Annotated in this window: 56 protein-coding genes (2 of these 56 only partly in view); 19 read left to right on the top strand and 37 right to left on the bottom strand. The window is 54.2% G+C overall.

Annotated features, from left to right (window positions below):
- Positions 1–590 carry the end of a peptidase T gene (gene pepT / locus OMR58_RS08580; RefSeq protein ID WP_264545713.1) on the top strand. 649 nt of this gene lie to the left of the window's left edge, so only the last 590 of its 1,239 coding nucleotides appear in the window; the start codon falls outside the window, past its left edge; the stop codon is at positions 588–590.
- An 80-nt stretch (positions 591–670) separates the two neighbouring features.
- Here pepT and OMR58_RS08575 read toward each other — a convergent pair whose 3' ends face one another.
- The 8 genes from OMR58_RS08575 to rluE all read right to left on the bottom strand — a co-directional run bounded on the left by OMR58_RS08575 (position 671) and on the right by rluE (position 8,710).
- Positions 671–1,798, bottom strand: a complete 1,128-nt coding sequence (locus tag OMR58_RS08575; RefSeq protein ID WP_200564030.1) for a ribosomal protein uL16 3-hydroxylase — start codon at positions 1,796–1,798, stop codon at positions 671–673.
- A gap of 92 nt (positions 1,799–1,890) precedes the next feature.
- Positions 1,891–3,363 carry a two-component system sensor histidine kinase PhoQ gene (gene phoQ / locus OMR58_RS08570; protein ID WP_264545712.1) on the bottom strand — a complete coding sequence of 491 codons (1,473 nt, stop codon included), beginning with the start codon at positions 3,361–3,363 and terminating at the stop codon, positions 1,891–1,893.
- A gap of 4 nt (positions 3,364–3,367) precedes the next feature.
- The gene (phoP, locus tag OMR58_RS08565; RefSeq protein ID WP_105592776.1) at positions 3,368–4,036 is read right to left on the bottom strand and encodes a two-component system response regulator PhoP; all 669 of its coding nucleotides are present in this window, start codon (positions 4,034–4,036) and stop codon (positions 3,368–3,370) included.
- A gap of 119 nt (positions 4,037–4,155) precedes the next feature.
- Positions 4,156–5,526 carry an adenylosuccinate lyase gene (gene purB / locus OMR58_RS08560; protein ID WP_200564033.1) on the bottom strand — a complete coding sequence of 457 codons (1,371 nt, stop codon included), beginning with the start codon at positions 5,524–5,526 and terminating at the stop codon, positions 4,156–4,158.
- Positions 5,527–5,555: 29 nt separating this feature from the next.
- Complete coding sequence (hflD, locus tag OMR58_RS08555) at positions 5,556–6,200, bottom strand: high frequency lysogenization protein HflD (protein WP_105592774.1); 645 nt, start codon at positions 6,198–6,200, stop codon at positions 5,556–5,558.
- 36 nt (positions 6,201–6,236) lie between these two features.
- A complete protein-coding gene (mnmA, locus tag OMR58_RS08550) occupies positions 6,237–7,346 on the bottom strand; it encodes a tRNA 2-thiouridine(34) synthase MnmA (protein ID WP_264545711.1) in 1,110 nt (369 codons plus the stop codon).
- 188 nt (positions 7,347–7,534) lie between these two features.
- Positions 7,535–8,008: an NUDIX domain-containing protein gene (locus OMR58_RS08545; RefSeq protein ID WP_105592772.1), complete on the bottom strand. Its 474-nt coding sequence runs from the start codon at positions 8,006–8,008 to the stop codon at positions 7,535–7,537.
- 45 nt (positions 8,009–8,053) lie between these two features.
- Complete coding sequence (rluE, locus tag OMR58_RS08540) at positions 8,054–8,710, bottom strand: 23S rRNA pseudouridine(2457) synthase RluE (RefSeq protein ID WP_105592771.1); 657 nt, start codon at positions 8,708–8,710, stop codon at positions 8,054–8,056.
- A gap of 102 nt (positions 8,711–8,812) precedes the next feature.
- On the opposite strand from rluE, the gene icd reads away from it, so the two are divergent.
- On the top strand, positions 8,813–10,063 hold the full coding sequence (gene icd, locus OMR58_RS08535; RefSeq protein ID WP_105592770.1) for an NADP-dependent isocitrate dehydrogenase: 1,251 nt from the start codon (positions 8,813–8,815) through the stop codon (positions 10,061–10,063).
- Positions 10,064–10,211: 148 nt separating this feature from the next.
- Here the strand turns inward: icd and OMR58_RS08530 are convergent, their stop codons facing one another.
- Complete coding sequence (locus tag OMR58_RS08530; protein WP_264545710.1) at positions 10,212–10,580, bottom strand: RND transporter; 369 nt, start codon at positions 10,578–10,580, stop codon at positions 10,212–10,214.
- A 146-nt stretch (positions 10,581–10,726) separates the two neighbouring features.
- Here OMR58_RS08530 and OMR58_RS08525 point away from each other — a divergent pair, with 146 nt between their 5' ends.
- Positions 10,727–11,257, top strand: coding sequence for a GNAT family N-acetyltransferase (locus tag OMR58_RS08525; protein ID WP_264545709.1), 531 nt, complete (start codon positions 10,727–10,729; stop codon positions 11,255–11,257).
- 137 nt (positions 11,258–11,394) lie between these two features.
- Here the strand turns inward: OMR58_RS08525 and OMR58_RS08520 are convergent, their stop codons facing one another.
- The gene (locus OMR58_RS08520) at positions 11,395–11,826 is read right to left on the bottom strand and encodes an Lrp/AsnC family transcriptional regulator (RefSeq protein ID WP_239553000.1); all 432 of its coding nucleotides are present in this window, start codon (positions 11,824–11,826) and stop codon (positions 11,395–11,397) included.
- Between the two features lie 134 nt (positions 11,827–11,960).
- Here OMR58_RS08520 and OMR58_RS08515 point away from each other — a divergent pair, with 134 nt between their 5' ends.
- The 4 genes from OMR58_RS08515 to OMR58_RS08500 all read left to right on the top strand — a co-directional run bounded on the left by OMR58_RS08515 (position 11,961) and on the right by OMR58_RS08500 (position 16,117).
- A complete protein-coding gene (locus OMR58_RS08515) occupies positions 11,961–12,854 on the top strand; it encodes a DMT family transporter (protein WP_264545708.1) in 894 nt (297 codons plus the stop codon).
- Positions 12,855–13,078: 224 nt separating this feature from the next.
- Positions 13,079–13,501 carry a translesion error-prone DNA polymerase V autoproteolytic subunit gene (gene umuD / locus OMR58_RS08510; protein WP_200564187.1) on the top strand — a complete coding sequence of 141 codons (423 nt, stop codon included), beginning with the start codon at positions 13,079–13,081 and terminating at the stop codon, positions 13,499–13,501.
- A complete protein-coding gene (gene umuC, locus OMR58_RS08505) occupies positions 13,501–14,763 on the top strand; it encodes a translesion error-prone DNA polymerase V subunit UmuC (RefSeq protein WP_264545707.1) in 1,263 nt (420 codons plus the stop codon). The genes umuD and umuC overlap by 1 nt, the downstream gene beginning before the upstream one ends.
- 424 nt (positions 14,764–15,187) lie before the next feature.
- Positions 15,188–16,117, top strand: coding sequence for an ornithine cyclodeaminase family protein (locus OMR58_RS08500; RefSeq protein ID WP_264545706.1), 930 nt, complete (start codon positions 15,188–15,190; stop codon positions 16,115–16,117).
- A gap of 85 nt (positions 16,118–16,202) precedes the next feature.
- Here the strand turns inward: OMR58_RS08500 and OMR58_RS08495 are convergent, their stop codons facing one another.
- From OMR58_RS08495 to ldcA, 3 genes are all read right to left on the bottom strand, one after another.
- Positions 16,203–16,328 (bottom strand): hypothetical protein, encoded by a 126-nt coding sequence (locus tag OMR58_RS08495; RefSeq protein ID WP_255569952.1) that lies wholly within the window; start codon positions 16,326–16,328, stop codon positions 16,203–16,205.
- Positions 16,329–16,738: 410 nt separating this feature from the next.
- Entirely contained in the window at positions 16,739–16,984 is a 246-nt protein-coding gene (locus tag OMR58_RS08490; protein WP_200564193.1) for a DinI-like family protein, read from the bottom strand.
- Positions 16,985–17,135: 151 nt separating this feature from the next.
- Positions 17,136–18,077 carry a muramoyltetrapeptide carboxypeptidase gene (ldcA, locus tag OMR58_RS08485; RefSeq protein WP_264545705.1) on the bottom strand — a complete coding sequence of 314 codons (942 nt, stop codon included), beginning with the start codon at positions 18,075–18,077 and terminating at the stop codon, positions 17,136–17,138.
- Positions 18,078–18,385: 308 nt separating this feature from the next.
- On the opposite strand from ldcA, the gene emtA reads away from it, so the two are divergent.
- Both emtA and OMR58_RS08475 read left to right on the top strand, forming a co-directional pair.
- Positions 18,386–18,994, top strand: coding sequence for a membrane-bound lytic murein transglycosylase EmtA (emtA, locus tag OMR58_RS08480; protein ID WP_205065131.1), 609 nt, complete (start codon positions 18,386–18,388; stop codon positions 18,992–18,994).
- A gap of 141 nt (positions 18,995–19,135) precedes the next feature.
- On the top strand, positions 19,136–19,387 hold the full coding sequence (locus OMR58_RS08475) for a GlsB/YeaQ/YmgE family stress response membrane protein (RefSeq protein ID WP_264545704.1): 252 nt from the start codon (positions 19,136–19,138) through the stop codon (positions 19,385–19,387).
- A 772-nt stretch (positions 19,388–20,159) separates the two neighbouring features.
- Here OMR58_RS08475 and OMR58_RS08470 read toward each other — a convergent pair.
- The 9 genes from OMR58_RS08470 to OMR58_RS08430 form a co-directional block, all read right to left on the bottom strand.
- Complete coding sequence (locus tag OMR58_RS08470) at positions 20,160–22,295, bottom strand: TonB-dependent siderophore receptor (RefSeq protein WP_200547803.1); 2,136 nt, start codon at positions 22,293–22,295, stop codon at positions 20,160–20,162.
- 1,506 nt (positions 22,296–23,801) lie between these two features.
- Positions 23,802–25,478 carry an alpha,alpha-trehalase TreA gene (gene treA, locus OMR58_RS08465; RefSeq protein ID WP_264545703.1) on the bottom strand — a complete coding sequence of 559 codons (1,677 nt, stop codon included), beginning with the start codon at positions 25,476–25,478 and terminating at the stop codon, positions 23,802–23,804.
- A 224-nt stretch (positions 25,479–25,702) separates the two neighbouring features.
- Positions 25,703–26,089, bottom strand: a complete 387-nt coding sequence (locus tag OMR58_RS08460; protein WP_264545702.1) for a hypothetical protein — start codon at positions 26,087–26,089, stop codon at positions 25,703–25,705.
- Positions 26,071–27,390, bottom strand: a complete 1,320-nt coding sequence (locus tag OMR58_RS08455) for a phosphatase PAP2/dual specificity phosphatase family protein (protein ID WP_264545701.1) — start codon at positions 27,388–27,390, stop codon at positions 26,071–26,073. Before OMR58_RS08455 ends, OMR58_RS08460 begins: the two co-directional genes overlap by 19 nt.
- On the bottom strand, positions 27,383–29,146 hold the full coding sequence (locus OMR58_RS08450) for a bifunctional alpha/beta hydrolase/class I SAM-dependent methyltransferase (protein ID WP_264545700.1): 1,764 nt from the start codon (positions 29,144–29,146) through the stop codon (positions 27,383–27,385). The genes OMR58_RS08455 and OMR58_RS08450 overlap by 8 nt, the downstream gene beginning before the upstream one ends.
- A gap of 15 nt (positions 29,147–29,161) precedes the next feature.
- On the bottom strand, positions 29,162–29,764 hold the full coding sequence (locus OMR58_RS08445; RefSeq protein WP_264545699.1) for a CDP-alcohol phosphatidyltransferase family protein: 603 nt from the start codon (positions 29,762–29,764) through the stop codon (positions 29,162–29,164).
- A 222-nt stretch (positions 29,765–29,986) separates the two neighbouring features.
- Positions 29,987–30,916 (bottom strand): N-acetyl-gamma-glutamyl-phosphate reductase, encoded by a 930-nt coding sequence (argC, locus tag OMR58_RS08440; protein WP_105592752.1) that lies wholly within the window; start codon positions 30,914–30,916, stop codon positions 29,987–29,989.
- 181 nt (positions 30,917–31,097) lie between these two features.
- On the bottom strand, positions 31,098–31,613 hold the full coding sequence (gene eco, locus OMR58_RS08435; RefSeq protein WP_200562782.1) for a serine protease inhibitor ecotin: 516 nt from the start codon (positions 31,611–31,613) through the stop codon (positions 31,098–31,100).
- A gap of 100 nt (positions 31,614–31,713) precedes the next feature.
- Positions 31,714–32,919, bottom strand: coding sequence for a lysozyme inhibitor LprI family protein (locus OMR58_RS08430; protein WP_264545698.1), 1,206 nt, complete (start codon positions 32,917–32,919; stop codon positions 31,714–31,716).
- Positions 32,920–33,051: 132 nt separating this feature from the next.
- On the opposite strand from OMR58_RS08430, the gene OMR58_RS08425 reads away from it, so the two are divergent.
- Positions 33,052–33,759, top strand: coding sequence for a YceI family protein (locus tag OMR58_RS08425; protein WP_347710565.1), 708 nt, complete (start codon positions 33,052–33,054; stop codon positions 33,757–33,759).
- Here OMR58_RS08425 and OMR58_RS08420 read toward each other — a convergent pair whose 3' ends face one another.
- Together OMR58_RS08420 and OMR58_RS08415 are read right to left on the bottom strand one after the other, a co-directional pair.
- Entirely contained in the window at positions 33,760–34,650 is an 891-nt protein-coding gene (locus OMR58_RS08420) for an oxidoreductase (protein ID WP_200562787.1), read from the bottom strand. It abuts the gene before it with no gap.
- A gap of 179 nt (positions 34,651–34,829) precedes the next feature.
- The gene (locus OMR58_RS08415; protein WP_200562789.1) at positions 34,830–36,029 is read right to left on the bottom strand and encodes a cyanate transporter; all 1,200 of its coding nucleotides are present in this window, start codon (positions 36,027–36,029) and stop codon (positions 34,830–34,832) included.
- A 108-nt stretch (positions 36,030–36,137) separates the two neighbouring features.
- Between OMR58_RS08415 and cynR the strand changes: the two genes are divergently transcribed.
- Positions 36,138–37,034, top strand: a complete 897-nt coding sequence (gene cynR / locus OMR58_RS08410; protein ID WP_200562791.1) for a transcriptional regulator CynR — start codon at positions 36,138–36,140, stop codon at positions 37,032–37,034.
- Here the strand turns inward: cynR and OMR58_RS08405 are convergent.
- Positions 36,982–37,692 carry a helix-turn-helix transcriptional regulator gene (locus OMR58_RS08405; RefSeq protein ID WP_264545697.1) on the bottom strand — a complete coding sequence of 237 codons (711 nt, stop codon included), beginning with the start codon at positions 37,690–37,692 and terminating at the stop codon, positions 36,982–36,984. The genes cynR and OMR58_RS08405 overlap by 53 nt on opposite strands.
- A 98-nt stretch (positions 37,693–37,790) precedes the next feature.
- Between OMR58_RS08405 and OMR58_RS08400 the strand changes: the two genes are divergently transcribed.
- The gene (locus OMR58_RS08400; protein WP_264545696.1) at positions 37,791–38,456 is read left to right on the top strand and encodes an alanyl-tRNA editing protein; all 666 of its coding nucleotides are present in this window, start codon (positions 37,791–37,793) and stop codon (positions 38,454–38,456) included.
- Position 38,457: 1 nt separating this feature from the next.
- Positions 38,458–39,375 (top strand): pyridoxal-phosphate dependent enzyme, encoded by a 918-nt coding sequence (locus OMR58_RS08395; protein WP_264545695.1) that lies wholly within the window; start codon positions 38,458–38,460, stop codon positions 39,373–39,375.
- A 93-nt stretch (positions 39,376–39,468) separates the two neighbouring features.
- Here the strand turns inward: OMR58_RS08395 and yobA are convergent, their stop codons facing one another.
- The 4 genes from yobA to OMR58_RS08375 form a co-directional block, all read right to left on the bottom strand.
- Positions 39,469–39,843 carry a CopC domain-containing protein YobA gene (yobA, locus tag OMR58_RS08390; RefSeq protein ID WP_105592743.1) on the bottom strand — a complete coding sequence of 125 codons (375 nt, stop codon included), beginning with the start codon at positions 39,841–39,843 and terminating at the stop codon, positions 39,469–39,471.
- A gap of 73 nt (positions 39,844–39,916) precedes the next feature.
- Positions 39,917–41,305 carry a PepSY-associated TM helix domain-containing protein gene (locus OMR58_RS08385; RefSeq protein ID WP_200562802.1) on the bottom strand — a complete coding sequence of 463 codons (1,389 nt, stop codon included), beginning with the start codon at positions 41,303–41,305 and terminating at the stop codon, positions 39,917–39,919.
- A 95-nt stretch (positions 41,306–41,400) separates the two neighbouring features.
- Positions 41,401–41,949: a DUF2946 domain-containing protein gene (locus OMR58_RS08380; protein ID WP_234472031.1), complete on the bottom strand. Its 549-nt coding sequence runs from the start codon at positions 41,947–41,949 to the stop codon at positions 41,401–41,403.
- Positions 41,950–42,159: 210 nt separating this feature from the next.
- Positions 42,160–42,906 (bottom strand): SDR family oxidoreductase, encoded by a 747-nt coding sequence (locus OMR58_RS08375; RefSeq protein ID WP_200562804.1) that lies wholly within the window; start codon positions 42,904–42,906, stop codon positions 42,160–42,162.
- A gap of 473 nt (positions 42,907–43,379) precedes the next feature.
- On the opposite strand from OMR58_RS08375, the gene OMR58_RS08370 reads away from it, so the two are divergent.
- Genes OMR58_RS08370 through OMR58_RS08360 form a run of 3 tightly spaced genes read left to right on the top strand, consistent with a single transcriptional unit; the run spans position 43,380 to position 46,206 of the window.
- Positions 43,380–44,726 carry a lipopolysaccharide biosynthesis protein gene (locus tag OMR58_RS08370; RefSeq protein ID WP_264545694.1) on the top strand — a complete coding sequence of 449 codons (1,347 nt, stop codon included), beginning with the start codon at positions 43,380–43,382 and terminating at the stop codon, positions 44,724–44,726.
- Entirely contained in the window at positions 44,716–45,549 is an 834-nt protein-coding gene (locus OMR58_RS08365) for a hypothetical protein (protein WP_264545693.1), read from the top strand. The genes OMR58_RS08370 and OMR58_RS08365 overlap by 11 nt, the downstream gene beginning before the upstream one ends.
- Before the next feature lie 48 nt (positions 45,550–45,597).
- On the top strand, positions 45,598–46,206 hold the full coding sequence (locus tag OMR58_RS08360) for a YtfJ family protein (protein WP_200562809.1): 609 nt from the start codon (positions 45,598–45,600) through the stop codon (positions 46,204–46,206).
- Here the strand turns inward: OMR58_RS08360 and spt are convergent.
- The 4 genes from spt to OMR58_RS08340 are packed head-to-tail and all read right to left on the bottom strand — an operon-like array spanning position 46,203 to position 50,307.
- A complete protein-coding gene (spt, locus tag OMR58_RS08355; RefSeq protein ID WP_200562811.1) occupies positions 46,203–47,375 on the bottom strand; it encodes a serine palmitoyltransferase in 1,173 nt (390 codons plus the stop codon). The genes OMR58_RS08360 and spt overlap by 4 nt on opposite strands.
- Positions 47,362–47,622, bottom strand: a complete 261-nt coding sequence (locus OMR58_RS08350) for an acyl carrier protein (RefSeq protein ID WP_200562813.1) — start codon at positions 47,620–47,622, stop codon at positions 47,362–47,364. The genes spt and OMR58_RS08350 overlap by 14 nt, the downstream gene beginning before the upstream one ends.
- A gap of 34 nt (positions 47,623–47,656) precedes the next feature.
- Positions 47,657–48,571: an NAD-dependent epimerase/dehydratase family protein gene (locus OMR58_RS08345; protein ID WP_200562816.1), complete on the bottom strand. Its 915-nt coding sequence runs from the start codon at positions 48,569–48,571 to the stop codon at positions 47,657–47,659.
- Positions 48,568–50,307 carry a fatty acyl-AMP ligase gene (locus tag OMR58_RS08340; protein WP_200562818.1) on the bottom strand — a complete coding sequence of 580 codons (1,740 nt, stop codon included), beginning with the start codon at positions 50,305–50,307 and terminating at the stop codon, positions 48,568–48,570. Before OMR58_RS08340 ends, OMR58_RS08345 begins: the two co-directional genes overlap by 4 nt.
- Positions 50,308–50,886: 579 nt before the next feature.
- Here OMR58_RS08340 and OMR58_RS08335 point away from each other — a divergent pair.
- Both OMR58_RS08335 and OMR58_RS08330 read left to right on the top strand, forming a co-directional pair.
- The gene (locus tag OMR58_RS08335) at positions 50,887–52,011 is read left to right on the top strand and encodes an N-acetyltransferase (RefSeq protein ID WP_264545692.1); all 1,125 of its coding nucleotides are present in this window, start codon (positions 50,887–50,889) and stop codon (positions 52,009–52,011) included.
- 26 nt (positions 52,012–52,037) lie between these two features.
- The gene (locus tag OMR58_RS08330; RefSeq protein ID WP_200562822.1) at positions 52,038–52,397 is read left to right on the top strand and encodes a diacylglycerol kinase; all 360 of its coding nucleotides are present in this window, start codon (positions 52,038–52,040) and stop codon (positions 52,395–52,397) included.
- Positions 52,398–52,425: 28 nt separating this feature from the next.
- Here the strand turns inward: OMR58_RS08330 and OMR58_RS08325 are convergent, their stop codons facing one another.
- On the bottom strand, positions 52,426–53,175 hold the full coding sequence (locus OMR58_RS08325) for a hypothetical protein (RefSeq protein ID WP_200562824.1): 750 nt from the start codon (positions 53,173–53,175) through the stop codon (positions 52,426–52,428).
- Complete coding sequence (locus OMR58_RS08320; protein WP_200562826.1) at positions 53,168–53,896, bottom strand: hypothetical protein; 729 nt, start codon at positions 53,894–53,896, stop codon at positions 53,168–53,170. The genes OMR58_RS08325 and OMR58_RS08320 overlap by 8 nt, the downstream gene beginning before the upstream one ends.
- 144 nt (positions 53,897–54,040) lie before the next feature.
- Here OMR58_RS08320 and OMR58_RS08315 point away from each other — a divergent pair, with 144 nt between their 5' ends.
- Positions 54,041–54,757 (top strand): thymidylate kinase, encoded by a 717-nt coding sequence (locus tag OMR58_RS08315; protein ID WP_200562828.1) that lies wholly within the window; start codon positions 54,041–54,043, stop codon positions 54,755–54,757.
- Here the strand turns inward: OMR58_RS08315 and lptG are convergent.
- Together lptG and lptF are read right to left on the bottom strand one after the other, a co-directional pair.
- On the bottom strand, positions 54,754–55,833 hold the full coding sequence (gene lptG / locus OMR58_RS08310; RefSeq protein ID WP_264545691.1) for an LPS export ABC transporter permease LptG: 1,080 nt from the start codon (positions 55,831–55,833) through the stop codon (positions 54,754–54,756). The genes OMR58_RS08315 and lptG overlap by 4 nt on opposite strands.
- Positions 55,830–56,398, bottom strand: the 3' portion of a protein-coding gene (gene lptF, locus OMR58_RS08305) for an LPS export ABC transporter permease LptF (protein WP_200562833.1). The gene runs 502 nt beyond the window's last position; the window shows 569 of its 1,071 coding nt (coding positions 503–1,071); its start codon lies off the right edge, out of view — the gene reads right to left on this strand; it ends in the stop codon at positions 55,830–55,832. The genes lptG and lptF overlap by 4 nt, the downstream gene beginning before the upstream one ends.

Raw genomic sequence — 56,398 nt, 5'->3', positions numbered from 1 at the left:
TCACCGGTAATAACGTGCATCCCGGTACGGCCAAAGGCGTGATGGTCAACGCGCTCGATCTGGCCACGCGCTTCCACCAGGCGCTGCCGCCAGAGGAAGTGCCGGAAAAAACCGCCGGTTACGAAGGTTTCTATCATCTGCACGGGATTAAGGGCGCGGTCGACCGGGCGGAGATGCACTACATCATCCGCGATTTTGACCGCGAGAGCTTTGCCCGGCGTAAAACGCTGATGCAGGATATTGCGCAGCGGATACAGCAGTCTCTGCCGCACTCGGCGTTGATTGAGCTGGTGATTGAGGACAGCTATTTTAATATGCGCGAGAAGGTGGAAGCCTGCCCGCAAAGTATTGACCTGGCACTCCAGGCGATGCGCGACTGCGATATTAACCCGCTGGTGAAGCCGATTCGCGGCGGGACCGACGGCTCACAGCTCTCCTATATGGGGCTGCCCTGCCCGAATCTGTTTACCGGCGGCTATAACTACCACGGCAGGCATGAGTTTGCGTCGCTGGATAATATGGAGAAAGCGGTGCAGGTTATCGAACGGATTGCCACACTGACGGCGGAGCAGGCGAAGGCATCCACCTGAAAATGCGTTGATTCTGTGACTCTGTACCGCAGTCGAAAGGGCGGATGCCGCGTTATTCACGGCATCCGCTCTCAGGCGTCTTACTCTTCGTCGCCGAAGTACCAGTAGCCGCTGTTGACCAGCGCAGCCAGCTGGGCGAGGAATGACGGATCGTCCAGGGCTTCGCCAAGCGCTTCCTGGTTCAGCGTCAGCTGATTGGCCAGTGCGGTAAGCGCTGCGCGGTGCGGGGATTCAAGCTGTTCACCGTTGATGAATACCGCATCACCGATCGAAACCACGCGCAGACCGCCGAGGCGTGAAAGCGAGTCGCCCTGCTGAAGCGCGTCGTAGATTTCATCAGGCTGATACGGTGGCTCCGGTGGCGCGATATCCAGCTCGTGGCGCGACTGCGAAATAAACTCGCCAAACCACTGATTAAACTGGTTCGGCTGGTCGATAACGTCCAGCATCATCTGACGGATACCCGCCAGCTCGGCAGGCAGGATTTCTGCCGGGTTTTCGCGCGGCTGCACGTCCGGATCGCTGAAGCGATAGCTGCCCAGTTCACGGGACAGAACGTGATCGGCAAAGCCGCTGATCAGCTCACGCCCGCTCGGTGCACGGAAGCCCACGGAGTAGTTAAGGGCGTTTTCCAGCGAATAGCCCTCGTGCGGGAATCCCGGTGGAATATACAGAATATCGCCCGGCTCCATCTCTTCATCGATGATGGCGTCAAACGGCTCAACTTGCAGTAGATCCGGGTGCGGACAGTGCTGCTTCAGCTCGGTTTTCTCACCCACGCGCCAGCGGCGGCGGCCGGTTCCCTGAATGATAAACACATCATACTGATCGAAATGCGGACCCACGCCGCCGCCCGGCACCGAGAACGAGATCATCAGATCGTCGGTACGCCAGTCGGGAAGGAAGCGGAAAGGGCGCATCAGCGCAGCAGAAGGTTCGTGCCAGTGATCGACCGCCTGCACCAGCAGCGACCAGTTATTTTCGCCCAGATGATCATAGCTTTCGAACGGGCCGTGCCCGACCTGCCATTTGCCGTTCTGGTGGCTGACGAGGCGGCTGTCCACCTCATTTTCCATTGCCAGCCCGGCCAGCTCATCGGGAGAGATCGGGTCGACGAAATTTTTGAAACCGCGCTTAAGCACTACCGGCCGTTTTTGCCAGTAGCGCTGAATAAAATCGGGCCAGTCGAGATCGAGTTGATAATCCATGAGGGTTTCCTGAAGCGCAAAAGTGGATCGATTATAACAGCGCGCGGGCCTGACTGTGTAACGTCTCGCTCAAATGTCTGCGCATAAGCAGTTTACTCATCCTTGTGCAGCAGTTCCTGGCGACGAAACACAATCTCCATCCGCGCCCCGCCAAGCTGGCTGCTGCTGGCGCTGATGTTCCCGGCGTACTGCTCCAGAATTTCACGCGCCAGGCCAAGGCCCAGACCCTGGCCCGGCCGCAGCGTATCGGCCCGCTGACCGCGAACAAAGACCAGGTCGCGTTTATTTTCCGGGATGCCGGGGCCGTCATCTTCCACGATCAGCTGCAGCTGGTTATCGGTCTGGCTGGCGGTCACTTCAACAAACTCCAGGCAGTATTTGCAGGCGTTATCCAGCACGTTGCCCATCACTTCCATAAAATCGTTCTGCTCGCCGACGAAGATCAGCTCCGGGGAGATATCCAGCGTCAGCACCACGCCTTTGCGTTGATACACCTTGTTCAGCGCCGAACACAGGCTGTCGAGCAGGGCAGGCACCGAGTGCAGGTCACGCTTCAGGGCATGGTGGTCGGCCTGCATACTGGCGCGATGCAGGTAGTAGCCAATCTGCTGCGAGATACGGCTGATCTGCTCCAGCATAATCGGCTCTGCCTGCTCTATCGACAGATTGCGGCCGCCGCGCAGCGAACGCAGCGTCGTCTGCAACACCGCCAGCGGCGTTTTCAGGCTGTGAGTTAAATCGCTGAGCGTAGTGCGATAGCGGGTGTAGCGCTGCCGTTCGTTATCCAGCAACATGTTGAGGTTGCGTACCAGCCCTTTTAACTCCTGCGGCGGCGCCGGGTCGAGCGTTTCCCGCACGCCGTTTTCCAGCTCGCGCACCTGGCCTGCCAGCGAGCCAATGGGGCGCAGGCTCCAGTGCGCCGCCAGCCACAGCAGCGGAATAATCAACAGCAGATTCGCCAGCAGCACATAGCTGAACCACGACCAGACAACGTCGGAATGCTGTAACTCCTGCGGAATAGAATCCACCACCACGATGGTCAGCTCCGGAAGATTGACGGTCGCCTCGTAGCGGTTTACCGCCACCGAGTGGGTGAAGGTGTCATTGCCGTCATCGTCGTAGGCGCTGAGTTTATTCTGCGCATCGCGATCGTTACTCAGCACCTTGCGGCTGGTGTAGTTGTTGGTGTCAATCTCGTAAAAATCGGACTTGTTCAGCCATTCGCGGCGAATTTTACTGCGAATTTCGGGCACGTCGCGCTGCTGCCATAGCAGCTTGCCGCGATTGTCATAAATAAACACCAGCGCCGGAAAGTTCAGCGACATCCGCTCCGGCTGCACGATGGTCAGGCGGTTGTTTTGCCACTGGGCGAGGGTAAAGAACAGATTGCTCTCGCTGCGCAGCACGCGATAGGTATTTTTATCAAAGCTCACCACGTAGCCGATCACCGCCACCATGCCGTAGGAGAGCGACATGGTCAGCACTACGGCGGCGGTCGCCAGCAGGAAGCGCACGCGCAGCGACAGCGGTTTTTTCCGGCGGAATATCTTCCGTAGCAGCGTCATCACGTCAGAGATCGAAACGGTAGCCCTGACCGCGCACCGTGGTAATCACATCCTGCGGGTGCTCTGCCTGGATCTTCTTACGCAGGCGCCCCATCAGGACGTCAATGGTGTGGCTTTCACGCAGTTCAGCATCGGGATACAGCTGCAGCATCAGCGAATCTTTGCTGACCACTTTACCGACGTTGCGGATCAGCGTTTCAATAATGGTGTATTCAAAGGCGGTTAGCTTGATCTGCTGTTCGTTAATCGTCAGCTCACGGCGGGAGAGATCGATTTGGAACGGCAGCAGGGTAATAATCTGCGAGGCCAGGCCGCTGTTACGGCGCATCAGTGCCTGCATACGGGCAACCACTTCCTCAATATGGAAAGGCTTGGTGACGTAGTCATCGGCACCGGCTTCCAGTGCTTCAACTTTTGCCTGCCAGCCATCGCGGGCGGTCAGCACCAGAATCGGCTGACGCACTTCCTGGCTGCGCCAGCGGCGGATCATCGCCATGCCGTCTTCATCCGGCAGGCCGAGATCGACGAGCGTAATGTCCGGCGTATGCTCATTGAGAAAATAATCCGCTTCTTTTGCGCCTTCCGCAGCATCCACCTGATGACCCATCTCGCGCAGCTGAACGGCAAGATGATGACGCAACAGAGGGTTATCTTCGACGACTAACACACGCATAACCTAATCCTTAATCGATTCGAACTGCATTGAGACGCAGCATAAACTGTCAGAAGTATAGGAGAAAGCAAATAAACCGCAGGTTAACGCGGGCCGACTAGCGCCGGCCCGGCGGGGGATTATTTCAGGTCATCAACCATCTGGATAGCGCGGCCGATGTAGTTGGCCGGCGTCATCTGCTTCAGACGGGTTTTTTCTTCTTCCGGCAGGGCCAGGCCATCGATAAACGTCTTCATGCCTTCGGCATCAACGCGCTTGCCGCGAGTTAGCTCTTTCAGCTTCTCATACGGCTTCTCAATGCCGTAGCGGCGCATCACGGTCTGGATCGGCTCAGCCAGCACTTCCCAGTTGTGATCCAGCTCGTCCAGCAGACGGTCACGGTTCACTTCCAGCTTGGAGATGCCTTTCAGCGTCGCCTGATAGGCGATCAGCGCATAGCCCACGCCCACGCCGAGGTTACGCAGCACGGTGGAGTCGGTCAGGTCGCGCTGCCAGCGGGACACCGGCAGTTTGCTGGCCAGATGCTGCATGACGGCGTTGGCCAGGCCGAGGTTACCTTCGGAGTTTTCGAAGTCGATCGGGTTCACCTTGTGCGGCATGGTGGAAGAACCGATTTCACCGGCGATGGTTTTCTGTTTGAAGTGGTTCAGCGCGATGTAACCCCAGACGTCGCGATCGAAGTCGATCAGAATGGTGTTAAAGCGGGCCATGCAGTCAAACAGTTCGGCGATGTAGTCGTGCGGCTCGATCTGCGTGGTGTACGGGTTCCAGGTGATGCCCAGCGAGGTGACAAACTCTTCGCTCAGCTGATGCCAGTCCACTTCCGGGTAGGCGGCGATGTGGGCGTTATAGTTACCGACCGCACCGTTGATTTTACCCAGCACTTCAATGCGCTCCAGCTGACGCAGCTGGCGCTCGAAGCGGTAAGCGACGTTGGCCATCTCTTTGCCCAGCGTTGACGGGGTTGCCGGCTGGCCGTGGGTACGGGAAAGCAGCGGAATATCGCGGTACTGCACGGCGAGATCCTTCACCGCGGCGATGATTTTATTCCAGTAAGGCACAATCACGTCGCGGCGCGCGGTATCCAGCATCAGCGCGTGGGACAGGTTGTTGATATCTTCTGAGGTACAGGCGAAGTGGATAAACTCAGACACGGCATGCAGGGCAGGCACGCTCTCCACTTTCTCTTTCAGGAAGTATTCAACCGCTTTTACGTCGTGGTTGGTGGTGCGCTCGATGGTTTTGATGCGCGCGGCGTCTTCTTCGCTGAATCCGGCGACAATAGCATCAAGGAAAGCGTTTGCGTCGGCGTCAAATGCAGGAACTTCCTTGATCGCAGCGTTGGAGGCCAGTTTTTGTAACCAGCGAACTTCAACCTCAACGCGGAATTTCAGCAGACCGAATTCGCTGAAAATGCCACGCAGTGGGCTGACTTTGTCGCCATAACGACCATCAACAGGTGAGACGGCGGTCAGAGAGGATAATTCCATTGTTGCTGCTCCAGGATCGGTTAAAAAAATCAGGTTGGTGTCCCGTTCAGGCGGGCCAGAATCGCTTTCGCCTCGTTAACAAGACGGCCACGGGAAAACATCAGCTGCAGGCGGCCACCGCCAACCTGCTGCCACAGCACCGCTGCGCGGATACCCGCCAGCAGCGCCGCACGAACTTTGCTCTGCACCTGCGTATTCTGCAGGATCGCCGGGGAACCGGTGACCTGAATACGCGGCCCGAGCGGGCTTATCACATCCACATAAATCCCGGCCATGGCGCTGACTAAGGTATCAGACTCCAGGCCATAGTGCGCCAGCTGGCGATCGAGCTGCGCAATGCGCCGCGACAGCTCGTTCATCGCATCCTTGTTGCCGTTCAGCTTGCGCTCCAGCACCATCAGGCTCAGGGTATAGCGCGTCAGCTCCGCGCCCAGCCCCTGACGGCTGTTGCTGTTCAGCACCGCCTGCAGGGTTTCCAGACCAAAGCGCAGGTTGGCTTCATCGTCGCCAAATACCGCCAGCGTGGAGGAGGGATTCAGATCCAGCAGGCTGTTCAGCGAGACCTTTAGCGCCTCCGGCGGACACTGGCCCTGGTGCGCCAATTGCTGCACCAGGTGAGCGGACTGGCAAATACCGGCCAGTGCCAGGGTAATATCATAATAGTTCTTCGCCACGATGACTCCTGTTGTCTTCCCTGCGCGTCGTCTGTATCAGGCACTTACCAGAGGCAGACGCTGTTCAATAATGCCGCCGCCGAGGCAGACTTCATCAAGATAAAATACCGCTGACTGGCCCGGCGTTACCGCTGCGACCGGCTCGTCGAAACGAACCTCTATGCGCTCATCGTCGATCGGCGTGATGGTGCACGGAATATCTTCCTGACGGTAGCGGGTTTTCACCACGCAGCGCAGCGGGGCGCGAAGCACTTCGCGATCCACCCAGTGCAGCTGTTGGGCGATCAGCCCGACCGACATCAGGCGTGGGTGATCGTGGCCCTGGGCGACGATCAGCACATTATTCGCCACGTCTTTATCCACCACGTACCACGGCTGTTCGCTGTGATCTTTGGTGCCGCCAATGCCCAGCCCTTTGCGCTGGCCGAGCGTATGATACATCAGCCCCTGATGCTGACCGACGGTGTCCCCGGCCACGGTAACGATCGGACCCGGCTGTGCGGGCAGGTAGCGGGCAAGGAACTCGGTAAATTTGCGCTCGCCGATAAAGCAGATGCCGGTGGAATCTTTCTTCTTCGCGGTAATCAGCTCCAGCTGTTCTGCGATGCGGCGTACTTCCGGTTTTTCCAGCTCGCCCACCGGGAACAGGCTTTGCGCGATCTGATCGGTGCCCAGCGTATAGAGGAAGTAGCTCTGATCTTTGTTGCCATCCAGGCCGCGCAGCAGACGGCTTCTGCCGTCAACGTCGGCACGGCGCACGTAGTGGCCGGTGGCGATATAGTCCGCCCCGAGATCTTCGGCGGCAAACTCAAGGAAGGCTTTAAATTTGATCTCTTTATTACACAGAATATCCGGGTTGGGCGTGCGGCCCGCTTTGTACTCCGCGAGGAAGTGCTCGAAGACGTTATCCCAGTATTCGGCGGCAAAGTTTACCGTGTGTAAATAGATGCCGAGCTTATCGCAGACGGCCTGCGCGTCGGCGAGATCGTCTGCTGCGGTGCAGTACTCTTCGCCATCGTCCTCTTCCCAGTTTTTCATAAACAGGCCTTCAACCTGATAGCCCTGCTGCTGCAGTAACCAGGCGGAAACGGAGGAGTCAACGCCGCCGGACATCCCGACGATCACTTTTTTCTGGCTGTTAGACATAATTACCTGACTTTAAAGTTTTTACCCTTATCCCCAAACCCGAGCGCACCGGCGGTTTTGATCTGTCGCAGTCGCAGACCGGGATCGGTCCGGCGCGATACTAAAAACTGCCGCTTTACCGTATTGGGGGATTTTCGGGCACCAGGAGTCGTTAAAGGCGACTCTGATAAAATTGCGGCAGCATTCTATCATGCACCGGCGGCGGGCGCATCCTCGCTAAACGGCCACTGGAAGGCGCTGAGGATCGACAGCGGATAGCGCGGGCCGTGCTGATAAACCCGCAGACTTTCGGCCACCAGCGGCGAGCGCAGTTTTTTCGACGTCAGGATCTCTTCCGGCGGCAGCCACCAGCAGCGATCGATGTCGCGGTCCTGCGGGTAGGTTTCAACGATAGCAGGCAGATCGAGGCAAAACAGAAAGCGCAGAAACGGCGTGTTGTCCGGTGCAATCCACTGGTGCATACCGAGAAACGCCTGCGGCACGGCTTCGATACCGGTCTCTTCCGACAGCTCGCGCGCGGCGGCCTGTAGCAGCGTTTCATTGGCCTCCAGATGGCCTGCCGGCTGGTTCCAGGTGGCGCGGCCGCGTACCCGTTCTTCAACAACCAGAAATTGTCCTTCGGCCTGAACGACGGTGGCGACGGTCACGTGCGGTTTGAACATGAGTAGCTCCTTAAAGTTAACGGCGTGCGGCTTCCACGCGCAGAGTCAGATCAGATGGCTGATATCGCGCCATTCGCCCGGGGCCAGTCCCTCTAACTGTAGCGTGCCCATCGAAAAACGAATTAAACGCAGGGTGGGGAAACCGATATGGGCGGTCATTCGCCGTACCTGGCGGTTACGCCCCTCAAACAGGGTGATCTTCAACCAGCTGGTGGGGATCGACTTCCGCTCGCGGATCGGCGGCTCGCGCTGCCAAAGCCAGTCGGGTTCAGCAACCCGTTCAATCCGGGCGGGCAGGGTGGGGCCATCCTTCAGCGTTAAGCCGTGGCGAAACGGCAGCAGGTCACTTTCAGCGGGTTCACCCTCAACCTGAACAAAATAGACCTTTCCGGTACGTTTTCCCGGCTGGGTCAGTTTGGCCTGTAGCGCACCGTCGTTGGTCAGCACCATCAGTCCTTCGCTGTCGCGATCCAGCCGACCAGCCGCATAAACACCCGTTTGCGGCACATAATCTTTCAACGTGCGCCGCCCGGACTCGTCGCTGAACTGGGGCAGAACATCGAACGGTTTGTTAAATAAAATCACCGAGCGCGGCCCTTTATCGACGGGTTTAGCGGCCTGGCGCGGGCTGTTCCGCTTAACGCGGTGAGGGCTAACAGAAGATTTTCGCATGGTCTTTGCACTTAGAAACAATAAGCGCATTATACCGCAATCCTGAGATGATTGGCGCGGAGTCAATATTCAAGTAGTATTGACGCGCATCTTACAAGTCATTAACAAAAAAAGCGCTCGAAGGAGAGGTTAATGGAAAGCAAAGTAGTTGTTCCGGCGGAAGGTCAGAAAATCACCCTGGAAAAGGGAAAACTGAACGTACCAAACAATCCAATCATCCCATTCATCGAAGGTGATGGCATTGGTGTGGACGTTTCTCCAGTGATGATCAAAGTTGTCGACGCCGCTGTGCAGAAGGCTTATAACGGTGAGCGTAAAATTTCCTGGATGGAAATTTACACCGGTGAGAAATCGGTAGAGCTCTACGGCCAGGACGTTTGGCTGCCGCAGGAAACCCTCGATCTGATTAAAGAATACCGCGTGGCTATCAAAGGCCCACTGACTACCCCAGTCGGCGGTGGTATTCGTTCCCTGAACGTTGCGCTGCGTCAGCAGCTTGACCTCTACATCTGCCTGCGCCCGGTTCGTTACTACACCGGCACGCCAAGCCCGGTTAAACGCCCTGAAGACACCGATATGGTGATCTTCCGCGAAAACTCCGAAGATATCTATGCCGGTATCGAATGGAAAGCGGGCACGCCGGAAGCGGATAAAGTGATCAAGTTCCTGCGTGATGAAATGGGCGTGAAGAAAATTCGCTTCCCTGAGCAGTGCGGTATCGGCGTTAAGCCGTGCTCTGAAGCCGGTACTAAGCGTCTGGTTCGTGCTGCCATCGAATACGCAATCACTAACGACCGTGATTCTGTAACCCTGGTTCACAAAGGCAACATCATGAAGTTCACCGAAGGCGCTTTCAAGGACTGGGGCTATGCTCTGGCACGCGAAGAGTTCGGCGGCGAGCTGATCGACGGCGGCCCGTGGGTGAAAATCAAGAACCCGAACACCGGCAAAGAGATCGTTATCAAAGACGTGATCGCCGATGCGTTCCTGCAGCAGATCCTGCTGCGTCCAGCCGAGTACGACGTTATTGCCTGTATGAACCTGAACGGTGACTACATCTCTGATGCCCTGGCGGCACAGGTTGGCGGTATCGGCATTGCTCCGGGCGCAAACATCGGTGACGAATGCGCACTGTTCGAAGCCACCCACGGTACTGCACCTAAGTACGCAGGCCAGGATAAAGTGAACCCAGGTTCCGTAATCCTGTCCGCAGAAATGATGTTGCGCCATATGGAATGGTTCGAAGCCGCAGACCTGATCGTTAAAGGCATGGAAGGCGCAATTAACGCCAAAACCGTGACCTATGACTTCGAGCGTCTGATGGACGGCGCTAAACTGCTGAAATCTTCAGAGTTTGGTGATGCAATGATCAGCCACATGTAATATGTGCTGTTGATGATTGTAGAGACGGGGGCCAGGTTGGCCCCCGTTTTTGTTGTGCTTATGGACTGATTTTTATATATGTCGCCAACTAATGAATCCAAAGTTTCAGGAACGTCGATTCAGCTAGCCACATTGCATGAATACCTGTTCACTGATGATTTGTCATGTCCAGGCTGGACGTTGCCGCACCGTCATTAATATTGGATGGCGCATTCCAGTCTCTGCCTTTTAAGGCATCATTCGTATTCATACTTGCTGAATCGTTGGCTGAGTTGAGTGATGAACCATCAAGCTCAGCATCGGCTTCGTCATCACCTGAATCCGTACTGGTAAAGCCCCCTTTGCTGGAAATCGTATCAGTACCACCCATCTCATTCGGCATGCTGTCGCTGGTTGAACCATCGTCATTTAAACAAGAATAGCCACCCAGATCATTAGGTTCGCAGTCAGTAGCCTGCGCGAAGTGAGTGAATGACGCCAAAGCAGATACCAGCGACAAGACAATAATTTTTCTCATTTTTTCAGCTCGTTTTGAAAAGATTATCACAGCATAAGTTCTTATAAGTTTGTGATGCTGTATGTAACCTGTTGTGAAGCTGAAGGATTCTGGTTATAAAAACAGCAAGATAATTCGTTGAATGAATCAAAAACCCAGGAAACATTTTGCCGATAACTCCCTCTCGACTGCATCTTCGCCCCGTAATCAGCTCAGACGCAGATGACCTTTTCAGAATTTATGGCGACCCTGCCACAAATACGTTTAATCCTGCAGGACCGTATCCTGATATTGATTATGCCCGTGGTGTTTTGGCTCGATGGCTTAAACACTGGGAAGATTACGCTTTCGGAAGTTGGGCTATCTCGCTAAAGGATAATCCCGAAAGAATTATCGGTTTTGGCGGGTTAAACATCCGCAGTTATGCTGATATTTCTATCAATAGCCTGGGATATCGCTTCTCCACGGAGTCGTGGGGAAAAGGCCTGGCGACAGAGTTTGCTAACTATGCGGTCAGCTATGGGTTTGGTGAAATCAAACTACCTGATATATCTGCCACAGTAAGAGCAAATCACCTGGCATCGCAGAAAGTCCTGACGAATGCCGGACTCAGATATGTACGGGACATTCATGATGTGAAAAATGCGCCCGCCAGCATGCTGTTTACACTGACCCACGCCGAATGGGATAAACAATAATGTTCGTTTTTGTTGGCTGGCATATAAACAGTTATCAAAAAAAGTTATCAAAAATCTCAATTTCAGACCGGAAAGTTATCCTATTCTGGGCTGGACCTTTACGCTGAACGTGCAGTCCGATGCCAGTCGGCCACGCTTCAATACCCCGGTAACCGCCGCTTAACCGGCTGAGACTTCACAATCGCGCTGTTGGTTTCTGCCTTATCGGTGATGCGATCCAGAATAAAATCCAGATGCTCGATGGAACGCAGATGCAGGCGTGCGATAAAGCAGTCGTCGCCCGTCACTTTGTCACATTCCGCAAGTTCAGGAATGGCTTCCAGCAGTTTCTGCACCTCATGCAGTTTTCCCGGCAGCGGCTTGATGCGGACGATGGCCTGCAGCGAGTAGCCCAGCGCGTGCGCATCCACCTCGACGGTAAAAGCACGAATTACACCGCGATCTTCCAGACGTCGCAGCCGTTCGGCCGCGGCGGGAGCGGAAAGGCCGATCTGTTCAGCCAGCGCTTTAATCGGCGTCCGGGCATCGGTTTGTAACAGCGCGAGCAGGCGGCGATCGATATCATCCAGGGCCATCAGTTTTTCTCCGTTTTTACCTTTTTAACACAGGTATTTTTGCATAAGTGCCTTGTTTATCGCAGGTGAATTTGTCGAAGTTGCGGGTAAATTATTGACCACGCGATCCGACACATTTGGGAAATCTGATGAACAACACGACACGCGGCACGCTGGAGATGACGGCGGCGATGATCATTTCCGGCACCATCGGCTGGCTGGTGACGCTTTCCGGCAGGCCGGTAACCGAAGTGGTATTCTGGCGCTGTCTGTTTGGCGCACTGACCCTGCTGCCCGTCTGTGCAGCAATGGGGCTGCTGCGGCACGGGCGGATCTCCCGGCGTCAGCTCCTGCTGGCGGCACTCGGCGGGGTGGCTATCGTGGTTAACTGGTTACTACTGTTTGCCGCCTATTCACGCGCATCCATCTCTATAGCGACGGCCGTGTATAACACTCAGCCGTTTATGCTGGTGGGACTGGGCGCGCTGTTTTTGCACGAACGCCTGACGCGGGCGAAGCTGGGCTGGCTGCTGCTGTCATTTGCCGGGTTACTGCTGATTGTGCAGACGCGGCCTGATACCGCTGTCAGCAGCAGCGATTATCTGATGGGGATTTTGCTGGCGCTGGGGGCGGCATTTTTCTATGCCCTGGCGGCGCTTATCACTAAAAAACTCAGTGGAATGCCGCCGCATTTTATTGCGCTGGTACAGGTGCTGGTGGGAGCGGTGCTGTTACTGCCGTTTGCGCTGCAAAGCCATGATGCCATTGCGCCCGCCAGCTGGTCGTTGCTGATGACACTGGGCGTCGTGCATACCGGATTAATGTATATCCTGCTGTACGGCGCGATCCAGCGCCTGCCAACTCACCTTACCGGCGCGCTTTCATTTATCTACCCGGTGGTGGCGTTTATCGTGGATGCCGTCGCTTTTGGGCATCGCTTACATCCGTTGCAGATGGCGGGGACCGCTGCTATTTTGCTGGCGGCAGCCGGGATGATGCGTGTTAAGCGGCTGCCAGCGCAGCCGTGTGCGGTTAACGATTAAGCAGGGAGGGCTGGCTGGCCCCCGATATCGCTTTCCACGTTAGTCGTAGTTGTTCGAGTGCGGATGCCCGCGCGTGATGAAGCAGGTGCGTCAGCCCGACACCGAGGCAAAATAAATTCCCTTTTCCAGCAACCGCTTTACAAAAACCTTCTGTTTCTGACCTTGATCAAAGCGGTAAAACAATATTACTGTATTTATATACAGTAACTTTTGAGGTCGTAACCATGAAGTTTTATCAGCCCGCAGAAATCCGCGCCATTCTGCACCTGCCGTTGTTTATCAGCCGGGTGCCCTGTGGCTTTCCGTCGCCTGCGCAGGACTACATTGAGCAGCGCATCGACCTCAATGACCTGCTGGTGAGCCACCCCAGCTCAACCTACTTTATCAAGGTCAGCGGCGATTCGATGATTGAAGGTGGAATTGGCGAGGGCGACATGCTGGTGGTGGACAGCTCGCTGAAGGCGGAACACGGCGATATTGTGGTGGCCGCGCTGGACGGCGAATTCACCGTCAAGCAGCTGATGCTGCGGCCTTATCTGCACCTGCGGCCGATGAACTCCGCCTATTCGATTATGCCGATTCCCGATGCTGATCAGTTCGACATCTTCGGCGTGGTGAAGCACGTGATTAAAACGCTGGGTAAGTGATGTTTGCCCTCGTGGATGTAAATTCATTCTACGCTTCGTGCGAAACGGTGTTCAGACCGGATCTGAAGGGTAAACCCGTCTGCGTGCTGAGCAACAACGACGGCTGCGTGATTGCCCGCTCGGCGGAGGCAAAGGCGGTCGGCGTAAAAATGGGCGAACCCTATTTTAAAATCAAAGACCACCTGCGGCAGCACCGGGTGAGCGTGTTCAGCTCAAACTATGCGCTCTACGCCGATATGAGTCTCCGGGTGATGACCACGCTGGAGGAGATTACCCCGGCGGTAGAGGAGTACTCGATCGATGAGGCATTTATCGATCTGACCGGCGTACGCAACTGCCGGGTGCTGGAAGAATTCGGGCACGAGATCCGTGAAACGGTGAAGCGCGATACGCACCTGAATGTGGGCGTCGGGATTGCCCAGACCAAAACGCTGGCAAAGCTGGCCAACTACGCGGCAAAAACGTGGACGCGGACCGGCGGCGTGCTGGATCTGTCGAACGTGGATCGCCAGCGCAAGCTGATGGCGCTGGTGCCGGTGGAAGAGGTGTGGGGTGTGGGTCGGCGAATTAGCAAGAAGCTGAATGCGATGGGCATTATTACCGCAAAAGATCTGTCGGAACAGAGCACGTGGATTATCCGCAAGCACTTTAACGTGGTGCTGGAGCGCACGGTGCGAGAACTGCGCGGTGAACCGTGCCTGGCGCTGGAGGAACAGGCACCGAACAAGCAGCAGATCCTCTGCTCGCGTTCGTTTTCCTCGCGGATCGTTGACTATGCCGATATGCGTGAAGCGGTGTGTAACTATGCAGTGCGCGCGGCGGAAAAACTGCGGGCAGAAAAGCAGTACTGTCGGCAGATTGCGGTGTTTATTCGCACCAGTCCACATACGGTGAATGAACCGTTTTACGGCAATCAGGCGATGAGTATGCTGCTGACGCCGTCCAATGATACCCGGGATATTATTCGTGCCGCGATACATGCACTCGATCGCATCTGGCGCGACGGGCACCGATATATGAAGGCCGGGGTGATGCTCGGCGACTTTTTCAGCCACGGCGTTTCGCAGCTTAATCTGTTCGATGATTTCAAACCGCAGCAGAACAGCGAGGCACTGATGCAGGTGATCGACCGCGTGAACCAGAGTGGCAGGGGCACGCTGTGGTTTGCCGGGCAGGGGATTCAGAAACCCTGGGCGATGAAGCGCGAAATGCTGTCACCGGCTTATACCACCCGCTATCAGGACCTGCCGATGGCGAAGTAATCCGGCACTTATGGAGAGTGAGTTTACTCAGATGTTCTCTTGCCTGGCCGCAACAGGAATAATTTCGATTAAGCGCCTGAACTTTCCGCCACCGCCCGCAGTGGGTGAGAAAATAGGATTACATTTGGGCGGCAGGAAAAATGAGAAAACATGCTGCCGTAATATTCTTTTAGCGTGAGTGTGATCTTTCTCTTAATTAACAAAAAAATGTTAAAAGAAATAAATAAATTATAACGTTATGATTTATATAAAAATAAAAATAACTCCCGGCCTGAATTTTCTACCACAACGTAAAGCCTTTCTATCTTTGCGGGGCATCATAAATTTCAGCAGTTGATCTGCATCTGTTCGATATGCACATTCTTAAGCCGTACTTGTCCCCTTATTCGTTGATTTCGTGCTGATTACGTTCAGGAGCTGTTTTATGCAATTTATTTCCGCAAAAACCATTCATGACCTGCTGGAATGGGAGGGCGTCATCAACGCCATTCACTCGGCGCATCTGGGGGCTCGCCATACCGGGGAAGGCTTTTTCCTCGGTGATGCTGCTTATGGCCTGCTTAGCCGGGGCGTTATTCTGCCCGGTCGCGGTGCCGGGTTAAAGATCGCCTCAATTTATCCGGCTAACGCACAGGCAAAACCGCCACGCGCGGCGGAGGATGCCGCTTTTGTGGTGATAGACGAAGAGACAAAAGCGATCTCTGCCGTGCTTGATGGCCCGGCGATTACCCGCTGGAAAACGGCGGCAGATTCGGTGGCTGCTGCCCGCATACTGAGCCGTGAAGACAGCGCCACACTGCTGGTGCTGGGGGCCGGACCGGTGGCAACGGCGCTGGTCGATGCCTATTTGCATATCCGACCGTCCATTCGCACCGTGCTGCTGTGGAACCGCACGGCTGAAAAGCTGGCTGCGACGCTGGCCACGCTGAGAGAGAAGGGAATTGAAGCGGAAATTGTGCAGGATCTTAGCGCGGCAGTAGGCCGCGCGGACATTATCACCGCGGCCACCAGCTCGGCGTCACCGCTGATTTTGGGGAAAGATGTGCAGCCCGGTACGCATATCGATCTGCTGGGTGGATATCGCCCGGATATGCAGGAAGCAGACGGCGAAGCGGTGGCAAAAGCACGGGTATTTGTCGACGACCGGACCAACGCCGCGATGTCAGGCGATCTTCATATTCCACTGCGGTTGGGCATGATTACGGAACAGCATATCGAGGCCGATCTCTATGAAATTTGCCAGAACACGAGCTTCTGCCGGCAGCAGCAGGATATTACGCTGTATAAGAATGCGGGCGGCGCGCACCTGGACCTGATGGTCAGCCTGCTGGTGATCGATCGTTTAAACCGGTAATCCGTAGCGTAGAGACGTTATGATTCACCCGGTGGTTATTTTTACTGGCGCTTATCGGGTGGATGCCGGTTAGTGGTCCGCCGATCTAATGACGCCGGGGTCGATGCAGGATCTCACCCAGCATCCCCGGCAGGCAGGCGCCAACGATCACCAAAAATCCCATCAATGGCCCCCCAATCAGCAACAGGGCACAAAATAGTACGGCGTTCATGTCTGTCCTTTCGTTGTTTTTTCTTCTTTCAGGAACGTAAATAGCGTGGCTTTGCTGCACCTAAAGTGTCGATTATGCATTGATCGGAATCACAATTTCGCAGGGCTAAAATATGGCAAGGCTGGCTACTGGCCGATTGCGTTTCAGGGAAAATATTTCGGGCCATGAGGCGTGATTAAAAAGGGAGTAAAGCATAAGAATTCTTTCAGAGGAGATTAAGCAGTGTATGTTATAACAGTTAATATTTACTTATATTTACGTAAAAAAAAAGCCCGCTAAGAGCTTTAATGCGGGCCAACACCAGGGAAATCGATTAATTTTAATGATAGGAGTATTCTCAGTTATTGCCAGGCAAAAACGCGTTATTTGCGAGCGAAATCAAAAAAAATGTTGGATTGCCCTTTCCCACATTAATACTCTTCAGAAATCAGCCACTGGTCCGCTTCCTCAAACATTTCTTCGATGATACGCATCAGCGTGGCCTTATCGGTTTTACTGGCGTCACTTTTTACGCCGTTGGCCTGCATCGGTTTCACTTTGACCAGCGCATCAGGGAAAACCCGCTGAACGCGTTTTTCCAGTTCTTCCAGTATCAGCTGCTCGGCGTTCGCCAGTCCCGCCACGTTGCGCTTGTCATAAATCAGTTCAACAAACATTTTACTTCCGCTCCCTTTGAATTTATCTGTATAAAAATACAGGTATATGAGAGCGGGTTCAAACACTATTTCGCGAACCGACCGGGTGCTCGGCCCGCGTTCTGGCTGGCTTCAGTCAACTATACCGCGCTGCGGGTGAGTTTTCGCTAAATCACTGATTCGCTGGTGACGAGCCGAGAATGGTATGGCCGGAGATTGTCAGTGCGGCATCGCTGCCGTTAACGTTAAGCTCAGCCCGTGCGCCCAGCGGGAGCGTAACGGTATCGTGACCGTGGCCGAAGTCCAGACCGGTTACCAGCGGCAGTCCGCTGCGCTGGGCTATAAGCTCCCATACGCTGCTGAAATCGTAACCGTTATCGTAGTCAGAAAGCGTGTTGCCGGTAAAACTGCCGGTCACAATGGCTTTTTGCCGCGCCAGAATGCCGCTTTCCAACAGCTGTAGCAGCATGCGTTCAACGCGGAATGGATGCTCATTAACATCCTCGATCACCAGAATTCCGTCGCGGATATCCGGCAGCCAGGGAGTGCCGATCAGCGAGGCGATCATCGCCAGATTTCCCCCCCAGAGCGTGCCCGACGTGCTGAGCTGCTGTGGCGTGGTCTGCCAGCGCAGGGTGAACTGCGCAGAGGTCAGCGCCAGCCAGAAGTTGTTGAGGGTGAAATCAGAGAGCGTTTCCGCACCAAAATTTCCTGTCAGCATGGGGCCGCTAAAGCTCTGCAATCCGGCCTGAGCCAGCAGGGCAAGCTGTATGGCAGTAAAATCACTGTGCCCGCACAGCGCAACGGGCCTGCCGCAAAGGCGGTCCGCCAGGCTTTTATAGTCAAGATTTGGCAGCAGGCGGCTGGCACCATAGCCGCCGCGTACGGCCAGCACAATGTCCGGCAGCGTTTCCAGCCGCGCAAGATCGTTAACGTCGGCCAGCCGCTGGCTGTCGCTACCGGCAAAACGCTGTTCGCGTCTGCTGATAATGTCGGTATGGGTCACCCGATGTCCGTCTGCACGCAGGCGGTCAATACCGCGCTGTGCGGCATCCGGATTGTGGCAAAAGCCAGAAGGGGCGATCAGATGAATATTTCGTGGAGACACGGTCATAATACGTACTTATCTCATCCGGATAGTGGTTTTACCGACGTTTATCAACAATTTTGACAGCATGTACGGCAATAAAAAGTGTGCTCTGCCGCAGGCTGGTGAAAATTTATACGCCGGTAAGTGAATTATTTTTGTACACTCGCTGTCGAATTCTTTCGATGATGACGAAAAGCCGTAGTGATGTCATCAGCCGCAGCCAGCAAATTAAGAATTACGGCAATTTTCTGCTAACCGGCAAGTCGTATGATAGGCGCGACGCCAGGCCCAGAGGATAAACAAGCGTGCATAAATGCGTGAAATTAGCAGCCATGATGGCTGCACTACTGTTGGCAGGTTGCGCCAGCGAACCCGCAAAGAAGATCGTTCATCAGCCGGATACCCCGCTGACGTCAGCACCGCCACAGAAAGTGGCACAGGCCTGGTCACTCTTTACTGAAAATGCCGCCCGTAGCTACGGTGTCGATCAGAAACTGGTGGATGCCATTATTGCCGTGGAGTCCGGCGGCAATCCAACGGCGGTCAGCAAATCTAACGCCGTTGGCCTGATGCAGATTAAAGCCTCCACTGCCGGGCGCGAAGTGTATCGTGCACAGGGCCGCCACGGGCAGCCGAGCAAAAGTGAACTGCGCGATCCGGTAAAAAATATCGATATCGGCACGGCCTATCTGCGCATCTTACAGCAGCAGCAGCTGGCCGGTATCCGCAATCCTGAGACCCTGCGCTACGCGACTATCGTTTCCTATGCTAACGGTGCCGGTGCGCTACTGCGGACTTTCTCGCGGGATCGTAATCGGGCGATTGCGATGATTAATGCCATGAGCCCGGATGAGTTTTATCAGCACGTGCAGAACAATCACCCGGCGGCGCAGGCTCCGCGCTATTTATGGAAGGTGACAACCGCCTATCGTACGATTTAAGCCGTCAACCGGTGTTGATAAGTACCAAAAAAATTGCTGAAAAAGTTTGTCCTTAAATCACAGACTTAGAATCCTCTCCTATACTTACTGCAGTTTTAATCGTGCCAGTTTGATAACGGTAATCATTAAGGAGGGGAGAAAATGGGTAGTGTCATCCTATGGATTATTTTTGGACTGATCGTTGGTATTGTCGCCAAGTGGATTATGCCAGGTAAGGACGGTGGCGGCTTTATCATTACCGTGGTGCTGGGGGTTGTCGGTGCGGTTGTCGGCGGCTGGATCAGTACCTTCTTTGGTTTTGGCAAGGTCGACGGGTTTAATTTCGGAAGCTTTGTGGTTGCGGTGATCGGCGCGATTGTGGTGCTGTGGATTTATCGCAAGGTACGTAGCTGATACGAATGGGGCCTGCGGGCTGGTTTCGTTGAGAATTGTGGAGCCACTCTCTGTTAAGGAGAGTGGCTTTTTTATTGGTGGCGTGGATGCTTGCATTGGTGCATTGGTGCATTGGTGCATTGGTGCATTGGTGCAGGGGGGAAGCGGTGATAGCGGTGATAGCGGTGTCAGGGAGTCAGCCTGTACGGCGGCCGGGCGGTCCTCGCGCCGCGCGTTGCGCGTTGCGCGGTGCCCTCGGTTGCCGCATCTGGCCGGTCGGACCGGCGGAGACGGTACATCCTTGTACCGACCCCGCCTGACGCCAGCGTCCTGCTGGCGTCTCCTGGCCAGCTGCTTTCACCTCGGCGCTGCGGATTACCCGTCCGCCGCACAGGCTGACTCCCTTCGGTTATGCGTGTCGCTGCCTGATCTGAATGGGACGATTTCCTGAAGGCAGCACTGAAGTCACGGAGCGGACTGGCGGATTTCCCGGTTGGGCATCCACAGCGCTGAACGGAGAGAGGAAGGCCGGATTCGGCCGCATGGACGCGGACGAAAAGTGCAGCCGGGGCAGGACGCCCCGTCTGCACTGGTCCGAAAGGCTGACGAAAGAAGTGAAGGCACCGCAACGCGGCGCGAGGACCGCCCATTAGGGAAACCCGCCAGTTAGCGCGATCACTGGTCATGCAGGCAATAAATAACCAATCAGCACGGTCACCGTACACGCAACGAATCACCGATTCAGCCAAACGATCTGAGCCAGCGCACCTGAGCGAGCTGGCTCAAACTGGGATTAGAAATCATACCCCACGGTCGCCACCACCGAACGCTCCGCGCCCCAGTAGCAGTAACCATAACCGTAGCAGGCCGCCACATAGTCACGTCCGGTCAGGTTATTGGCATTCACCTGCACAAATGCACCTTTCAGGCTGCTGTTCCATGCACCCAGATCCGCACGAACCGATGCATCAAACAGCGTTACCGACGGCAGGCGCACGGTATTGGCATTGTCCGCCCACTGCTTACCGATATAGCGCACACCCGCACCGGCACTCAGACCATAGTCAAACTTGTAGTTAGCCCAGGCAGATGCAGTCGCATTAGGGGAAACGTACGGCGTATGACCGTTGATAGACTCACCGGTCGAGGCATCAATCGCTTCTTTATAACGAACGCGGCTCAGCGTGTAGTTGGCGATCGTGCTCAGGCGCGGCGTCAGCTGATTACGCGCTTCCAGTTCCAGACCGCGCGAGTTGACCTTGCCGGCCGGGTCGTAATAGCCACCCTGCACGTTACGGCTGCCGACGTTTTTCTGCGTCAGATCGTACACCGCTACGGAGTAGAGATCGGACGTTCCCACCGGCTGGAATTTCACACCGGCCTCATACTGCTCGGCGGTGGTAGGTGTCAGCAGATTGCCGTCAGCACCGGTCAGCGACTGCGGCGTGATAGCCTGGCTGTAGCTGACGTACGGTGACACACCGTTGTCGAAGGCGTACAGCAGACCGGCGCGTCCGCTCACGTGGTCATCCTGGCGGCGATTATCGTTACCGAGGTCGATATTATTGATTTTCGACACGATGCGGTCATAGCGGCCGGACACGTCGAAATGTACGCGGTCCCACTTCATCTCATCCTGCAAATACATCCCGGTCTGATAGTACTGGCGCTCGGAGTGAACAAAATTATAGTTCGGACGCACACCGATGGTTTGACCCGTTGCCGTATTCAGCTGTGAGCCATAGCCGCTGGCGTCGTGCAGGTCGTTTTTATACTGATGGTATTCCACGCCCAGCACCACTTTATGCTCAATGTCAGCGGTCGCGAAATCAGCTTCCAGCTGGTTGTCGATGGCGAAAGCATCCAGCGAAGAGCGGGAGCCGGAGTAGTAGCGATTCATAATATCGCTGTCGGCAGAAACCCAGCCAATCTGGTAGATCTGGTCCAGGTCGACATTGGAATGGCTGTAGCTGGCGGTAGAGCGAACGGCCCAGGTATCGTTGAAGCGATGGGCGAATTCGTAGCTGTAGATCTGCTCATGGCGCTTGAAGCGGTCGAGGTCGGAATCGCCGTCGTAGAAACCGGTACTCAACTTCTTGCCGTTGTGCTCGTAAATGCTGCCATCACCTGGTACGGAACCGTGGTAGCCGCCGGACGGATCTTTTTGCAGATAGGCTTTTACCAACAGCGACGTGTACTCATCAGGCTGCCACAACAGGGAAGGGGAGATCGCGTATTTCTCTTCACGGGTGTGGTCGTACTGCGTGTCGCTGCTGTGGGTCAGGCCGGTCAGACGGAAGGCCAGCTGGTCGTTAATCGCATTGGTGTAATCAACGGCCACGCCGGAAGTGCTGTTATTTCCCACGTAGGTACGGAAGTGGCCTTCTTCAGTGAACTGCGGGCGTTTAGACGTTTCCATCACCAGACCGCCCGGCACGGTTTGACCGTACAGCGCGGAGGAGGGACCTTTAATCACGTCGATACGTTCCAGGAACCACGGGTCCACTTGCAATACGTTAAAGCTGCCCGGATCGCTCATCAGGCGCAGGCCATCGAGGAAGATGTTATCCACATCACCGCCGTGGAAACCGCGCAGGGAAACGGTGTCATAACGGGTGGCGGCGCCGCCGAAGTTGGTGAAGGCACCGGCAGTGTAGTTCAGTGCCTGGTTGACGCTCATGGCACCCTGGTCTTCCATCTGCTGGCGGGTAACAACCGAAACGGACTGCGCGGTGGTAATCAGCGGTTCATCGGTTTTGGTCGCGCCCTTGCTGCTTTTGACCGTGTAGCCTTCGGTCGGTGAAGTGGCGGATTCTTCCGGTGCGCTGGTTACCGTAATGGTGTTTTCTGCGGCAAAGACGATCCCGGGTGCGACGAGCGCGAGTGAACAGAGCAGCGCAGAACGCTTCAGGTTGAAAGCCATACTCATTGTTAAAGTCTCTTATTAGGGTTTAGAACGTGCCACCGCGTTGAGTGCGGTTTATCTGTCTGTATTGATATAGGCAGATAAATGTAAAGAGTTGTAATAATATCAATGAGAAGTATTATCTTTTCGATTAACGCTTTCAAGTGTTAATTACAGTTAATAATTGCCTGTTGTAGTTCAGTAATTAACCTGAAAATGATGGGCTTGAGGCTTGAGGCTTGAGGCTTGAGGCTTGAGGCTTGAGGCTTGAGGCTTGAGGCTTGAGGCTTGAGGTTTGAGGCGCAGGTGTCCGGGAGTCAGCCTGTGCGGCGGGCGGCCGGTCCTCGCGCCGCGCGTTGCGCGGTGCCCTCGGTTACAGCATCTGGCCGGTCGGACCGGCGGAGACGGTACATCCTTGTACCGACCCCGCCTGACGCCAGCGTCCTGCTGGCGTCTCCTGGCCAGTTGCTTTCACCTCGGCGCTGCGGATTACCCGTCCGTCGCACAGGCTGACTCCCTTTCGGCTATGCGTGTCGCTGCCTGATCTGGATGGGGCAATTTCCTGAAAGCAACGCTGAAGTCACTAAGCAGACTGGCGGATTTCCCGCCCGCTGTACAGGCTGGCTTCCTTTCGGCTATGCGTGTTGCTGCCTGAACTGAATGGGTCGTTTTTCTGAAGGCATCGCTGAAGTCACGAAGCGGACTGGCGGATTGCCCGTCCGCCGCACAGGCTGACTCCCTTTCGGCTATGCGTGTCGCTGCCTGATCGGAATGGGTCGTTTTCCTGAAGGCAAAGCTGAAATCACGAAGCGGGCTGGCGGATTGCCCGTCCGCCGCACAGGCTGACTCCCTTTCGGCTATGCGTGTCGCTGCCCGATTTGAATGGGTCGATTTCCTGAAGGCAAAGCTGAAGTCACGAAGCGGACTGGCGGATTACCCGTCCGCTGCACAGGCTGACTCCCTTTCGGCTATGCGTGTCGCTGCCTGATCGGAATGGGTCGTTTTCCTGAAGGCAACACTGATGTCATGAAGCGGACTGACGGATTACCCGACCGCCACACAGGTTGGCTCCTTTTCTGCTATGGGGGGCGCCGCCTGATCTGAAAGGGGCATTTTCCTGAAGGCAATACTGAAGTCACAAACCGGACTGGCGGATTACCCGTCTGCCGCGCAGGCTGACACCCTTTCGGCTATGCGTGTCGCTGCCTGATCGTAATGGGCCGTTTTCCTGAAGGCAACACTGAAGTCATGAAGCAGACTGGCGGATTTCCCGGTTGGGCATCCACAGCGCTGAACGGAGAGAGGAAGGCCGGATTCGGCCGCATGGACGCGGACGAAAAGTGCAGCCGGGGCAGGACGCCCCGTCTGCACTGGTCCGAAAGGCTGACGAAAGAAGTGAAGGCACCGCATCGCGGCGCGAGGACCGCCCATTAGGGAAAACCACCAGTCAGCGTTGCCATCGGTTGTTACCATCGGCTATGTAGCCCGTCTCCACTGGTCCGAAAGGCTGACAAAAAAAGTGAATTCACGTTACTGCGCCGCTTTCTCCACCCCGATATCACCCACGTTATTACAGGTCTTATCCTTCGGACAATAAAGATCCAGCAGCTTCAGCGTCACCCCATTGGTCCAGCCAAAACCATCCTGTAACGGATATTCACCACCGCCGCCACCGCCCAGACCTTTCCCTTCCACCACGTATTTTTCCACCAGCTTGTGCTCTTTATCGTAGGTCGCCTGCACATTCTGCAGGAAACGCATGCCAACCTCTTTTGCCAGCTCCTGCTTACCATAGTGATTCAGCCCCTCAACGGCAGCCCACTGCAACGGTGCCCAGCCGTTGGGTGCATCCCACTGCTGGCCGTTGTTAACGGTCGTGGTGACCAGGCCGCCTTCCTTCAGCAGCTGCGCCTGGACGGCACTGGCGGTTTTGCTTGCGTGCTCATCGGTGGCCGCCTGCAGGTAGAGCGGGAACAGCGCGGCGGCGGTCAGCTGCGGGCGCACGCTGGCTTTCTGCCAGTCGTAATCCGCGTACCACCCCTGTTTTTCATCCCACAGATAGCGGTTGATTGCTTGCTTGCGGGTTTCCGCCTGCGCATCAAAACGCTTTGCTGCCGCATCGTCTTTGGCGATCTGGTTGGCTTTTGCCAGGGTTTTCTCCAGGTGGAACACCAGCGCATTCAAATCGACCGGAACGATGCGCGTGGTGTGGATAGTGCTGAGATCGTCGGGCTTATCAAACCAGCGCGAGCTGAAATCCCAGCCCGAGGCCGCACCCGCACGCAGATCGCGATACAGCGCAGCCTTTTCACGATTTTTGGCTTTATCGGCGGTGCTGATGTCATCCATGTAAGATTCGGTACGCGGCACATCACGCGCATCCCAGTAGCGGTTCAGCACCGTGCCATCTTTCAGCTTCACTACGCGCTTGCTGGCGGCACCGGCGGCCACGCTGTCGGCATCGGCCATCCAGTAGTCGTACTCTTTTTGCAGCTGCGGGCGATATTTGCTGTAAACCTCGTCGCCACCGTGCGTGGCCAGCAGATCGACCATCATACTGAAGAACGGCGGCTGTGAGCGGCTCAGGTAGTAGCTGCGGTTGCCGTTCGGAATATGGCCGTACTTATCCAGCTCTGAGGCGAAGTTGTCCACCATGTCCTGCACGCGATCCCAGTGACCGCTCTCCGCCAGCCCCAGCATGGTGAAATAACTGTCCCAGTAATAGACTTCGCGGAAGCGACCGCCTGGAACCACATAGGGCTTCGGCAGCGGCAGCAGGGAATCCCACTGGTTAGCCTGGCTCGCGGAACGGGTCAGCACCGGCCACAGGCCGTTAATATGTTCACGCAGGCTCTGCCCGGCGGGAGGTACATACTTTTCCCCCTCTGCGGGCAGTGTAAAGTTGGTATTCACAAAGCGCTTCAGGTCAAAATTGCCCTGGGTTTTCTGCATCTGCCAGTCGGCGAGAATAGCGGTCGGATCGCCGTGAGGCACCGCATCGGCGAAGGTTTTCTGGTCCGGGTAGAGTTTCGCTGCCTGAACGGCGTGATACAGCGGTCCGAGACGCACATCCGGCGGCTGCGGAGTACTGCTCAGCATCCGCTGATTATCTTCCGCCTGCGCCGTACAGCTGGCCGCGACGATTCCCGCCAGCAGGAGCGGATAAATCAGGCGCGTACTCAATCGACGTTGTTCGACTTTTCTCATCGGCTTTTCTCCATGTCCAGATCCGGTTTGATCTGTAAGCTATTGACCCTGCGAAAAACTTTAGACGACTTTTCGCATTTGGTCAGGGAGGCAGGCCGGAAAATGTGAGTCAGACGGGCATTTTTGCGCTTATAGAGGCGGGAAAAACCGTGCCGATAATACGTTATTTATCCATAAAGTCGGATGAATAACGGCATCGGCGGCAGGTTCAGGTCAGTGCCTGACTAAATCATCCACAGCGTGGAAAATATCGCTACCAGCCACAGGCAGATCAACGCACAGATTGCCCGATGCAGTATCCGACGTGCGCCCAGCCAGCGATCCTCCAGTGAACGCGTAGCTCCGGGTTTCACGGCCCACAGACGAGCCATCCCGGCATCAAATGCGGCAAGGTCATCCTCACTGTTTACCAGCTGAAACAGCCGCTCATCCAGCCACAGACGCCAGCAGTAATACTGCGTCAGCAGAAACAGCAGCAGCAATAACGCGCTCTGATATGACCCGAACAGAAGCAGTGCCAGCAACAGCGGCGGCAGGGCAAGTGCGGAAAAGAAGCGCCAGCTGGCGAGATGAATATGAATCACGCGCTGCGTCATACGGATGTCGGGCATTGTGCCTCCTTAAACTGTTCCAGCAGCCGGAGATGATCCGGCGTCAGCACCACCTGAGGTCGCTGCGAGCGGATCATTGCCACCGCAGCTTCAACACTATCGGCATGCTTTTCCGCCAGTAGCCAGGCGGCCACCACCGTTGCACTGCGGGAAAGTCCAAGGGCGCAGCAGACCCGCAGTGTGTCCTGCGACTGACGCAGCAGGCTTAGCCGATCCACCGTGCGCTGTAGATCGGCGATTTCCGGCACCAGCAGATCCATCATTGGACAGCTGTGCCAGATCGTCCCTGGTTCAAGACGGTGATGAAATTCAGCGGTCAGATCCAGCACGGCCGCCTGCGGTGACGCCTTATCGGGAAAACTGCCAAGGGACACACCGCCTGAAATCGGCGACGACGCGGGTAACCGGCGGGAAAACCAGCGTTTCGACAGCCTGGCTCCAACCAGATAGGGCAACAGCAGCCAGCGGGCCGAAAGCGATATCTGGCCCTCCTGCGTTTTCTGAAATACGCGGGTTCCCAGCCCGCCATACCCGGCTGCCACCATCAGCAGCGCGGCGGCGGGCCACAGCAGTACGGCACAGTAAGGCATCGCCCACGCGATAAGCCCCAGCAGCAGCGCAGCAGCGGCATAGCGTGCCGCAAGCCGCCGGGCGTGAGAAGAGGGGCGCTGCCAGCGCCAGCTACCCGACATCGGAATGGCATAGCTGATAGCGATGCCCGCCGCAATACCGGTCAGCACGTCAATAAAATGGTGCTGCCAGGTGGTCATCACCGACACCGCGATTAGCCAGAATCCGCCACCGACCAGCCAGCGCATCGGGCCAGTCACATGCTGGCGAAAACGCAGCCACAGCAGCCAGGCCAGAATAATATGCAGTGAGGGCGCCTGATTATAGGGCAGGTCGAACTGTTCAAGCTTGTGGAACAGCCAGCCGAAGATCCCCGGTGATTCCGGGCGGCTAAAGGTGAACCGCAGTGGGAAAAGTAAAAATCCAATGCAGGCCACCAGCGACGCCGCCAGCAGTCGCAAAGCATGGCGTGTCAGCTCGCGCTGAGAAGTGCAGATAAACAGCGAAAGGCCGTACAGCAGATCGATGCTCCAGTAGGGCACGATGGTCCAGGGGATAAACGGGATCGCGTGTTCCCAGCTGAAAATCAGGCTGCCGACATCGGCACGGGTGGCGGTAAAATGGTTGACCTGACCGTAGCTGAGAAAGAACAGCGGCCCGAGCAGCAGCAGCCAGCAAAGCCCCTGTATCCACAGGCGATAACGGCCCGGTGCGATAGCCGAATCAGCCATGGGGCATTCTCACCGCCAGCGATACGGTGAAAATACCGAATTCATCAATCGCCTGCTGGCGCTTTTCGAAACCGGCTTCTTCCACCAGCGTATCCATCTCTTTCTGGCTGCGCACGCGCATAATCCACGGCATGCCGTTTTGATGGCTGGTCAGCGTCCAGGCGATAGTTTTGAGCTGCGGATGCCACGGCTGCCCGGTATACACCAGCACGCCGCCCGGTGGGATCGCCGCCGCCAGCCCGGCCAGCGAGGCTTTAATCAGCGCATTATCCGGGAACAGTTCATACAGCCCGGAGACGATGCCCAGCGTGGGTGCCGGATCGAGCGCGGCCAGGGATTCGGTATCAAACGCATTGCCGTGGCGGAAATGTACCCGCTCGCTCAGCCCGCGCTCTGCGATCATCGCCTGTCCTTTCTCCACGTTGAGATCGCTGTAATCCCGCAGCAGAATGCTGTCGACGCCAGGCTGATGTTCCAGCGCATCCAGCACGTAGCGGCCGTGCCCGGCAGCAATATCCACCACCCGTACCGGCAGGTTTCCCTGCTGTAGCTGCGCTACCGCGGTGCTAATCATCCGCTGGAGGTTTTCTTTGCGTATCCGAATACCGCGCCAGCCGATGCTGTTCAGGTACTGACGATCGATGACCCGCCCCAGTATGCCGTAGCCTTCCGGCCGATTGCGGTAGACATAATCCAGCGTACTGCCGGAATCAAAGCCGGTTTCATAGCCCAGCCGCATTCCCGCAGACTGCCGGCCGATGGTTTTCATGCCGTAGCGCATCGCGGCGTAAAACAGCCCCTGCGGCGAGCGTGAATTCGGCGGAGCCTGCAGTTCGCGAAAGGCGTCCGCGCTCGGGCTCCAGCGATCTTCCTGACCATAGTCAAAGACGTAAGGCGCAGTCGTATAAAGACGGTCGATAAAGTTTTTCATCTTATCGAACGCCAGCTGGCGATCTTTCTCACCCAGCGTGTCGTGGTAGAAGCCGGGCAGGATATGCTGCTCTTTGATTGCGCTGCGCAGACCGGCATAAAACTGCTTCTGCGGTTTAGCGTGCACTACGAAGTCATCGCCGGAAATCAGCAGCTGGGTCGGCAGGGTGATAGCAGCAGAATCGGAGACAATGCGTTCGGCGGTCTTGTAGAGATCGAGCAGGATATTGACGGCGATCTGCCGGGTAATCAGCGGGTCCTGCTCGAAGCTGGCGATGCGCTGCGGATCGTGGCTGAGGAATTTCCCCTTCACGTAGGAATTGACGTAAAACAACCCGCGTATGCGCTGCATTAATCTCAGCCCTGCGCGGGCAAAAGGCACATACAGTTTGACCTTAAAGGCGGGAGATGCCAGTACCATGCCGCGTATTTTCGGCGCGTAGTCGTGTACCCAGGTGGCGACCAGAACCGCTCCGACGCTTTGGGCAACTGCCACGATATCCTCCAGGCCAACCTGTGCATCACGGGCAACAAAGCGCACGAATTCATCGACGTCCAGCACTGAACGCGCCAGGCTTGGGCTGTAGCCGCGATCGCCGGGCGTGTGGCCGTGGCCGCGCGCGTCCCAGGCATAAAAGTGCGTGTCGGGCATCATCAGCTCATCGACAACGTGCTGCAATCGCCCGGAGTGCTCGTGCCCGCGATGAAACAGCACGATGACTTTACGGCTGCCGCTTTCCGCAGCGGGCCAGTGGCGAAAATAGAGCGTGGCTCCGTCACTGGTGGCGAAGGTGCCTTCCTGATATTCACGTGATGGCTGAGTCATGGCCGTTTCCTTTTGTCAGGCGGTTTTCGCCGCAATCGCACAGCGGCAGCGGTTAATGCAGGTCCAGACCAGCAGCAGGGCGCAGACGGCAAATACCACGTTAAACGCGGCGATATACTGCGGCCAGAGGGCTATGATCAGGCCTGAGGCACCGAAAACGAAGGCGCGATCGCTTTTCCCCAGCGGGCCGCGATAGTCGCGCACGCCGGTCAGCGTCTGGCAGATTATCCCGCAGAACTCCGTCAGCCAGGCGAGCAGCACCACCAGAATCACCAGCCACGGCGAGATACCAGCCACGAAAGCAAAAGCCAGATAGAGTGCGGCATCGGAGATGATGTCACCGACTTCATTCAATACCGCACCCAGGGTGGACTGCTGGTTGAATTCCCTCGCCAGCATGCCGTCGATGGCGTTCAGCGCCATGCGCAGAAACAAGAAAATCGGCAGGGAAATAAATAACAGCGGATGCGGGAAGGCGATCAAGATGCCGCCCAGCACGATCGAGGCCAGCATGGCCAGTAGGGTGACCTGGTTAGCGGTCACGCCGCGTGCATGCAGACGGACAACCAGCGGTCTTAACAGGTTCTGAAATTTGGGTTTGATGTCGTACAGCGTCACGTTTTGGCTCCTGCCTTTCTTCGCGACGGGCGCGTTGCCCGCTCGGGTGTGATGGATATCCGGTGTTGTGAATCACGTGTTGCGAATACCGTCGTTACAATCCCGCGTGTGCACTGGGGTGCAATACGGGGAGGGATGCGGATAAATATAACTCAGATGGGGACTTTTGCCGCCGCAGCGGGCGGAGAGCCGGGAACATTGTGGTTCCCGGCTTAAAAGCGGTTACAGATTAACGCAGGTTTCTTCCGCCAGGCCCAGCATAATATTCAGGTTCTGTACGGCAGCCCCGGACGCGCCTTTACCGAGGTTGTCCAGGCGCGCAACCAGTATCGTCTGGCGCTGCTGTGGATGGGTAAAGACGAACAGCTCCATATTGTTGCTGTTGTTTAATGCTTCCGGCAGCAGGTATGGCGCGGTATCGCCGTCCAGATTATTCAGCTCGCGGACCTGGATAAACTGCTGACCGGCATAGAACGCCGCCAGCTCACGCTGCAACGGCTCGCCGTCGGTATCGTTCAGCGGAATAAATACCAGCATGCCCTGTGCATAGTCACCCACGCCCGGTTGGAAGATCGGCCGGGTGCTCAATCCGCCCCAGGCCTGCATCTCTTTCAGATGCTTATGATCGAAGCCCAGGCCGTAGGCGGCAAAGCCAGTACCCTGCTGCTGGTACTTTTCAATCATCGCTTTACCGCCGCCGCTGTATCCCGATACCGCATTGATCGCCAGCGGACGATCGGCGGCCAGCAGTCCGGCGCGGGTTAGTGGGGCGAGCAGGGCGATAGCGCCGGTGGCATAGCAGCCAGGGTTGGAGACGTGGCTGGCCTGGCGGATTTTCTCACGCTGACCGGCATCCAGTTCCGGCAGACCATAAACCCAGCCGTCCTGCACGCGGTGCGCCGAGCTGGCATCAAGCACGCGGGCACCGACTTCATCAGCCAGAGCAACGGCTTCACGTGCGGCGGCGTCGGGCAGGCAAAGGATAGTGACGTCAGCCTGTTTCATCAGGGCCTGACGGGCAGACGCTTCTTTACGCTGTGCGTCGTCAATGCTGAGTAATTCGATGTGGGGATGACGGGCCAGACGCTGCTGGATTTGCAAACCGGTCGTACCCGCCTGACCGTCGATGAACACACGATATTTCTGACTCATTACAGCCTTTGCCTTAAGAATAAATGAGAAAAAAACAGTGTAATCAGATTGCAGCAGATTAAAAGCGCTTTATGAAAAAATTTGCATGAATATTCACGCTGAGGGGTTTTTTATGCTGATTGAAGTCAGCGGATTCTGACCTTCCCACCGGCGGCGAATCCCGCCAGTGGGAAGGCTATGCTTATTTTTCGGTGGCCTGATTTATCGTCTCAGAGGCCTGCCAGATGCGGTATTTTACCTGCACATCTTTTGGTACGTAGACCACAATCGGCAGGCGGCTGTTGTAGCGCTGGAAGGCATCCTCACCCAGGTTGGCGGCGATAAATTTTTGCTGTCTGGCGCGATCGGGGCAGGCCATCATGGTCGATGCCGGTTCAGAAAGCTTCTCAATGACCAGATAGTCGTAGCCCCAGCCGGAGAGCGTTTCACGTTTGATCGTGCCGCCAATCATATGCCGGTTACAGTCCACTTCCAGCGTTTTACCGATCAGCAGCTCTACTTTAAGATCCCGCTCATTATCCTTTGGCGGCAGGGTAATCACCTGGCGGGTCATTCCCGCTTCGGCCTGCGGATACGGTGCAATTTTCTCCAGCGGCTGTTGGCTCGGGCTGCCTTCCGGTGGTGTACCGGAGGCCGCGATGGCCGAGACGGAGCCGGCCAGCAGCAAAACAGAGAGAGTTGAAAACAGCGTATTCATCGTTTCTTCCTTTAAATGATCGGTGAAAATGCTGGAATTATACACCGAAAAAACCGCACATAAAGGTAAATCATGTGGCTTTAAGATTGTTATTGCGGAATTATTCGCTGTCGCTGTTCTCGGAAATATAATCCAGATGCTGGTTTAGCCACTGTTTTACGATATTCTGTGCGGCAGTGGCAGCATCCGTAGCGGAAAAACCACGCTCCAGCTGCAGCCACTGGCTGGTGGCCTGCCGGGCGGGTTCGATTGCCGCCAGCGTCAGCTGTCGCTGGGTGGCAGGCCAGTTCTTTTCATCGGTCCAGTCGCGAATGCGCTGCGCCGGATCGCCGTTTTGTTCCGTGTCCTGTTCTGATTTCAGGAAACTTTGCGGTGACAGGGTGGCGCGCAGAGCCAGGATGCGCCAGGCGGCGAAGCTGGCAAAGCGGATGGTGCCTGCATTGGCACTGACCGCGCTTTCCGGCGCGGTCAGCTGATTACGCAGCTGCCGCCAGGCTTCCTGTTTAAACAGTCCACCCTGTGGCGGGCAAATGGGCGCTGAGCTGTCACGGCTGGAACCGTAGAGCGGGCCAAATGCCTGGTAAGCCGCATCCCCCTGACGGGCAAAAACGAAGCAGTGAACGTAGGGGCGATCTTCTGCGCCGTAGCCGTTCATTTCAATGGTCATGCGCAGCAGCATCAGCACGGCTTCATCGCGTGAGGTTTTTGGATCTTTTCGCGTATCCTGCAAAATCGAGGCGGCAAAACTGTCCTGCGCGGTGATGGCCGCAATGGCGGTATTTTCGGCCCGTTGTGCCTCCTGCTGACTGACGCCGCTGGTCGGAATAAACTGATGCAGATAGACCAGCCAGGCCGCGGCCAGCGGGCTGCTGCTGTAGTGACGCAGCTGTATCGCCGATTGGGCTGGTGTCGTCGGGATGGTGGCAATCACCGCATCTAACGCCGTCTGCGCCGGGTGTAGCCGCGTGCTGAGTGCACCTTCACGTAGGGTTAACTGTTGGCCCAGACAGGAATTGAGCGATGCGCTGTCGCTGGCGCAGCTATTGCGTTGTTTCAGCCAGTTGCGCTGCTCGGTGCGCAATGTGTTGATTTCAGCTTCAGGCAGCACCGCAACCAGCTGCTGATAGTTGTCAGCAATCGACGCATCCTTATCACTGAGTGCCTTATCGGCACAGATTGCTCGCTCCGTTGGCGTGGCTGCTTTCTGGCAGTCGAAAGAGGCCGCCTGCGCTGAAAAACAGCCAAAAACTGGCAGCATCAGCATGAAAAGACGGGGTTTTTCGGACAGAACAGCGCGTATCGCCATGGGCATTCCTTTTGAAGTAGAGGGGATAATTTGCCACGTTATCCTAAAGATAGCGGCAAGTAAAAGACGCATTTCCTGCATCCCCCTGAGTTGAATGAATACCGTAATGTATGTCCTGATTTCGGGAGCGAAATGTTCCCTCATACCCGCTTGCAAGCCGTGGTGCATCGAATTTTAGTCATTGAGTTCCCCAATAACTCGCTAAAACGGGCGTTTGTGCGCCCGGTCTGTTTTGAGGAGAATTACGGTATGACCCGCATCGCCACGCTGCTGGCTTTCGGGCTGTTTTCCAGCCCGATGCTGCACGCGACGCCTCTCACTTATCAGGTTGCGACCGACAGGACCGATATCGCACTGTCATGGAATGCTTTCGGCGACACGTTCTCTCAGGCACGGCTCAGCGGTGTCACCGGTGAGGTTTTGCTGGACCCCGGCCATGATTATAACGACCGCATCAACGTCAAAATTCCGGTTTCTACACTGAAAGCCTCTAACGATATGCTGACCTGGCAGTTGAAAAGCCAGCTGTTTTTTGACGCAGTTCGCTACCGCGATATTATTTTTACCAGTACACGAGTGGTCGATAAAGGCCAGGGGCAGTACAAAATTTTTGGTCTGCTGCAGGTTAAAAACGTCCAGCGCCCGGTGATCCTTGAAGCCACAATGGCGGGAAAGGAGGCATCATCTTCGCCTGATGAACTGGTGCTGTTCGCCACCACGACTATCTCCCGCTCGGCATTTAAGATGGATCGTCTGGCCATACTGGTAGACGACCGCATTAAAATTGATATCGCTATTCGCGCGCATCTGGCCCCTGACGAGAATGCCAGCTCGCCGTAATCATCCCGGTCCGTCGCTGGCGGCGGCGAGCAGGGGAACAATCAGATCGCTAATCGGTGTTGCAATGCCGTGCGCCTGGCCTCGTCGCTGGATCACACCGTTGCGGCAATCCCATTCCAGTGGGCGATCCGCCTGACGATCGGTCAAAATTGATGTACTGAGGTCAGCAGGCGCACGATGGAACCAGGCCAGGATCTCTTGCGGAACCTCATCCCCCAGCGCGGCTCCCTCTGCACGCGCCACCGCCAGGCATTCCTGGAGCAGCGCAAGCGACAGGCCGGTGATATCAATGCGAGAAAACATCCCGGCACGGCGGCCGGTCAGCACCATCAATCCGGCCAGTGCGTTTTGCATCAGTTTACGCCAGGCTACCTGCGTGAAATCGGTGGTGACATCAACCTCACAGCGTGTCCCTTGCAGCGCTTCAAGCACCAGATGACTTTCCGCTACATCCGGCAGGGTGAGGCGCGGGCTGCTGCGCAACCACACGGCATTTCCCGTTTCGCGCTGCGCGGGGAACCATACGACCGAGGGCAGGATCTGCTGCGCGGAGAGGTAAGGCGCAAAAAGTGAACGCTGTTCAACACCGTTTTGCAGTACGCAAACCACGGTCTTTTCGCTGCACAGCGCCGCCAGCCACGGTGCGGCTTCGGCAACCTGAGTGGATTTTACCGCCACGAACACCAGGTCGTGATGCTGTTGAACAGCGGAAGGATGGGTAAGGATCGGGCCGGGGATTTCAATGCGGTGGTTGTCCACGCGCAGCAGCAGGCTGTCGTGGGCGGTACGTCCACAGAGCGTGGGTGTGCGGCCAGCTTCATGCAACGCTGCCGCGACGGTGATGCCAATCGCACCGGGGCCGATAAGTGCAATAGCAGGGTATTGGGACATGATGCGTTTTTCCTGTTAATCAGCGATTCGGGGATGACAGAAACCAGTAATACTGTGCGCGAGCGTGCTCCGGCTGCTGCACCGTATCCGCCTGGCGCATTATCTTCCCCTGGTAATATGAACAAACCAGGGGCGATCGTCCAAAAAAACATCACCGAGTTGAGCCTGACCCTATTTCGTCAGATGATTTTTTGGTGGGAAGCCGCCTGCCACTCGGAGGGATAGCGCGACGGAGCAAAGCGCAGCGTCAGCAACATCAGACCTGCCACGCAGGCGGCGTGAAAGATCCAGTCGGCCAGATAATCGCCGGTGGTGCTGCGCAGGAATCCGGACAGATAGGGTGATACCCCGGCGATAATAAAACCGATGCCCTGCATAAAAGCCACCAGCCGTGCGGCAAGAGGTGCATGGGAAGAGTGCTCCAGCGCCAGCACCAGACTCAGCGGGAAGGTGCCGCCCAGGCCCACCCCGCAAATCAGCGCCCAGCCAACCGGCAACTGCTGCGGTAGCCAGATAAAACCGCAGAATCCCACCAACTGCATCATCAGCGCAATCAGCAATAACCGACGCCGATCCTGATGACGCGCCAGCATTGGCGTCAGTAGCGCGCCTGCCGTTTGGCCCAGCGTCAGCAGCGCCAGCAGACTGCCGCTGGACTGCGGCGTGGACCCAAGCTGCATATAATAGGGCGGTAGCCAGGCGACCAGACTGGTATACCCGCCGTTAATCAACCCGAAGTACAGCCCGAGCAGCCATGCGCGCGGGCTGACATGTAACCGTACCCGAGGGGCAGATAACGTTTTAATCGGTGGACGAATGGCGGACTGACCGATGACGATCCAGCCGGTGAGCGCCAGAATGGCCGGTAGCGACCACCACGCCAGCGCGTGAAACCACACCTCGCTGTGCTGTGCCAGCCACGGGGTCACTGCCGCACCCAGCCCGCCCCCGCCCATTAGTGCAGCCGACCACAGCCCCATAACCGCGGGTGTGCTGTGGCCGAAGAGCCGCTTAATGATGCCAGGAATGGTGGCCTGAATCAGGCCAATGCCAATTCCGCCGATTAATGCACTGCTCAACAGGAGAGTGCTGTGAGGAGCCAGTACGCGCAGCAGTGCGCCCGCGGCGATGGTCATCAGGCTCAGCGCGACGGTTTTACGCTCGTTCAGATGGTGGCTCAGCCACTCTCCTGCCAGCGCCATTATCCCCATTGCTACCACCGGCAGGGCGGTAAGCAGGGAAGCCAGTGCAAAGCTCATTCCGCTGGCATCGCGAAGCTGCGGCAGTAGCGGTCCCACCGAGGTCAGCAGAGGACGCATATTCAGGCCAACCAGCACCAGAACCAGCAGCATCAGGCCGTTTTTTATCTTCAGACTCATCACATCACTCTCATTACTTATCGTTCGCAGAAGGGTAAGGATGAGTTCACATAAGATAAAATATTCATTTATGATTAAGTCTATTGGTTCTGCTTATGGGATGGCGTCATGCTGCTTCGACATATCAACTATTTTCTGGCCGTAGCCGAGCATCAAAGCTTTACCCGTGCAGCTCAGGCACTGCATGTCTCTCAGCCAGCGCTGTCTCAGCAGATCAGGCAGTTGGAGGCGCATCTGGGCGCGACGCTTTTCGACCGAAGCGGCCGAAGCATTCGTTTGACCGATGCAGGAGTGGTTTATCTGAACTATGCCCGGCGGACCCTGCAGGGGCTGGAGGAGGGGAAACGGGCGATCCACGATGTTGCAGACCTGCGTCGCGGTCTGCTGCGGATTGCTGTAACGCCAACCTTTAGCTCATGGTTGATTGGGCCGCTGCTGGCCGCGTTTTATCAGCGCTACCCGGATATCAACGTCAGCATTCGTGAGATGGCGCAGGAGCGTATTGAGGAACAACTATGCGCAGGCGAACTGGATGCGGGTATTGGCTTTGCAGGGGGGTATGCACAGGAAATCGAAGCGCAGGTGCTGCTCAGGGAAACGCTGGTGCTGGTCGTCGGTAGTGGTCATCCCCTTGGGGAACACGCGAGTTTGTCTTTAGAGGTCCTGGATGCGCTGCCGCTGGTGCTGCTGAGTACAGAATTTGCCACACGCGGGCAGATCGATCGCTGCTGCTGGCAAAACGGGCTGAGCCCTCGGGTGGTCATGGAGGCAAATTCGGTCAACGCGGTAGTCGAAATCATCCGCTGTGCGCCGTTAGCAACGCTGTTACCCGCGGCAATCGCCAGGGAAAATACCTTGCTGACCGGAATTACCCTTGAGCCGCCGCTGCTGGAGAGAACGGCGGTCATCCTGCAGCACCGGGATAGCTATCAAAGCGCCGCCGCCCGGGCGTTTATTCAGCTGGCTTTGCAGTGGGCAACGTTGTCGGGCCCGCTTCCTTCTTAATCTGATCAAGATAGTTGTAAATGGTGTAACGCGTTACGCCCAGCACTTTTGCCGCTTTCTCAACCCCGCCGCGCACCATAAACATCCCCCGGTTTTGCATCTGGCGAACAATCTCGACCTTCTCCTGCTTAGTGGCTCCGGTTCTGAGCTGCCCGGTGGGGGGAATGCAGGCACGGATAATTTCATCCAGCTTTTCCTCGAGCCCGATGTCCTGCTCCTGTTTTTCCTCCGCTTCCTGAGGCAGCAAAATGGCTAAGGCCTCGCGTGCCGCATTTATCGCGCTGTTGTCGGCGTTAAAACAGAGTGAAAGTTGGGGTTTGCCGTTTTCATCTTTGAAGAACACCGTTGAGCTTTGTAGCGGTTTCCCCTGCAGGCTGGCCGTTGGATAGCTGTTAAAAACCGTGGGTTCCCGATCCAACGGGGCTGCGGAAGGATTCAGCAGGCCGAGAAACCCCCTGTCGTTATCCGGTGCATCCAGCAGCGGACTGCCCGGTTTTCTGCCGGAAACGTGCCCATTGATAATTTTGATTACCGACGTTTCCGGCTGCGCGAGATCGTGTAAAACGACCTCGATATGGCGACCCGCAACGGAGGCGAAGGCGTCCATAACGGCGCTAAGCTGGTTAATCAGCTGTGATTTATTGGTACTGGCAGTCATCAATAAAAACTCGTTGTGTCAGATATCATTCTGGATAAGAATATAAACAAATTGTTGAAACATCAACATTGATTGTAAATCAACGCCGGTGAGGGCCGATGACCAGCAAACTGTATCTTTCAAGCGATAGCCTCCGTGCCGCAGCGACCGTTCTATCATCCACTCTGGCGGAAGACGGCCGGTTCCATACTGTTCTGTCAGAAACGCTGTTCCATCCGCAGGGCGGCGGGCAGCCTTATGACATCGGGCTGATTGGTGATGCCAGCGTGCTGGGCGTGTTTCAGGAGAAGGATGAAATAGTGCATATTACCGACAGCGCACTCCCTGTGGGCGAGTGCGCCATGGCGGTGGATGAAGAGTGTCGGCAGTTGCATACCCGTATGCACTCCGCCGGGCATTTGATTGCCGCCGTGGGCGAGGATCTGGGCTGGCAGGCGATCAAGGGCAACCATCGTCCCGGTGAGGGCCGGGTGGTATTTGAAGCCGCAGTCGCGGGGCAGGCCCTCCCCGATGCTGAATTACTCTGTGATAAAGTCAATAAACTGGTGAACCAGGCTCTGCCGCGTCAGCAGACTATGCCTGAGGGCATACGTCGCATCACCTGGGGTGAACTGCCGTTTTACAGCTGTGGTGGTACGCACGTCATCAGTACCGATCGGATTGGGCAGGTGTTGATTAGCAGCGTGAAGTTCCGCAAAGGGCAGCTTTCCGTTTCTTACTCACTGGCCGATCTGCGACCGTTAACCCTCAATCAGGCAGCCTGATATGCAACTACATCTGAATACTCCACTGCTGAACTCACGGGCACTCAGCCAGCTGAGCGGCAGTAACGTCTGGCTGAAAATGGATGCGCTCCAGCCCTGTGGTTCATTTAAAATTCGCGGAATCGGGCTGGCCTGTCGAACATATTACGAGCAGGGGGCCCGGCGCTTTATTTCCTCGTCTGGCGGTAACGCAGGGCTGGCCGTTGCCTGGGCTGGCAGAACGCTGGGCGTACCGGTGACGGTGGTGGTTCCGGAAACAACCTCAGCGCGCGCGAAGGAATTGCTGCATCTTGAACAGGCTGACGTCATCGTCCACGGTGCTTCATGGCTGGAGGCCAACCGCTATGCGCTCACCCTGAAAGGGGAATCGGACGCATTTCTGCACCCCTTTGACGATCCGCTGCTGTGGCAGGGACACGCCTCGATGATAGATGAAGTGGTCGCCAGCAACGTACGGCCCGATGCGGTCGTACTTTCCGTCGGTGGCGGCGGGTTGTTGTCCGGCGTGATTGAAGGGCTGCAGCGTAACGGGCTATACGATATCCCGGTAATTGCAGTAGAAACGGAAGGTGCCGCCTCGTTTCGTGCCGCCGTTGAGGCCGGTCAACCGGTTGAACTGGAACACATCAACACCGTTGCCAGCAGTCTGGGAGCGAAAAAGGTCTGTGAGCAGGCAGTCAGGCTGGTAGGGCTGCATCCCGTTATCAGTGAGGTGGTGACTGATGAAGAGGCGGTGCGTGCCTGTCGTCGGTTTATCGACGATCATCGCGTAGTGACGGAACCGGCATGTGGCGCAAGCCTGGCGTGCATTTATGAGCAAAAAGCCGTTCTGAAAGCCTTTCGCAATCCGCTGGTGATCGTCTGCGGCGGGGCAACGATGTCCGCCGAACAGCTTTTCAGCCTGCACGGCGGCGCGTAGCGAAGCAAACGGACGGTCGTGAGCGGCCGTCGGCGGGTCGCTTAGCTTAGCTTTCTTGCCGGGCATCAGCCGCGCCGATGCCCGGATTCTGCATTACTTCACGGTGAAGTTATACATCCCTTTGGTCTTATGGCCGTCGACGGAAAGGACGTGCCAGTCAACCATGTACTCACCGGCTTTCAGCTCTGATGACAGCGGAATATGCAGGACTTTATTATCCGCGCTGTCGACGGTTGCCTTCGCGGTGTCCACCGCTTTGCCGGCAGCATCGGTGATTGCCGCACCGCTGAAGCTGGCCTCAACGCCTTCGGTAAAGGTCAGGGTCAGCTCTTTTGGTGAACCGCTGACTTCGGCCTTGCTGGCCGGTGACGCGCTGGCAAGATGAGCGTGGGCCAGAGCCTGCTGAGACACCAGTGTTGCAGCCAGCACAGCAGCGGCGGTGAGGGCTTTCTTCATACGTAATACCATCTGAACTTCTCCTTGCGTGACAAACGGCTGCCGGACGATGGCCGACAGCATGAATACATTTATCGCCGTTGACTCAGGCGAACTGCGACACCTGGCGTTTCTGCTGCTGCCAGCGCGCGACATCAATCAACAGGAAGGCCAGCAGACTGGCTCCCATTACCGGTAAACACCAACCCAGAGCCGAGGTGACCAGCAGAGAGCCAATCCGCCAGCGCATCGGTAGCCGCAGCCAGGTATGGAGTAGCGAACTGGCAACGTTGTCTGCGGGGGCCGTCGGGCGGCGTAGCCACCACATGCGGTATCCCAGCACAATCATCACGCAAACGCCGATGCCGAAGGCAGTCAGCAGCAGCTGATTGGCCAGACCGAATAACAGTCCCATATGGAAATCGATTCCCCAGCGGGTCAGTTTGGCGGCGAGCGGGTACTGGTCGAAGTAGACGCGATCGACAATGCGCATATCGCGTGGATCGATGGCGACGACATCCACCTGCGAAGGCCAGCGCGCCTGGGCTTCGGCCACCGTCCAGGCTTTGCCCTCGCTTTTCGGGCCGCGAATTTCGACTTTCGGTGCATCAATCCCTGCCCGGCGGGCGCTGGCCAGCACCTGCTGCCAGGTATTGTCCTCAGCGGAAGGCATGACCATACCGGCCATCGACATATGATGTTCAGCGTGCGGATCGGCAGGGGCAGGGGAAACCGCATGTGTATCCAGCGTGGTTCTGACCTGTGGAGTCAGCCAGTTGAAGGCGCTGCGCATTTTATCAATATTGCCGCCGGCCCACTGCGACCACGTCAGGCCCGTTGCGGAGAACATCAGCAGACCGGCCAGCAGAAACAGGCCAAGGGTAATGTGCAACCGGCGGCTGGCGGCCATGCGCCCCTGTGCTTTTTTCAGACGACGTTTCGGGCGACCCAGCCACCACAGCACCACGCCACCCACGGCAGCCACCCACATCCAGGAGGCCGCCAGCTCGCTGTAGAGGCGGCCGGTATCGCCCAGCAGCAGCCCACGATGAACCTGATCGATCCATTTTCTCAGCGGTAGCGATCCGCTGCTGCCATAGACGGTGAGATCGCCGCGGATTTCAAGCGAATAGGGGTCAACGAAAACGGCCCGTGATTCTGAGGACCCCAGCACCGGATCAACAAACTGTACGCGGGTAGTATCAGTGCGGCCCGGAGCAGGGCGTACGGCATAAATTCGCGTATCTTCCCCGGCGTAAGCCCGCGCGGCTGAGATTTGATCGGCCAGTGAATGTGCTTCGCCAGCCGGCTGCGTGGTCAGCTCATGGGCATAAAGTCGGCTCTCTATTTGCGTGCTGAACACATAAAGCGTGCCGGTTAAGGCGGCGACAAAAATAAATGGCCCAACAAACAAACCGATATAAAAATGCAGACGGCGGAAAAACTCCAGCACGGCTCCGCGTGTTTTTTTATCGTTATTTTTAATTTGCGACATGGGTAATCCTGTGCAGAGCACATAATTTAAAATGCAGGTTTCTTTTCCTGAAAATTAATCAGGAATTTTAATTTTATAGTGGAATAACGGCGTGATTAGTGGGCAGGCGGAGCTCGGGGAAGGCAGCAGCCAGGCAGGAATGTCGCGAAAAATGAGACAACAAGGCGTACCGGCGGTGCGCGCGTTGAAGTACATAAAAGCCAGATCAGAGGGATAAGCACCCAGATCATAAACGGGAAGTGTACCAGCAGTTCGCAGTAGCCGCAGGCGAGATCGTCCATCGTCGCCATTCCGCCTGTTACGGGCTGCGAGCTATTATGGTCCGACATCGATGGGGATTTTTTCGCGCTGCCTTCGGTGTTTACGGCGGGCATTGTATGATGGGCCATGCCGGAAGCCATATGGTGCATGGGCATGGAAGCGTCGTGCGCTACGGCATGTTGGGTATCTCGTACCGGTATTGAATGGTCAGGGAGCGCGCCATCAGACATGCCGTCAGCCTGCATTGAATCGTCAGGTCCTGAGTCAGCCTGTTCTCCCTGAGCCATTATCGCGTTTGCTGCACGCCATTGCGCCAGAGTTTTCGACACCTCTGGAGCAATAAACAGCATCAGTATTGCCAGTACGGCAATAAAGGCTGGCATGCGGCGTTGCGAAAGGCCTAACAGAGAAACCAAAGCGAAAGTCCGATAGCATTATTCATAATGGTGGAAATTTTAACGGCTTTTCTGGCAAATATGAAATCTAAATCAAGGAAAAAATTATTTTTTATTTGCTTTGCCATATAGTGCAAAAAATTACGCGGTAACTCGGCTTTATTTAAACATTTCGTTAACATTGCGGGTCAATTATTTTTACGGAGTAGAACGGCTTAACGCCTGCCGAGTCGGTCCCTGAAAATAGATCGTGCTGATATGGCAGCTCCGCGGCTGGGTCAGCACAAAACGGATCGTTTCCCACAGCGATTGGCCGTTAAGCAGGTTTTCTCCCATTCGCTCATTCCCCGTGGTCGATGCCTGCAAACTGGTGATTTCAAAATCCGGTGGATACAGCGCAGTGAGACGGATGTTCTCCTTTGCCATCTGACCGGCGAGTTTCTGACTGAAACCGCTTATTCCATGCTTGCTGGCGAAAAATGCGGGATGTGCAACTGAGTCCGTAAACTGTGGAATGCCGCAGGATGAGACGATAGTCACGATATCTGCACCCGATGACAGACGTAAGCCTGGTAAAAGCGCCTGAGTTAACAGAACAGGGCCGGTTAATCCGGAGTTGATTGTGCTGATGATCTCAGCAGGCGTTTGCTCATCCAGTTCTCCTTCCAGCCATTGCGCAGCACTGAGGATAAGAATATCGATGGCTTTTTGCGGATGTAAAAGCGCCGTAGAGAACCGGCTAATCGAGTCCGGCTGAGCCATATTGCACTCATAACCGCGTGCCATTCCACCTTCTGAGTGAATAATGTCGCAGGTAGCTTTTGCATCGGTAATTTTGCGCGCGCAAAGATCAACTTCGACTCCTTCTCTGGCCAACCAGACGGCAATGGCCTGACCAAAGTCACGGCCGCCTCCGGTAATCACTGCTCGTTTGCCTTTCAGCATTTCTTCCTCTCTGATTTATCATAAATTATTTCATTTACACGTAAGTTGACACAAGTGAACGGAGGCCGTTTTCCCAACAGTGCTCAAAATGCGTCAGCTAAAAAATCCAGCCAGTCAGATGTTAATTAACTTTTATTTATTTTTGTAATATTGATCGCGTGATAATTTAAAATATTTCCCGAACCCACAGCCTGACTTTGCCAATAATACATTTTTTGATTACTAATGCGGTTTTAGGGTAAAAGCCTTTAGCCGGTGAGCAATATCGTTTATCCTGTTTCCTCGCTTGAACAGACAGTCATCGCCGTTTTCTTGAAAGAATAAGAAAGCAGAGTAGGTGATTTTTTTATATCAATAATCATAAATTGGCTTATCCAGGGTCGTTGTTTTTTATACCTGTCAGGCGGAGTGATATCGGCTAAATGATTGATAACCTGCTCTGATCTATAAGCTGTCTATGATCTGGTTTTTCCATGAAAAAATGGTTTTCTGATGGTGCTTTCCGCACCATTATCCGCAATAGTGCTTATTTAGGTTCCGGAAACGTTGTTAGTGCGTTGCTGGGGCTGCTGGCGCTTTCATGTGCCGGCAGAGGCATGTCGCCTGAGATGTTTGGCGTACTGATTGTTATTCAGTCCTATACCAAAGCCGTCAGTGATTTTGCCAAGTTTCAGACCTGGCAATTCATCGTTCAGTTTGGTATGCCAGCGTTAGTCAGTAAAAATATACAACGCTTTCGCGATGTGATTGCATTTTCATTTGGGCTGGATATTGTCAGCGGCGCGCTGGCAATGCTGGCCGGAATGATATTGTTGCCCTGGCTGTCCGACGTTATTGGACTGGATGCGGAAAACTTTAAACTGGCACTATTATACTGCACGCTGATTCCTTTTATGGCCTCATCAACGCCAACGGGAATTCTGCGAACGTTGGACCGTTTCGACCTGATTGCCGTTCAGCAGGCAATCAAACCATTAATGATTGCTATTGGCAGTGTCATTTCTTATTTCTTCCAGCTCGGTTTTGCCGGATTTATTGTCACCTGGTTTGTCTCGAATCTGTTCGCCAGCCTGTTATTCTGGTGGTTTTCCGCGCGCGAACTCCGCAGGAAAAACTTTCATAAAGCTCTGCGCCCCGGTTTTATTGAACCGGCGCGGAGATTATCGGGTGCATGGAACTTTGTGTGGACGACCAATCTTTCGCACTCTATTTGGTCTGCGCGCAATTCATGCAGCACGGTCCTGGTGGGTATTATTCTGGGGCCGGTGGCAGCGGGGCTATTTAAGATCGCCATGACCGTTTTTGATGCCACGGGAACGCCAGCAAGCCTGTTGGCGAAAAGTTTTTATCCGGAGATCATGCGTCTTGACCCTGCCAGTAAAAGGCCCTGGGTGCTTGGGCTACGGTCAGCACTGCTGGCGGGGGCCATAGGAATACTGGTCGCGTTGCTGGTGGTTGTCGTGGGTAAGCCATTAATCTCCTTTGTTTTTGGGCTAAAGTATCTTGAAGCATATGACCTTATACAGGTGATGCTGGGGGCCGTTGTGATCTCCATGATGGGTTTTCCGCAGGAGTCATTATTGTTGATGGCGGGAAAACAGCGGACCTATCTGGTTATGCAAACATTTGCTTCCGCGTCATACATCGTATTGTTACTTGTATTACCGCATTTCTTTGGTGTGATCGGCGCAGCCTATGCGTATTTTGGCGGGCAGTGTTTTGACGTCCTGTTCTCTCTAATCCCTACGCTATGGGCTTATCGTCATCGCCGTTCTCTTTCTGTTAATACTTCTGTTGGGGCGAGTAAAAATGAGCAGTAAAAAATGGGAAAAGTTTTCCCCTGAAACAATTGAACGACTCTTCACGGCTGTAGAAGAAGATGACAAGCTTGTCGAGTCAGCCAGTTTACCGACGTTTATTGAGTTACGATGCTCAACGGATGATATCCGTCATTATTACGCCTTGTGTTTACAATTCTGGGAAGATGGATTCAAACGTGAGGATTTGCTGGATTTAATTAATCATGTATTACAGGGAAACGTTCTGAGTGAAAAAGAACGGCTTCAGTATAAATATATTCGCGCACGCTATAAACATTTACGGTTTGCCCAGCGACTTTACAGTAAAAAACATGAATCCAACTTTATTTTCCGTCAGACTACGGTTTTTCTGGGGCATTTCCAGGATGCCTTTCGCAATCACAATGAAAAAAACATCAAGATTTACGGGCGATTGTTGAATGTGATTTTAAGTGCGCCGGTCTGGTCCGTCGTTCGCTACTGCCTGCGCCATACGGTCCTGGATGATGATCAAGGTTTTATACAGTACAGGCAGCAGCAGATACGTAAACTGCAAGAGGCGATAGCTAATCCTAAACTGACGGGAGATGAGTTCCATGATGTCCGTAAAATTGTCAGCCAGCAGGTATCTTACTATGACACGATGAGGTCGCTGGACCCGGGTAATTTAGATGCATGTCAGCTTTCCGGATTTTTATCCAATATTAATGGATTAATGGGTGACCGTCATGACGAGATGGTTGCCGATAAATTATCAGGTAAAAAGTCCTACAGTGAATCCAGCCAGATGGCTAATAATATTCGTCAACCTATTGAAATGTTTGTTACGCGTTATCCTTTATAAACCTCAGAGGGAATGTTTACGTTGATAATTCGTTGATAAGGAAAGTCTATGGTGCTACGTATTTCGACACTGTTATTGCTTATTTTGTTTCCGACGCTGGCATTTTCACATAACTTCATCAAGGGGCAACATGTTGCCCCGGTTGGAATAGCCGATCGCGGCGAATTAGTCCTTAACGGTAATGAAATCAGCTATAAAAAATGGAACAGTTCAAAATTGCAGGGGAAAGTTCGGGTAGTGCACTACATTGCCGGGCGTCGTTCAGCAAAAAAGAAAAACTCCATCCTGATAAAAGCGATTAAAGCGGCAAACTTCCCGAGTGACCAATTCCAGCCGACAACGATTGTGAACACGGATGATGAGTTTCCCGGTACAGGCTTATTTGTGGTCGGTAAAGTGGAGAAAAATCAACGCCATTATCCCTGGGCCCAGTTTATCATCGATAGTGATGGCCTGGGGCGCAAGGTCTGGCAGTTGAAAGAGGACAGTTCTACGATAGTGGTTCTCGATCGTGAAGGGCGGGTTCAGTGGGCAAAAGATGGGGCGCTGACGCCAGGTGAAGTGCTTCAGGTAATTAGCCTGATACAGCATTTACTCGATACGGGCAAACCCGATCGCCATAGCGGTGCCCCATCCTCTGCGGCAGTTTCCCCTTAACGCTGTAGCGCGGTAAAGGCCTGAATAATTTTATCGATTTGCTCTTCGCTGTGTGCGGCATTAACGCTGCATCGGAGTAGCGTAATGCCGGATGGTGCTGCCGGTGGCAGAACGAGATTAACGTAAACACCCCTGTCAATCAGTTCCCGCCAGTAACGCAGGCCTTCTTCTTTCGACCCAATCACGACCGGAACTACCGGACTGATATGTGCACCGAGGGTGTAGCCGATTTTTTCAAGGCCCTGGTAAAGTCTGGCGGCGTTAGCCCACAGTTTTTCACGTAACTCAGGTTGTTGGGCGATAATTTGCAGCGATGCCCGAACTGAAGCAATACATGAGGGTGATGGCGACGCGGTGAAAATGTAAGGACGGCTGCTGTACCGCAGAACTTCCATTGCTGCAGAACCGACGGCAAATCCACCGATTGACGCCAGGCTTTTACTGAAGGTACCCAGCACAATATCTACGTCTTGTTCAACCCCCAGCTCCTGAGCCAGGCCTCGGCCGGTAGCACCCATAACGCCGAACGAGTGTGCCTCGTCGACCAGCAGATAACCTCCGAAGCGTTTTTTAATCTCGACAATTTCAACCAGCGGGGCAACATCCCCCAGCATGCTGTAAATCCCTTCGACGATGATAATTGCGTCTTTCGCCCGCTCTTTCAGCCGAACCATTCTTCGTTCCAGATCCCTGGCATCATTATGTCGGAAACGGATTATCTGCGCGCCGCCCAGAACGCAGGCATCATAGATGCTGGCGTGGCAGTCTTCATCGATTAGCACGACAGCATTCGGGTCGGCCAGTGTACTGATAACGCCCAAATTCGCGGTATAGCCGGTAGAGAAAACAATCGCGGTAGGCCGGTCAAAAAAAGTCGCCAGCTCGTGTTCCAGCGCCAGATGAGAACCGTAGCTGCCGTTCGCCATACGTGAACCGGTGGTGCCCGTTCCCTGATTAGCCAGTGCCGCCTGGCCAACCGCAATGGCTTCCGCATTAAAGGTTAAGCCGAGGTAGTTGTTAGTTCCTGCCAGGACAATATTTCGCTCGCCGATTCGGCCTTCTGTAGCAGAATAGACTTCATCAATGCAGGTACCGAAGGGATTAAGGCCGGATGTCTGAAACTGCTCTCGCTGGTTAGCGAGGCGGGTGAATTTATCATACAGACCCATTAGTGCTCTCCAGATATGAGAATAAGGTTTCAAGTAGTTGCTCAGGCGTTCTGACGTTCAATAAAATATTCATGGGTATTGAAATATCGAGTTTATCTTCAAGCATCATTAACAAATTCATCACCTGAACGGATTCAAGGCCAAGGTCGTTGATCAGATCGCTTTCTTTCTTAATTTCAACATCTTTTTTTGCCATCTCCTGGATGCATTCCAGGATATAGTCCATTAGTAATTCACGGTTGCACATAGAAATGATTTTTAATACCTATAGTCTGGGGAAATTAAAAGAGTCTTTCGCGCAGCGCACGCTCTACGCTAACCTCAGGACGCCAGTTAATATATTTTGATATATGGGAATTGCTTGCTGACCAGTCGTTGTGGGTTAATTCCCGGATTTTGCTGCGGGTTAACATCGGTTCTTTTCGCATTATACGATGCGATAGCATACTGACGTCGGCGGCCAGTTTTAACAGTGGAAGGGGAACGCCGATTAAATGCACCGGATTACCACGTATACGGGAACCGATCTCCTGCAGACGTTTCCAGCTGTATCCCTCTACATCTCCGTCACAAAGCTCGAAGGGGGTTGTCTCAGATGTTTCCGTGATAACCCACTGATAGACGGCTTCTGCTAAATCGCTGACGTGAAGAAACGACAGGAGGGATTCAGCGTAGCCGAGGCGGGGAAGAATACCGCGCAGGAGCCAGTTAAATACCGGCTTCAGTTCTTTATCACCCGGCCCATAGACCGCCGTGGGGCGGAAAATACCGAGAGAAATATCAGATGCCATGGCGGTTAGCTTCTGCTCGGCAATAAACTTTGAATTTGCATACCACGAAAGCTGCGGATACCGCGCGGCCAGCGAAGAAATAAACAGGAAGCGCTGACAGTGACCGCCTGCCTGCACAGCCTGCATCAGACGCAGACTGCCGGATACGTTACAGTGGGTAAAAACGTCTTCCTGACTGCCTCTGACCTGGCCCGCGCAGTGGATAACGCATTCTGCTCCCCGGACCAGTTCAGCCAATGCTACCCGATCGTCCAGGTCACCGCACACCCAGATCAAATTATCTGCCGTAAGGGTACTATCCTGCCGGGTTAATGCTCTGACAACGAAGCCTCGTGAAAGTAGTTTCTCGACAATATGCTTGCCGATAAACCCCGTTACGCCCGTAACGGCTACCGTTCTGTTCATTGTGCATAGCCTGCCAGCTGCAAGGGCGAGCTCATCGCCTCACTGAGATAGCGCTTCTTAGCTTCGGCCCGCGCCGGTTTTCCTGAAGATGTGCGGGGGATACTATGCGGAGGCAAAAGTTTAACTTCTACTGTTACGCCAAACTCGCTTTGAATACGAGACGTCAGCATATGAATAATCTGATCCCGGCGCTCTTCGGAATTCACACGACACTGTATCTGCAAAATAATTTTCCCTGCCTCATCACGCTCGTTTGACGTCACGAAGGCAATGGCATCGCCGGTACGAACTTCCGGTACCGATTCGGCAACGTATTCAATATCCTGCGGCCAGATATTACGGCCGCGTATGATAATAAGATCTTTTTTCCGACCGGTAACATACAGCTCCCCGTCCAGCAGGTAGCCTAGATCGCCGGTATCCATTCTGCCGAGGGACTCGATTTTCGAGCGAGAAGCGTTATCTCTGAAATAGCCACTCATCAGACTGGGACCTGAAATCCAGATATGACCGATTTCACGGTCGGCTAAGATTTTCCCTGACTCATTACGAATTTCAACTCGATGCCCCGGAAGCGCCCGCCCGCAGTTAACGAAAGTTACTCTGGCGCGCGTGTTCCGGGTTGGCTCAACGGCTTTGCCATGATATTCCAGAATATCACGATCGACCGTATCGACCATCCGAGCGGCAACGTTATCGAAGAAACTAACCGCCAGCGTATTTTCAGCCAGGCCATAACAGGGCATCAGCGCCTTGCTATCAAAGTTAATTTTGCTGAAGCACTCGGCAAAACGCTGTAGCAGCTCGCCAGAAATCGGCTCGGCACCGACCCCGGCCACACGCCAGCTGGACAGATCCAAATCAGCAATCTCTTTATCACTACAGCGCCTCAGGCATATCTCATAGCCAAAAGGAGGGGCAACGGAAACGGTGCCGCGATTTTTGCTGATGAGTTTTAGCCATTGCATCGGGCGCATCGCAAAATCCTGCGTACGCAGATAGTCAACGGAGAGCTGGGTTGCCACTGGCGTAAGGAGAAAACCAACCAGCCCCATGTCGTGATAGAAAGGCAGCCAGGAAACGCAGCGGTCACCGGCCTGCAGCTTAATACCATAACGGCTAATGGCCTGTAGATTCGCCATTGCCGAACGCTGGGTGATAATCACTCCGCGTGGAAAGCGCGTGCTGCCGGAAGTGTATTGAAGATAGGCGATATCATCCGGTAGAGGCACCTTGAGCTGGATATCTTTCTCCGGCAGCTCATTGATTTCTCGGTGAGTGAGGATACGTATATGCGCGGCTTCGTTATGTACGGGCTTGACTAACGGTAACCATTCATCACTGCTGATAATTGCGGCCGGCTGGCAACTCTTGAGCAGCCCCTGTAGCTTGTCGATGTAGGATGCACTCTGGCCAACGCCCATAGGAATGGCCAAAGGAACCGCAACGAGGCCCGCATACTGGCAGGCAAAAAAAGCTTCGACGAAGCCGACGCTGGTTTCTGCAATCAGCGCGACGCGATCCCCTTTTTTCAGGTTCATTGATAACAATCGACGGGCCACACTCACCGCTCGCTGCTGTAGTACGCGATATTCCAGCGAGGCCAGGAGTTGGTTACGTCGATCGTAGAAATTCATCCCGGTACTTCCCTGGGCTGCGTAGTCTAAAGCTTCAACGAGAGAAGAAAAGTCTGCGTAGCGCATAGGAAGAGAATGCGTAGATCGTGTTTCGTGCATATACAACCCATTTATAGATTAAATTATCTAGTAATAGAAATGATTACTATTTGGAGGTTTTTATTTGCGTAACTATTTACACAAGCACATTTTTTGTCTCACAAAATTGCCTTTAGTGACACAGGTGTTGATAAGTCACAGCATGATAGGAAATACTGCGTGCGGACAGCCCGAGAGGAAAATATGACACATTGTTTTTTAATTTTATCACGGCATTAAAATACTGCGGCGGCTGTGATTTTTAAACCCTCCTGTAGCGAAAATTCCTGCGCTTGCTTGAATGTAGCATTTAGTGTTAAAGGCTTTTTGACTTCTTTTAGGGAAAATATTTTTCAAATAAGAAACTGTAATTGTTTATTAGAATGGTTTGTTAACAGCATAATATGCCTAACGCTCTGATGATTTACTTCGCTTAGATTACAGGATAAAAAACAAAGCTTTCCTTTTCTATATAAGTATTTAATACATTTCGAGTATTGCAGAATGAAAAGGGATAAAGGGCACAATAACCGTAGCTAATACAATCCTTAACAGGTTGTTGTGTGTTTTTTTCGTCAATTATCAGTTTCAATGGTATGTATGATTCACATCGAAAAAGTTATCAATAAGCGCCAACTTAAGTCATTTATTACGTTTCCCTCCGATCTTTTTCAACACGATCCCGGCTGGATTAATCCTTTAAATTTAGAGCGGTTAGAGCACTTTTCGAAAAAAAATCCGGCAGATGAACATATCGAATGGCAGACATGGCTGGCAAAAAAAGAGGGGAAAATTGTTGGCAGGATATCTGCCCAGGTTGATTCCTTACACCGAGGGCTCTATGGACCGGATACCGGGCATTTCGGCATGATTGATGCCGTCGACGATCCAGAGGTATTCAGACTGTTATTTTCGGCTGCGGAAAACTGGCTGGCTTCAAAAGGTGCCAGAAAAATCACCGGCCCCTTCAGTCTGAATATCAATCAGGAGAGTGGCCTGCTGATTGACGGCTTTGACACCCCGCCAAGCGCCATGATGACGCACGGTATGCCTTATTATTCAGCCAGAGTTGAGCAGCAGGGTTATACACAGGGCATCGATCTGCTGGCCTACTGGATGCGCCTGGCGGAACTCCAGTTCCCACCATCACTGGCTAAACTTATGGACCACGCTCGCAGCAAAGTCAGCATTCGCTGCCTTAATCGCAAGAAATTCAGCGAGGAAATGCAGGTTCTGCGCCAGATTTTTAACTCGGCATGGCAGAAAAACTGGGGATTTGTACCCTTTACCGAACACGAATTTGCCGTTATGGGGGACCAGCTAAAATTCCTGGTGCCGGATGATATGATCTTTATCGCCGAGATAGATTCCGCACCCGTCGCGTTCATTATCGGCCTGCCTAATATCAATGAAGCGATTGCCGATCTCAACGGGCGATTATTCCCCCTTGGCTGGGCGAAACTCCTTTGGCGGCTGAAGGTCAGCGGGGTGCGTACGGCCAGGGTGCCGTTGATGGGGGTAAAAATCGAACACCAGTTTAGCCGGATTGGGCCGGTTATTGCCCTGCTACTTATCGAGGCGCTGCATGCCGCATTTGGTAAGTGGAACATCGAAGCGTTAGAAATGTCGTGGATTTTAGAATCTAACGCCGGGATGAGGAATATTTTGGAAAAAATTGGTGCGATACCTTACAAGCGTTACCGGTTATATGAAAAACAACTTTAATATCTTCTTGGGTTAATAATATCGCGATGCTATTTGAAAAGAAAAAGGGATTCGGCCGTCTGTTCGACAGTATAAAAAACTCGCTGTCTGGTCTTGCTAACGCACTGTTAACGGAAAATTCATTCAGGCAGCTGTTTATTATTACTGGACTATTATTCGTCATTGCGCTATGCGTTGATGTGTCAGCCGTTGAACGTCTGTTTTTAGTTTCCAGCTGCTTTCTCCTGCTGGTCGTAGAACTCCTTAATACGGCTATCGAAAGCGCCATCGACCGGATTTCTCTGGAGATTCATCCACTGTCAAAACGAGCAAAAGATATTGGCGGTGCCGCACAACTTGTCACGATGCTGATGACCGTGACCGTCTGGGCAATGATTTTGCTTTAGCCGATAATCTCGCTATGTTTATACCAAATTAAGCCTCGGCAAGTTTCTCCGTCCGTTCGGCAGAAATAACCGGATAAATTGCCGCCAGCGCGGTTTGCAGAACCTCATCATAGGGAGCCCGGGCATCAATGTTTAACACTCTGGAACCATTGTAATTAAGCTGGCTCATCACAAGGGCCTTGTCGCGCAGTTCGTCATAGTTATGATCGGGTTTGCGTGAAAAGGCGGTATCGGCATCAATTTCCAGACGAATAATCAGCTCAGGCTGGTACAAAGCCATCTGCTGGTATAAATGTTTTTCACGTTCCGCCAGATACGTCATCAATTTCCCGCTTGTGCGTTCAACTCCAATGCCGGGGCCATCATAATAAAAGCCGGAAATTTCAGCCTGCGGATAGCGATCGCTGATCACCAGTACGCCGCTTTGAGCTAAGCGTTTCGCTTTAGCCAGATTCGCTTTTCGCCACACGGAAAGCCCGTACATAATCAGTGCGGCCCAGAGAGCAGGCGCTTTACTGCTCATGCGCTGGGTTTTCTCCGATTTTGCCGCCAGCCGGCGCTCAAGCCATACGCCAATCACCGGTAAACGTTTGATTTTATCGCCATCCTCGCCGGATATTAATCCAAGATAGCGGCGTTCCACTGCGCAGGATGAACTGAGTGTTTTCACTAAATCTGCGGTCAGCGTCGATTTTCCGGTGCCGTCGCAGCCCACCACGGCAATCAGTCCGGGAATGTGGGTGGCAGAGTGTTGGGCGTTTAATTTATCGCTATGCATTTTTCTGTAGGCCTGAAAGGGCGAGATGAACCGCCCGCAGTGATGTATCGATTATTTTGCTTTCCGGTTCACGGGCATCTAAATCAAGAATTTGCGCGCCGTTAAAGGTCAGCTGTGGTATCGCGGCAATTTTCTCGCGTAGTGCAGACAGGGCGTGATCGGGTTTGCGTAAGTGCGCCGTTTGCTCATCAATATTCAAACGGATCAGCAACGCCGGCGGGTATGAAGCCATCCAGCGGTAAAGCCGCAGTTCGCTTTTTCTCAGCATGCGCACCCAGTAATTACCGCCTTCCGCCTTTGCAAGCTGAGGACCATCAACGCGGAACCCCGGAATTTCTGCCTGCGGATAGCGGTCGGTAATCAACAGACAGCCCTGTTGGGATCTCGCCAACATGCGGCGGAACTTATAGACCCGCCAGCAGGAGAGCAGATAAATGACCAGCGCAGCGATATTTCCCGGTGGGGAAGAGGGGCGATTGTGCACGCGTTCAGAACGGTTAATTAAATATTTCCCAATATATGAACCGATAACCGGAATTTCGGCGATCCGTTTGCCAATAAATCCTGAAGACTGCCCCAGATAAATCAGTTCTGTTTCACCCTGAGATGAAAGATGATTTGCAAGATGAGCGGCCAGCGTTGATTTTCCGGCACCGTCGCATCCCGTAATCGCGATCGCCCGAACCGGGGAGTGATTGATAATCGTTTTTAAATTCTTCACGTTAACAACCCTGTTTTAACATTGCATTCCATAATGCACGATGTTCTCGGTGCGTTTAAGCTCTGTAGAATAACAAGCATGATTAGCGACAATCTTCTTTTAAAATGCTATATCCTGAGGAGTTTATTTCACAGGGATGGCTGTATGAATTCGAAAAACAACCCACCAATCATCGCTATTATTGGCTGCGACGGTTCCGGAAAGTCGACTATTTCTGAACACCTTATTGGATTTATTAATCAATATGTCCCTGCTGTTAAAGTACATTTAGGAAAGCAGGCAGGTAATGTAGAACGTCAGTTAGTGAAATTGCCGCTGCTGGGTAAAAAATTGGGTAAAACTATCGATCGTAAAAAAGTGAAAGTAGCAAAATCGAAAATCGGTGTGGTACCAGCACTGGTCATGATGATTTTTGTTTTACGGCGTCTTTTTCGTTTTCGCCGTATGCTACGCCTTCGCAAGCAGGGGCTGATTATCCTGGCCGATCGCTATCCTCAGATGCAAATTCCCGGTGCCTATGATGGTGTTCTTTTGCCTGAGCATGTTCCCGGCAGGCCTTTCATTAACTGGCTGGCTGGCCGTGAACATCAGGCATTTCGCTGGATGACCAGTTACAAGCCCGACCTGGTGTTAAAACTTGACGTTGACATTGATGTTGCCTGTGCACGAAAACCCGATCACCGCCGGGAATCGCTGGAAAAAAAAGTAGCCGTCACTTCAAAGCTGAATTTCCCCGGTTCTGAAACTGTCGATATCGACGTTAATCAACCTCTCGACCATGTTCTTCTTTTGACAGAACGTGTCGTTGCTGATTTTTTGCAGTCGAGAGGATACAAAATGGGGGCTAGTCATCAGGGCTAATGCTTCTTGTCAAATCGGTTAACCAGTATTAATGCCGATGCCAGCAGGAGTATGGGGGGAAGAAGTGCCGTCAACGGTGCACTGAAAGAGAACAACAGGCCAAGGTTGACGATGATCTGGTAGCTGACATAGGTGAGTAACCCAATAACAGCACCCGTAGCCAGGCGGCTTCCCATACCTGGCGCCCGAGGATTGCTAAATGTGAAGGGAACGGAAAGTAATATCATCGCAAGTATCAAAACAGGCTGCCCGAGCTTTTGCCAAAGTGCAATTCTGAACTCTAGATCGGGTTGGTTTGTTGTTTGCAAATAATTGATGTAGTTATTCAGCTGTCGGATTGAAAAGCTATCACTGGGCATCATTAATTCTTTCAGGCTGGTATGGTTGAATATCGATTGCCACGACATACTGTCATGTAACGTTGAAGTTTCTTTTCCGTCGGTCCATGTTTTTTGATTAACATCGTATAAAGTCCATATGCCGTTGCCAATAATGGTCGCGGTTTTCGCATAAATATAATAATCAAGGGTTTGATCCTTGTGATATTTAAATATCTCAATGCCAACAGGCCGGTTGTATTCATCCAGCGTTTTAATCGTAACAAACTCATTATTTTTACGCGCCCACAGCGTGTTAGCTGAGCCGGACGCATTATCATCTCTGGCCTCGGCAATATCTTTTAACTGGAGTGCCCGCTGCTGAAGCGGTGAAGCCACCCATTCGTCCAGCGCACACAGCGCTACGGTAAAAATAATACCTGCGCATAGCGCATTCATTCCTATCCTGAAAACTGACATGCCGGAGACGCGCATCGCAGTCAGCTCCAGGCTTTTCGACAGCTGGCCCAGCCCGACAATCCCGCCAAGCAAAGCGATAAAAGGCCCCAGATCGATCAGGCAGCGAGGCAGTTTCATCAATACCACCATCAATGCCTGAGTCCAGTGGTATCCGCCTGAACTGACATCATCCAGCTCATTAATAAAATCAAAAGTGGAAAAGAGTGGGATCAGCAAAGCCGCCGCGGCAGCGAAACCGAGAAAAACATTTTTAATCAGATAACGGCTAAAAATATTCACCGGAAAAACTTCTGTAAAAGCGAGGCCTGATGGGTCAAAAGACCGAAGAAACCCATCAGCATTATCAATGGCACCGTCCACACGCCGGGGAATGAGGGGATAATATCGCTGGCCACCAGTGAACGGCTGATGTTACCGGCATAAAAGATGAGAACAAACAGTACGGCCAGGGGTAACAGTGTGGCAAATCGCCCCTGGCGTGGCCGCGTACGGCTTAATGGTATCGCCAGCAGGGCCATTAAAATAGCGATAATTCCACGGCTTTCCCGCCACTGGCGTTCGGCAATATCGGCGGGATCGTGTGAACGCGACAGTTCCGCCATTGAGGCAGATTTACTTCTGAGTTCGATGCTTTGCTTCATTGGCTTAGGATGCAGATTAAAGTTTTTATACGTTTGCACGTTGTCATCCGTGCCTTTACGGTCAAGTTGATATGCCGTGCCGGAATGAAGCGTGACCGCCGGTGAGGCGATCGCAGGATTGACCACCTGCACAGAGTGTGCCCGGAATAACAAGGTGTTATTGCCGGAGGTGCTGTAAATCAGCACATCTGACAGCAGGTTAT

The sequence above is a fragment of the Erwinia sp. INIA01 genome (genome assembly GCF_025947915.1).
In the GTDB taxonomy this organism is placed as follows: domain Bacteria; phylum Pseudomonadota; class Gammaproteobacteria; order Enterobacterales; family Enterobacteriaceae; genus Erwinia; species Erwinia coffeiphila.
The sequence above is the reverse complement of the archived record's forward strand: the minus strand, read 5'-3'. Positions and strand labels throughout refer to the sequence as shown.

What these genes read in the sequence shown, in the direction of transcription:
- OMR58_RS08575 (WP_200564030.1), bottom strand. Translation starts at nt 1,798, where the DNA reads ATGGATTATCAACTCGATCTCGACTGGCCCGATTTTATTCAGCGCTAC.
- phoQ (WP_264545712.1), bottom strand. Translation starts at nt 3,363, where the DNA reads ATGACGCTGCTACGGAAGATATTCCGCCGGAAAAAACCGCTGTCGCTG.
- phoP (WP_105592776.1), bottom strand. Translation starts at nt 4,036, where the DNA reads ATGCGTGTGTTAGTCGTCGAAGATAACCCTCTGTTGCGTCATCATCTT.
- purB (WP_200564033.1), bottom strand. Translation starts at nt 5,526, where the DNA reads ATGGAATTATCCTCTCTGACCGCCGTCTCACCTGTTGATGGTCGTTAT.
- mnmA (WP_264545711.1), bottom strand. Translation starts at nt 7,346, where the DNA reads ATGTCTAACAGCCAGAAAAAAGTGATCGTCGGGATGTCCGGCGGCGTT.
- OMR58_RS08545 (WP_105592772.1), bottom strand. Translation starts at nt 8,008, where the DNA reads ATGTTCAAACCGCACGTGACCGTCGCCACCGTCGTTCAGGCCGAAGGA.
- rluE (WP_105592771.1), bottom strand. Translation starts at nt 8,710, where the DNA reads ATGCGCTTATTGTTTCTAAGTGCAAAGACCATGCGAAAATCTTCTGTT.
- icd (WP_105592770.1), top strand. Translation starts at nt 8,813, where the DNA reads ATGGAAAGCAAAGTAGTTGTTCCGGCGGAAGGTCAGAAAATCACCCTG.
- OMR58_RS08530 (WP_264545710.1), bottom strand. Translation starts at nt 10,580, where the DNA reads ATGAGAAAAATTATTGTCTTGTCGCTGGTATCTGCTTTGGCGTCATTC.
- OMR58_RS08515 (WP_264545708.1), top strand. Translation starts at nt 11,961, where the DNA reads ATGAACAACACGACACGCGGCACGCTGGAGATGACGGCGGCGATGATC.
- umuD (WP_200564187.1), top strand. Translation starts at nt 13,079, where the DNA reads ATGAAGTTTTATCAGCCCGCAGAAATCCGCGCCATTCTGCACCTGCCG.
- umuC (WP_264545707.1), top strand. Translation starts at nt 13,501, where the DNA reads ATGTTTGCCCTCGTGGATGTAAATTCATTCTACGCTTCGTGCGAAACG.
- OMR58_RS08500 (WP_264545706.1), top strand. Translation starts at nt 15,188, where the DNA reads ATGCAATTTATTTCCGCAAAAACCATTCATGACCTGCTGGAATGGGAG.
- OMR58_RS08495 (WP_255569952.1), bottom strand. Translation starts at nt 16,328, where the DNA reads ATGAACGCCGTACTATTTTGTGCCCTGTTGCTGATTGGGGGGCCATTG.
- OMR58_RS08490 (WP_200564193.1), bottom strand. Translation starts at nt 16,984, where the DNA reads ATGTTTGTTGAACTGATTTATGACAAGCGCAACGTGGCGGGACTGGCG.
- ldcA (WP_264545705.1), bottom strand. Translation starts at nt 18,077, where the DNA reads ATGACCGTGTCTCCACGAAATATTCATCTGATCGCCCCTTCTGGCTTT.
- emtA (WP_205065131.1), top strand. Translation starts at nt 18,386, where the DNA reads ATGATGGCTGCACTACTGTTGGCAGGTTGCGCCAGCGAACCCGCAAAG.
- OMR58_RS08475 (WP_264545704.1), top strand. Translation starts at nt 19,136, where the DNA reads ATGGGTAGTGTCATCCTATGGATTATTTTTGGACTGATCGTTGGTATT.
- OMR58_RS08470 (WP_200547803.1), bottom strand. Translation starts at nt 22,295, where the DNA reads ATGAGTATGGCTTTCAACCTGAAGCGTTCTGCGCTGCTCTGTTCACTC.
- treA (WP_264545703.1), bottom strand. Translation starts at nt 25,478, where the DNA reads ATGAGAAAAGTCGAACAACGTCGATTGAGTACGCGCCTGATTTATCCG.
- OMR58_RS08460 (WP_264545702.1), bottom strand. Translation starts at nt 26,089, where the DNA reads ATGCCCGACATCCGTATGACGCAGCGCGTGATTCATATTCATCTCGCC.
- OMR58_RS08455 (WP_264545701.1), bottom strand. Translation starts at nt 27,390, where the DNA reads ATGGCTGATTCGGCTATCGCACCGGGCCGTTATCGCCTGTGGATACAG.
- OMR58_RS08450 (WP_264545700.1), bottom strand. Translation starts at nt 29,146, where the DNA reads ATGACTCAGCCATCACGTGAATATCAGGAAGGCACCTTCGCCACCAGT.
- argC (WP_105592752.1), bottom strand. Translation starts at nt 30,916, where the DNA reads ATGAGTCAGAAATATCGTGTGTTCATCGACGGTCAGGCGGGTACGACC.
- eco (WP_200562782.1), bottom strand. Translation starts at nt 31,613, where the DNA reads ATGAATACGCTGTTTTCAACTCTCTCTGTTTTGCTGCTGGCCGGCTCC.
- OMR58_RS08430 (WP_264545698.1), bottom strand. Translation starts at nt 32,919, where the DNA reads ATGGCGATACGCGCTGTTCTGTCCGAAAAACCCCGTCTTTTCATGCTG.
- OMR58_RS08425 (WP_347710565.1), top strand. Translation starts at nt 33,052, where the DNA reads ATGTTCCCTCATACCCGCTTGCAAGCCGTGGTGCATCGAATTTTAGTC.
- OMR58_RS08420 (WP_200562787.1), bottom strand. Translation starts at nt 34,650, where the DNA reads ATGTCCCAATACCCTGCTATTGCACTTATCGGCCCCGGTGCGATTGGC.
- OMR58_RS08415 (WP_200562789.1), bottom strand. Translation starts at nt 36,029, where the DNA reads ATGAGTCTGAAGATAAAAAACGGCCTGATGCTGCTGGTTCTGGTGCTG.
- cynR (WP_200562791.1), top strand. Translation starts at nt 36,138, where the DNA reads ATGCTGCTTCGACATATCAACTATTTTCTGGCCGTAGCCGAGCATCAA.
- OMR58_RS08405 (WP_264545697.1), bottom strand. Translation starts at nt 37,692, where the DNA reads ATGACTGCCAGTACCAATAAATCACAGCTGATTAACCAGCTTAGCGCC.
- OMR58_RS08400 (WP_264545696.1), top strand. Translation starts at nt 37,791, where the DNA reads ATGACCAGCAAACTGTATCTTTCAAGCGATAGCCTCCGTGCCGCAGCG.
- OMR58_RS08395 (WP_264545695.1), top strand. Translation starts at nt 38,458, where the DNA reads ATGCAACTACATCTGAATACTCCACTGCTGAACTCACGGGCACTCAGC.
- yobA (WP_105592743.1), bottom strand. Translation starts at nt 39,843, where the DNA reads ATGGTATTACGTATGAAGAAAGCCCTCACCGCCGCTGCTGTGCTGGCT.
- OMR58_RS08385 (WP_200562802.1), bottom strand. Translation starts at nt 41,305, where the DNA reads ATGTCGCAAATTAAAAATAACGATAAAAAAACACGCGGAGCCGTGCTG.
- OMR58_RS08380 (WP_234472031.1), bottom strand. Translation starts at nt 41,949, where the DNA reads ATGCCAGCCTTTATTGCCGTACTGGCAATACTGATGCTGTTTATTGCT.
- OMR58_RS08375 (WP_200562804.1), bottom strand. Translation starts at nt 42,906, where the DNA reads ATGCTGAAAGGCAAACGAGCAGTGATTACCGGAGGCGGCCGTGACTTT.
- OMR58_RS08370 (WP_264545694.1), top strand. Translation starts at nt 43,380, where the DNA reads ATGAAAAAATGGTTTTCTGATGGTGCTTTCCGCACCATTATCCGCAAT.
- OMR58_RS08365 (WP_264545693.1), top strand. Translation starts at nt 44,716, where the DNA reads ATGAGCAGTAAAAAATGGGAAAAGTTTTCCCCTGAAACAATTGAACGA.
- OMR58_RS08360 (WP_200562809.1), top strand. Translation starts at nt 45,598, where the DNA reads ATGGTGCTACGTATTTCGACACTGTTATTGCTTATTTTGTTTCCGACG.
- spt (WP_200562811.1), bottom strand. Translation starts at nt 47,375, where the DNA reads ATGGGTCTGTATGATAAATTCACCCGCCTCGCTAACCAGCGAGAGCAG.
- OMR58_RS08350 (WP_200562813.1), bottom strand. Translation starts at nt 47,622, where the DNA reads ATGTGCAACCGTGAATTACTAATGGACTATATCCTGGAATGCATCCAG.
- OMR58_RS08345 (WP_200562816.1), bottom strand. Translation starts at nt 48,571, where the DNA reads ATGAACAGAACGGTAGCCGTTACGGGCGTAACGGGGTTTATCGGCAAG.
- OMR58_RS08340 (WP_200562818.1), bottom strand. Translation starts at nt 50,307, where the DNA reads ATGCACGAAACACGATCTACGCATTCTCTTCCTATGCGCTACGCAGAC.
- OMR58_RS08335 (WP_264545692.1), top strand. Translation starts at nt 50,887, where the DNA reads ATGATTCACATCGAAAAAGTTATCAATAAGCGCCAACTTAAGTCATTT.
- OMR58_RS08330 (WP_200562822.1), top strand. Translation starts at nt 52,038, where the DNA reads ATGCTATTTGAAAAGAAAAAGGGATTCGGCCGTCTGTTCGACAGTATA.
- OMR58_RS08325 (WP_200562824.1), bottom strand. Translation starts at nt 53,175, where the DNA reads ATGCATAGCGATAAATTAAACGCCCAACACTCTGCCACCCACATTCCC.
- OMR58_RS08315 (WP_200562828.1), top strand. Translation starts at nt 54,041, where the DNA reads ATGAATTCGAAAAACAACCCACCAATCATCGCTATTATTGGCTGCGAC.